Here is a 57,671-nt window from a genome sequence, read left to right on the forward strand (position 1 = left end):
TAGGTTCCCATAAGGTTTACCTGAATGATGCGTTCCCAATCCGTTGGTTCTAATTCTAAGAATTTTCCAAAAGCTGCTATTCCGGCATTGTTGATTAAAATATCAATAGTTCCAAATTCAGCCAATGCTTTGGCAACGGCAGCGTTTACCGAGTTGATATCAGCAACATCAGCGGTTATAGCTAGTGCTTTTACTCTTAAAGAACGCACTTTTGCCGCTACACTGTCTATTTCTTCCTGTGTTCTGGCGACCAAAATTACATTTACGCCTTCTTTGGCTAAGGCCAAAGCGATTGCTTTACCAATTCCTTTTCCTGCACCGGTGATTAGGGCATTTTTATTTTTTAAATCTGTCATTTTATGAATTATTTTAAGCCAATAAAAGGCTTGGTTTATTGTAAAAGTACCTCGTTTTACATTTGAAATCTATTTTGATTTTCTATTTAATCTAAATTTAACGTTCTGTTATTTTGGCTGAAACGAACATTTTTTAATCTAATGGACTTCACTTTAAATCCAAAGTCAATTTATAAATATCCGTTTCTAAAACTTCGGTGTCCTTGTCTTCACAAAGCAGAAACTCTATTTTTTCTTTTGAATTGGTGTATAAAGTCAATCCTTCGAATTTATGGGTGCTGCTAATTTTTTGAGTGAAATCGATTTTCATGGTTTTCAGGTTGATTCTCCCAATAAGACTTCCTAAAACTTCGCCGTCATCATAAGTAGATTCGGTATCTTCGGCTGTGGCCAAAAAATAAATGCTATTATCGACTAAAACGGCATCGGTAAAACTGCTGCGTACTGCTTTTATTTTTGGGAGTTTGTAGGCGTTAGAAAGAATAGTAAAATCGTTGGTCAGGTTTTTTCCTTCGATGGTGAAAAGGACATTTTTATTAGAACTTCCGTTACCGCGATTCAATAAAAACCAACTTTCTCCAGTATAGATGGCGCCTTCGATGTTGAAATCTTCGGGTTTTATTTCTCCAAAACTTTGCATTACTGCATACAAATCGGCTATATCATTTGTGGCAATTACCTTTTTATCGCTGGAGTTGAGTTGTATCATTTTATTCCTTTTTTCGGTGGAACCGGAGCCCAAAACATACAAACTATCACCAAAGTGTGTTATGGCTTCAAAATCAGCTTTGTCTTTTTTAAGGGTATTTTCTGTGGAATTTTCTAATAAGGGATGGCGTTTTAAATTCAGGGAATCCATGTGGTACTCGTAAAGAAAACCGCTGTTGTCACTAATAATCAGTAGGGAATTGTCTTTGTAAATAAGCCCTGATGCTGACCCAATGCCGATGATTTGAAACAGTAATTCGAGTGTGAATTTTTCCATTGTATTTGTTTTGAAAACGAGAGTCTAGCCCTGATGGAAGCGGTATCCTTTTCCTTTTTTTCTTTTAAAAAGGAAAAGATACAAGTGTACAGCAGGAAATAGCTCCTTAATATTTATTATATTTGAGTTTGCAAAGATAAATTATTTCTTATGAAGTCTATAAATCCCAACGATTTTAAAGTGATTGACAAAATTGAATTGTCTAAAATCCCAACGAACTTGTTTAGCAAAGCTGATGATGAGGATAAAGAAGAAAAACTGGAGAAGGTGCAAGTAAAATTGAGTGAAATACAAGATGTGATGTATGCGCACAATCGCTATGCTGTTTTGGTTTGTTTACAAGGCATGGATACCTCTGGAAAGGATAGTATGATTCGGGAAGTTTTTAAGGAATTTAACTCACGCGGTGTTGTAGTTCATAGTTTTAAAACACCTAATTCAAGCGAGTTAGAACATGATTATTTGTGGAGACATTATTTGGTTTTACCTGAGAAAGGAAAGTTTACGGTTTTTAACAGATCGCATTATGAGAACGTTTTGGTCACACGCGTGCATCCGGAATATATTATGAATGAAAATTTGCCAGGAATTGAAAAGGTAGCTGATATTACGCCGCAATTTTGGGAAAATAGAATGGAGCAAATTAATAATTTTGAGAAACACATTACTCAAAATGGAACTATTATGCTGAAATTCTTTTTACACATGAGTAAAGAAGAGCAAAGACAACGCTTGTTACGCCGTTTAGAAGAACAAAAACACAACTGGAAATTTTCAACAGGTGATTTGAAAGAAAGAGAACGTTGGGATGATTATATGCATTATTACGAAGAAGCAATTAATAAAACATCCACAGCATATGCGCCCTGGTACATCATTCCTGCTGATGATAAAGAAATGGCCCGTTATATTGTAGCCGAAATTATTTGGGAAGAAATGCAAAAACATACTGATATTAAAGAACCTGAAATGGATGAAAAAATCAGAGGGAATATTGAATTGTATAAAGAAATATTGAAGAAAGAATAGACCAAAAAAAATGCGCTGAATTTCAACGCATTTTTTTAACTAATTCAAAACAGTTTTATAATTCAAAACCATAAGCAAGACGAACTCCTACTTGTCCAACACCTTTTCCTACTGAACCGTTATTGTTCACTTTTGCAAAGTCAGAATAGTGCTCATAATGTACGGATACGTCAATGTATTTTGAAGCATAACCAATACTTGGTGATAATAATAAAGAAGTTTTGTTGTAATCGTTAGTTACTGCAAAAGCAGCACCAGCTTCTCCCATTACATAAAATTGGTCATTCCATACGAAAGCTTTAAAACCTGCTTTAGCTGGAATAAATCCTAGATCTTCCCCGTCAGCCTTACTTACAAATAAGTTGCTGAAACCAGTTGTTAAAGTTAAAGAGTATCTTTTTGATAAATCGTATTGAACTCTTGCATCAGCTCCTAGTGCTAATTTGTAAGGGTCACTAGTTGAGTACCCTGCATTTACACCAAATCCTAAACGGAATCCTTGATCGTAATTTGTCGCTGCTTTTGTCGCTTCTTGTGCTTGTACATTACCAGCAAACATCATTGCTATTGCAAATACAAATACCGTTTTAATTTTTCCTGTCATTTTCATAATTCTATTGTTTTGGTTATTATTCTTTTGTCGTTACTTCTATTTGTTTCTAAACGACTTTACAAATGTATAGCCCTCATAAGCCTGTTTTGTTATAGAATTATTTGGTTTTGTTATAGAATTCCTTGTTGAGTGTAAATAAGCAGTAAAAAAGTAGTGTTATATATGCAATAGTATTGATGCAATTGAAAGCTTCTAATTATCTTTGCCATCAAAAAAACAAAAAGTGAATTTATCTCAATACTTCAAAGAGTTTTCTTATAATATTAAATTAGCCTATCCTGTAGTTTTAGGAATGCTAGGTCATACATTAATAGGTATCGTTGATAATTTCATGGTTGGCAAATTGGGGTCTACTGAATTAGCAGCCGTTTCACTGGGTAATAGCTTTATATTCATTGCTTTGTCTTTAGGGATAGGATTTTCTACGGCAATCACACCGTTAGTCGCCGAGGCAGATGCCGAAAATGATGACCAAAAAATTCGTTCTACTTTTCATCACGGATTGCTTTTATGTACTGTTTTAGGAGTTGCATTATTTATTTTGACAGTGTTGTCAAAACAAATTATGTATTTGATGCATCAACCCAAAGAAGTGGCTGATATGGCCGCTCCTTATATTGATTGGGTTGCGTTTTCTTTGATTCCGGTGATCATATACCAAGGATACAAACAATTTGCTGATGGTTTAGCCAAAACAAAATATTCAATGTATGCTATTTTCATGGCTAACGTTGTGCATATCTTTTTTAATTACGTACTGATTTACGGAATTTGGGTTTTTCCAAAATTAGGAATTCTAGGAGCTGCACTAGGAACTGTATTATCAAGGATAATGATGGTCGTTTTTATGCATTACCTGATGAAAAGAAATTCGGCATTGAAAAAATATTTTAAGAATTTCAGCTTCAAAGAAATACGAAAATCAATTTTGAAAAAAATTATCAATCTTGGTTTGCCTTCAGCAATGCAAATGTTGTTTGAAGTAACTTTGTTTACCGCTGCGATTTGGCTTTCAGGTTCTTTGGGAAAAAATAGCCAGGCTGCCAATCAGATTGCACTTATTTTGGCATCGTCAACTTTTATGGTAGCAATGGGTTTAAGCGTTACAGCAATGATCCGAGTGAGTCATACCAAAGGAATGAACGATTACAAAAATTTGATTACTGTAGCACGATCTATTTTTCTATTAGCAATTATACTTGAAACATTTTTTGCGATAATCTTTGTGGTATTTCATAATTTTTTACCGCATTTATTCTTGAATATGACGGATTCAGCTCAGATGATTGATAACGAAGAAATCATCATTATAACTTCAAAATTACTATTGATTGCAGCCATTTTCCAAATCTCGGATGGAATTCAAGTCGTTGTTTTGGGAGCATTACGCGGTTTGCAAGATGTAAAAATACCAATGTACATTACCTTTGTGGCATACTGGATTATTGGGTTTCCTATTTCCTATTATTTAGGAAAATATACCGAGCTGAAAGCCGTTGGAATCTGGATAGGACTTTTGGCAGGATTAACCGCTGCCGCTTTATTTTTGTATATTCGCTTTGCGAGATTAACAAGAAAATTAGTTTTAAAGAATCTTAAATAAATAATGTGTTCAATGTAACTTCTATTTTCTTTATTCGTATAATAAGCGTGTAAACCAAACTAATCTATCAAAAAATGATACTATTTATTATTCTTGGAATAATTTTATTAATTTTAAGTTTTACATTAAAAAGCAATGTAAATCCGTTTTCTAAATTTGCGAATGCTCTGAAAATTAGTGGAGTTTTACTAATCGCTTTGGGATTATTTTCTTCAATGTTTAAACAAATTGACGCGGGTAAAGTGGGAGTTCAATCGCTGTACGGAAGTGTACAGCCCGATGTTCTTGAAAGTGGTTTACATTTGATAAACCCATTATTGGATGTTACTGAATTTGATATTCAAACTCAAAACTACACCATGTCAGCAATTCATGGAGAAGGTGCTCAAGCAGGTGACGATGCCATTCGTGTTTTGTCAAATGACGGTCTGGAAGTGATCATTGATTTGACCGTTTTATTCCGTGTTTCTCCAGAATCAGCACCAAAAATTTTCAAACAAATTGGAGTTGATTATTCGGATAAAATTGTACGTCCCGTAACTAGAACACGTATTCGTGATAACGCGGTTTATTATGATGCAGTAGCCTTATATTCTACCAAAAGAAATGAATTTCAGCAACGAATTTTCAAAACTATTGAAACTGATTTTAAAACTAGAGGATTAGTTTTAGAGCAATTGTTAATTAGAAATATCAATCTTCCTACTTCTGTAAAAACAACTATTGAAAGTAAAATAAATGCCGAACAAGATGCACAAAAAATGACTTTTGTACTTCAAAAAGAAAAACAGGAAGCAGAACGAAAAAGAGTGGAAGCTCAAGGTATTGCGGATTATCAAAGAATTATTTCGACAGGTTTGTCAGATAAACAATTACAATACGAACAAATAAAAGCACAAAAAGAACTAGCGGCTTCTGCTAACACTAAAATTATTTTTATGAATGGTAGAGGGAATGCTCCAGTTATTCTTTCTGATAAATAGATTTTAAAAAAGTTTATTCGGTTATTTGTTTAATCGTTTAAGCGAATAACCAAAAACAACGATTAAACATAAAAAAATGGAATTACCAAAATTTTTACTAGGCGACAATACTGATTTTCCGGAAGATATTTTTATCATACACTTAGATTATCCAAGATTCATCATCAATCTAAAAGATGATGAGGTAGAGTTTATGGAGGAAGCAGAGGATCTTGACGAAGCAGAATTAAATGCTGAAATGGAAGGATTAATCGTTCTTGCCAATGAATTTTATGACCGAGAAATTAAACTTTACGAAGAGTAGTTAGTGTTTTTTGTTTTAAATTTATTCATATTCAAATGAATTTTTTTTTATGTATTCTATGTACATTTTTGGTATAATTCTTATAATTAAAGGGATTCTCAACTTTTTTCGTTTGAAATTAAATCAAATGTAAACGCAAGAGATGCCTATAATTTTGGACATGTTCTAGGATATATTATCGGTAAATTTGGTAAGATTGCTCTTGGTGTTATAATGTTAAAATATGGATACCAGACTTATTTAGAAGAAAAAACAAGAACAGAATAGATTAGTCTTTTTTAAATATTTTTCCAATAATTTTTGGGCGGCTGTAAATGGTGAAGTTTCATCATTTACAGCCGCTTTCTTATTTTTTTTTAAATATTTTTGGATGATTTAAAATAAATTTTACATTTAAATGAATTAGTTGTATTTTTAACAAGTTAGTTTGTAGTTCGTTAGCGTTTAAAATAATAATAAAAAGTAAGGTAACAAAAACTAACCTCTATTGATATACTACTATAAACCATTAAATCTAAACCGTCATGAAGAATGCAAAAACAATTTCAAAAGTCCTTCTCTTTATATTTTTATTGGCGCAAAATAGTTTTGCTCAATTAAAAAATTCAGACGGATCTAAAAAAGAGAAAAAGGCACAAACAGACAATTCTTTAAATGAAAAAAGCAATATAAATAGCATAAATGGGGGAATGCCAAATAGAATTTCGATGAATGTTACCGTTCCAAAACAGACTCAAGGGGCAACATTTGGCGAAAAAGTGAATGCGGGTAAAATAAATGTGATTTTAGTTGAAAGAGGTTGTGTCGTTTTATTTCCTTCAAATACAGGATATAGGGTCAATACCGCCAATAATAGTATTGTTGAATTGTCTAAAAATGAGAGTCTCGCTTTTGATGAAAAAGTAAATCAAAGGCTACATGCCGCTGGTGGAGCATTATCGCAAGGTGCTTCGTTATTGGGCGGGGCTTTACCGGGTGGCGCTATTATTTCGGCAGCAGTTTCAAGTGTGGGTAATTTAGCAGGTGGTGCTGGAGGAGGTGCAGCTTCAGCTTCGTATGCAAAAACTGGAAAACTGTTTTGGAAAATGGAAGATAACGATAACGATTCGATGCTGGAATTACAAGAAGGGGATTTCGAATTAGTATTTGTTATTGTTGAAAAACCGACTTCAGGTATAAAAGATACCTTAAAGACTCAGGTTCGCATTGGTTTTACCATAGAAAATAGTGTTTTAAAAACGAAACACAATACTGCTAAAAATTCAGTGGGAAATATTCGTTAAAAAAGGCTTTGTGAAATTGGAGTGATTCAGTACTAAACTTTAAAATACTTTTCTAATAATAGTTGAGCGGCTGCAAAGGGTGAAATTTCATCATTTTGCACCGCTTTTTTGTTTAGTTCCAATGATTTTTTAATTTCCGGATGGTTGTAAAAATTGGTCTTCAATTGTTCATTGATGGTCTCTAACATCCAATATTGATTCTGCTCTTTTCGTTTTGCAAAGAAATAGTTATTGCCTTTTGTCAGCTCAAGGAATTTTTGAATGGTTTCCCAAACATCGGGTATTCCTTGATGGGTAATGGCGCTACAAGCAGCCGTTGTAGGTGTCCAACCTGATTTTTTAGCAGGAAAAAGATGCAATGCTCTCTTGAACTCTAATTTGGCTAAATTTGCTTTTCTAATATTATCACCATCAGCTTTGTTGATGACAATAGCATCAGCCATTTCCATGATTCCGCGTTTAATACCCTGCAATTCATCACCCGCTCCTGAAATTTTTAATAGCAGAAAAAAATCAACCATACTATGAACGGCGGTTTCGCTTTGTCCTACGCCAACGGTTTCTATGATTATGGTGTCAAAACCGGCAGCTTCACAAAGAGTAATTGTTTCGCGGGTTTTTCGAGCGACACCTCCCAGTGTTTCTCCCGAAGCTGATGGACGTATAAAAGCATTCTTGTCTTTAACTAATTCTTCCATTCGGGTTTTATCACCCAAAATACTTCCATGCGAAATCGTACTGCTGGGATCCACCGCCAAAACAGCTACTTTCTTTCCTAAACTGGTTAAGTATTTTCCAAAAGCTTCAATAAACGTGCTTTTTCCAACACCGGGAACTCCAGTAATTCCTATTCTGACAGATTTGTTAGCATAAGGCAAACAGGCATCTATGACTTCATTGGCTTTTGACAAATGGCTTACACTCGTACTTTCCACTAAAGTAATCGCACGGCTCAGAGCAGTTATATTTTCCGCTAAAATTCCTTCAACGAGTTCTTTTGCCGAAGGTTGTATTTTTCTAAATTGCTGAATATGCCCAACAGCCACAGCGCTGATAATTTCAGGAGGAGAAATACCGGGTTTTTCGTTTAAGGCGCTTGGATGATATTTTTTATTTGGCAAAATAATTTATTTGAAAAGTAAAAGTAGTGAAAACAAAAACAGTTTCAAAAAGCAACTGCCTTATGAAACTGTTTTATTGGTCCCAAAAATAGTTAAAACTTTGCACTTTAGTGCATTTCGCTTTTAGCTTCTAAAAATATTAACCGCAAATTCGCAAATTAAAAACTTGAAATAACTAATCTGTGAATTTGCCGTTTAAGTTTTTTGGTTTGGCTTTTAACCTTGCAGACTTTAAGTCTGCCAACCAAATCTATGGACTTTCAGCCCATAGTGGTTTATTTTATAAAATATACAGAATTAATACGCTGCTGTAAAACGACTTTGATGGTGTTTTGGGGTTTCAACTTCATCCGCAATAACAACTGCCAAATCTTCTACTGATAAAATGCTTCTCTGAATTTCATCAAAAACCGGATTTTCTACTTCTCAAAATAAATTTTAATGGTATTTTTGTATCCAATTCTTAATTATGAGTAACTTCATTCTAATCTTTGTCTTTTTATTTTTAGGCATTGTACTGCAAAATGTAAAAGCATTTCCCGTTGTAAATGTTTACAAGCTATTAAACAAGTTTGTTATTCATATCTGTCTTCCAGCTTTGGCTCTATATTATATTCCAAAAATTGAATGGAATAATAAGTTGCTGTATCCAATCGGCGTAACATGGATTGGTTTTATAGTTTCGTTTTTATTTTTTAGCTTTTTAGGAAATAGATTTGGATGGTCAAAAAAACTTATGGGTTGTTTGATTATAACTGCTGGTTTGGGAAATACTTCCTTTTTAGGTTTTCCAATTATCCAAGCTTTATATGGTGAAGAAGGTTTAAAAACTGCCATTTTAGTTGATCAGCCGGGAACTTTTGTTGTGCTTTCAACATTAGGGATTCTTGTGGCTACTTTATTTTCTACTGGAAGTCCAAGTGGATTTCATATCGCAAAAAAAATACTGATCTTTCCTCCATTTATTACTTTTCTGTTGGCTTGTTTAATGAATGTATTCGATTTTGATTTCTACCATTATATTCAGTTTGGTTTGCAAAAAGTGGGAAGTGTAATGACACCTTTGGCAATGCTTTCTGTAGGATTGCAATTGCGATTTGATAAGAAAAGCCAACATTGGAAATTTTTGGGATTGGGACTTTTGTACAAATTAATATTGACTCCGGCTTTAATATATTTATTGTATGTCGTAATTTTAGGCCAAAATTCAAAAACGATTCAGGTATCCATCATGGAAGCTGCTATGGCTCCAATGATTACAGCTAGTATTTTAGCTTCTACTCACGGTTTAAAACCTCGTTTAAGTAGCATGATGATTGGTTTTGGAATTCCATTATCGTTTGTCACCTTGTTATTTTGGTATTTTGTAGTTCAGTTTGTTTAAGTTTTCTAAAACGAATTTGAACCAATAATTATTAATATCGTTTTATTTGAAAATATGAATTCATCTCTTGATAATGTATCAAAAATTGATACAACTCCTATTGCGCAGCAAACGGTTTACTCCGTATTATTCTCTATTGCATTCGCCCATTTATTGAATGATTTATTACAAGCTGTTATTCCGGCAGCGTATCCTATTTTAAAGGAAAATTTCAATTTAACGTTTACACAAATTGGGTTAATCACTTTGGCGTATCAATTGGCGGCCTCTATATTGCAACCTTTGGTTGGTTTGTATACGGACAAAAGACCAAAGCCTTTTTCTCAAATTTTCGGAATGCTGTTTACCTTATCCGGAATCGTATTTTTATCCTATGCTTCCAGTTTTTCGATGATTATAATTTCGGTTGTTTTGGTTGGGATTGGTTCTTCCATTTTTCATCCTGAAGCTTCCCGAATCTCCTTTTTGGCATCTGGCGGAAAGCGTGGTTTGGCACAATCCATTTTCCAATTGGGAGGCAATGCCGGAACAGCAATAGGACCTTTATTAGTCGCCTTAATTGTGGTTCCTAATTCACAATATTACATCATTTGGTTTGTGGTTGTAGCCATTATCGGATTGATTGTTTTGAGTAGAATAGCGCTGTGGTATCAAAACCATTTGAGTTTGAGAAGTACCAAGAAAACTGTAATCGATTTGCCTAATTTGTCTCAAAAAACGATTGTAATCTCGGTGGGAATTTTGATGGTTTTGATATTTTCAAAATTCTTTTACATGGCCAGTATGTCCAGTTATTTTACGTTTTACTTAATCGAAAAATTTGGTTTATCGGTTCAGGAAGCACAATTCCATTTGGTTTTATTCTTAGCCTCTTGTGCTATTGGTACTTTAATCGGCGGGCCGCTAGGTGACAAATTCGGAAGAAAATATGTGATTTGGTTTTCGGTCTTGGGTGCCGCACCTTTTACTTTATTATTGCCGTATGTTGATTTATTTTGGACAGGCGTTTTATCAGTCTTAATTGGAACCATAATCTCGTCTGCATTTCCTGCTATTTTGGTTTTTGCACAAGAATTACTGCCTAAAAAACTCGGAATGGTTTCTGGCCTTTTCTATGGTTTTGCCTTTGGAATGGGAGGTTTGGGTTCCGCTTTATTGGGGAATCTTGCAGATCACACCAGCATTACGTATGTGTATTATCTTTGTGCCTATTTGCCTTTGATTGGAATTATAGCGCTCTTTTTACCTAATTTAAAGAAAAAATAACACTTTTTTAGGAGCTATATCCTGCTCTGCACTGTATCTTTTGTTTTTAAAGAAAAAAACAAAAGGATGCCGTTGGGATCAGGGCTAGGGCATTTGGTTTCCTAATTGCATTATTTTGCATTTTATAATTTCTTCAAATTTTCTCTTAGCCTCATTGTTGGAATTATTAATTGATTTAGCAGTAAAATAAAACTGAATAGTTACTTCTTATTGGTAATTAATAACCCGGAAATAATTATTCCCATGCTTATGATTTGGGTTAGTAAAATGGCTTGATTAAGAAAAAAATACGCCAGAATTCCACTGAATACGGGAATCAAATAATAAATTAATGCTGTTTTTGATGTGCCAATTAATCGAATGGCTTCGTTCCATAAATAAAAAGAAATTAAGGAAGCGCAGATGCCTACATAGATGGTTACCAAGACTGTTTTAGTGTCAAAAATCACTTTTTTATAATAAATATGTTCATACATATAAAAAGGGAACAGTAAAAGTGTACCAATTACAAAAACACTAAACAAAAATACTTTTGGGGTTAAATCATCCGGTTTTTGTCGGACTAGTATCGTGTAATAAGCAAAAAAGAAGCAAGCCACTAGCATTAATAAATCTCCAATGGTAAAGTTGATATGGAGTAATGCTTGTAATGAACCTTTGGAAATAAGCACTAGAACTCCTGTGATTATTGTTGCAATTCCCACTATTTTTATAGTAGAAACTTTCTCTTTAAAAATAATCCTGGAAAGTGCAACAATAAATAACGGAATCGAAATGGCGATTAACGATAAGTTGACTGCGCTCGTTGTTCTTCCTGCAAAGTAAATCAGCGTGTTAAAAATAGTGATGCCTAATACAGCCGTAAGCGTAAGATACCGAATGTGTTTCTTTACGATTTTGAAACTTTTATAAGTGCTTTTTATAGCAAATGGAGCCAAAACAATACAAGCAACTGTCCATCGCCAAAATGCCAATCCAATAGGAGGGATGTGACCTTTTATACCACTGGCAATTACCATATTTACTGACCAAAGTAAGGTAGCTAATAAGGCAAATAAAACCCCTTTAATCGTGTTATTCATTAAATAAGATTGTTAATTCTGGCATATTGTAATAACATAATGGTTTTTGCATCCTGCATTTGACCGGATTCAATCATAAAATATGCTTCGTCGAAAGGCATTTCTATAACATCAATATTTTCTTGTTCGTGTTCTACTCCACCACCTTCACTCACTTTCATGGATTCATCGTATTCGCCAACAAATAAATATAAAATTTCAGTTACTGCACCAGGTGACATATAGGTTTCCATTACTTTTTTTACTTTAGAAATGCGATATCCCGTTTCTTCCTCCGTTTCTCGAATGATACATTGTTCCGGATTATCTTGATCCAGAAGTCCAGCACAAACCTCAATCATCATTCCGGTTTCATTTCCGTTAAGGTACGTTGGCAAGCGAAACTGTCGTGTTAGAATAACTGTTTTTTGTTGTCTGTTATAAAGTAAAATGGCTGATCCGTTTCCTCGATCGTAGACTTCTCTTTTTTGGGTAATCCAAGAATCATCTTTTTTTTGATAGTCAAAAGTTACTTTGTTTAAAATGTACCAATTGTCAGAGAGTAATTCTGTTTTTTGTATTTTAATAGCTGGATTTTTCATTCGGTTGAATTGATTTTTTAACTAAAAAAAACGCTCTGAATTTTCAGAGCGTTTAGTAATCTTATTTTAGAATAGTTTGCTTTCTGTCTGGGCCTACAGAAACTATTTTGATAGGAACTTCCACTTCTTTTTCAATAAATGCAATGTATTCTTTTAACTCTGTCGGTAATTCATCATAGGTTGTCATACCCGTCAAATCTTGTTTCCATCCTTTGAAATCCTGATACACTGGAGTTACATTTTCTGGTTCGATGTTGTAAGGGAAATGAGAAATTTTCTCTCCTTTATAATTGTATTCCGTACATACTTTTAAAGTTTCAAATCCTGAAAGTACATCCCCTTTCATCATCATCAATTGCGTTACACCATTAACCTGAACAGCATATTTAAGTGCTACTAAGTCTAACCAACCACAACGTCTTTGTCTTCCGGTTACAGATCCAAATTCATTTCCTACACGTGCCATAGTTGCACCATCTTCGTCAAAAAGTTCAGTTGGGAATGGACCACTTCCTACACGTGTTACATAGGCTTTGAAAATTCCGTATACTTCCTTGATTTTATTTGGAGCAATCCCTAAACCAGTACAAGCACCAGCAGCAGTGGTATTTGATGAAGTTACAAATGGATAGGTTCCAAAATCAACGTCCAATAATGAACCTTGAGCACCTTCACATAATATTGATTTACCCGCTTTTTGAGCTTGGTGTAAATATTCTTCGCTATCGATGAAATCTAATTTTTTTAATTCTTCGATGGCTTCAAAAAATTCTTTTTCTAATTCCTCTAAATTGTATTGGATAGCAACATCGTAGAATTTAATCATTGCTTCATGCTTGTCAGCCAAAGCTCTGTAACGATCTGCAAAATCTTCTAATTCGATATCACCTACACGAATACCATTTCTTCCGGTTTTGTCCATATACGTAGGGCCAATTCCTTTTAATGTAGAACCAATTTTTGCTTTACCTTTAGAAGCCTCAGATGCTGCGTCTAATAAGCGGTGTGTTGGTAAAATTAAATGTGCTTTTCTTGAAATGATTAATTTGCTTTTGATGTCTAAATTAAATTTTTCAAGACCTTCGATTTCTTTTTGAAAAACTACAGGATCAATTACTACTCCATTTCCAATGATGTTTATTGCCGTTTTATGAAAAATACCAGAAGGAATAGTTCTAAGAACATGTTTTATTCCGTCAAATTCCAAAGTATGTCCTGCATTTGGACCTCCCTGAAAACGAGCGATAATATCATAATTTGAAGTTAGAACATCAACAATTTTTCCTTTTCCTTCATCTCCCCATTGTAATCCTAGTAATAAATCTACGGTCATTCTATCTGTTATTTGTAGTTAGTGTTATATTGAAGGGACAACTAATCAGTTATCCGTACTATTTTTGTTTTTTTATTCCATATAAATATAAGGAATGGTTGGTAATCTCTATGTCGAATATTTCTTCGATTGTTTTTTTGATACTTTGAATTCTTGGATCACAAAACTCAATTACTTCACCAGTATCCGTCATTATAATATGATCGTGCTGTTTGTCAAAATATGATTTTTCATAATGTGCCTGATTTTGTCCAAATTGATGTTTACGGACTAAAGCACAATCCAATAGCAATTCAATCGTGTTGTAAAGAGTTGCTCTACTCACACGATAGTTTTTATTTTTCATTTTGATATAAAGGTTTTCTACATCAAAATGTTCTTCGCTATCGTAAATTTCCTGAAGGATAGCATAACGTTCAGGTGTCTTGCGATGTCCTTTTTTTTCAAGATACATTGTAAAAACATTTTTTACAATTTCTTGGTTTTTGGTGTTATCTGTGGAAATGAGTGTCATATGCGGGCAAAGATAAATTTTTTAGTTTAAAGTATAAAGTTTAAGGTTTGTTTAGTTTCAAGTTTTTAGTTACAAATTGAACAAACTCAGATTTGAAAAGAAAAACTGGATTTTTTTCTATGTTTTATAAACCCTTGTTACTTTATCGATTCCGTCAATTTTTTTGATGTTATTGATCATTTTTTTCAAAATGGTATTGTTTTGAACAATTACCGCAACTTGACCATGAAAAATTCCTGCATCGGTACTCAAAGAAATACTCTGAATATTAACATGCATATTGTTTGAAATCACCTTTGTTAATTGGTTTGTTAGTCCTAAAACATCCATTCCGGTTATGTTTATAATTGCTTTGAATTCTTCTTGTGAAGAGTCAATCCATTTGGCTGTCATTATTCGGTAGGCATAATTAGATTGCATCCCAAGGGCGTTTGGACAATCTTTTTTATGCACTTTTATTCCTTCGTTGATGGTTACAAATCCAAATACGTCATCTCCAGGGATTGGATTGCAACAAGGCGATAATTTGTAATCCAGTTTGTCGTGTTCCTTGCCAAAAACAAGCATGTCGTAATTACTGCTTATGATTGGTTTATGAATGTCTTCGTCAGCAGTGCTTGGCGAACGTTTCATTTTATTTTTGAAAAAATTAATGAAAGTATTGCTTTTTTGTGCTGCGTAATCTTTGAGTTGCTGGTTTTCAATAGCGCCAATTCCTACTCTATAAAATAAGTCTAAACTCGTTTTTAGTTTGAAAAAGTTAACCAATTCGTTAACCACTGATTCGTTTAACGTTATTTTTAAATGCTTTAGTTTTCGAGTAAGGAGTTCTTTTCCTTCCTCGCCAATTTTCTTGGTGTTTTCGTTTAAAACATTTTTTATTTTCGTTTTGGCTCTGGAAGTAGTTACATAATCAAGCCAGTTGATTGTAGGTTTTTGATGTTGCGAGGTGATAACTTCAATTTGATCCCCACTTTTTAGTTCAAAATTCAAAGGAACTAACTTCCCATTGACGCGTGTTCCTCTGGTTCTAATTCCTATTTCTGAGTGAATACTGAAAGCAAAATCAAGAGAGGTGGCGCCTTTAGGCAACGATTTTATTTCTCCTTTTGGAGTAAATACAAAGATTTCTTTAGAATATAAATTCATTTTGAAATCTTCCACAAAATCTACTGCATTCGTTTCTGAACTTTCCAGGGCTTCTTTTAGTAAGTTTAGCCAAACATCGAGACCACTTTCTTCAGTAGCGCCATTTTTATATTTGTAGTGTGCTGCGTATCCTTTTTCGGCAATTTCGTCCATGCGTTCGCTTCGAACCTGCACTTCAACCCAGCGGCCTTTTGGCCCCATTACCGTGATATGTAGCGCTTCGTAACCCGTAGATTTTGGTGACGAAATCCAGTCACGCAAACGACTTGGGCTTGGTCTATAATGATCGGTTACGATAGAATATATCTTCCAGGCAATAAATTTTTCGTCATGAGGATTTGATTTGTAAACGATGCGCAAGGCAAACTTATCATACACTTCGTCGAAGCTTACGTTCTGCGCTTTCATTTTTCGACGAATAGAGTAGATAGATTTTGGACGACCTTTTATAATGTACTCAACTTCTTCTTCATCCAAAGCTGTTTTTAGAACTGCTGTAATATCAGCAATGTAGGCATCTTGCTCTTCTTTGGTTTCTTTTATTTTGCTTACAATATCATTATAAACTGCAGGTTCCGTATATTTTAATCCTAAATCTTCCAGCTTAGTTTTTATGTTATATAAACCCAATCGGTGCGCTAATGGGGCATATATATATAAAGTCTCCGATGCAATTTTGGTTTGTTTGTCTTCCTGCATCGATTCCATAGTTTGCATATTGTGCAAACGATCGGCTAGTTTTATCAGAATTACACGAACGTCATCATTCAGCGTAAGAATCATTTTCCGGAAATTCTCGGCTTGTAATGATGCATTCAAATCCTTTTGAACCAAGGATATTTTGGTCAAGCCTTCAACAAGTTGTGCTACTTTTGGATTAAACAAACGTTCGATATCCGGAACCGTCATTAGCGTGTCTTCGACAACATCATGCAATAACGCAGCGGCAATGGATGTGGCTCCCAAGCCTATTTCTGAGGCAACAATTTTTGCAACAGCAATAGGATGAAAGATATAGGCTTCTCCTGATTTTCTTCGTTGGTCTTTATGCGCATCTACTGCAACATCAAAAGCCTTACGAATAAGTTTTTTGCCTTCCGGAGTTAAGGTTTGGTAGCTTATGCGAAGTAATTCTTTGTATTCTTGAGCAATTGCTTTATTTTCTTTTTCTAAATCTATTTCTGTCATAACGGCATGGTTCAATTCCTAAAAATAACAATAAGTTGGGAGATATGCAAGTTAAAAAGGGATTCTAAATGTAAATCACAAAATTGATTTTTTAACAAGATTATTGCACTTTACTAAAACCCAAATCCTGAAAATCATAACTAAAATCAGTCAACTCAGAAATTGGTTTCATGGTTAATTTAACCGCCTTTCCGGTTGCATCACATTCAAAAAACAGATGCGCATCTGCATGGAAATAGGCATTATCCCATTTAACTACATAATTTGTGTCTTTGTAGAAAAAAACTTCACCGGAAAGTTGAGGAGAACGTTTTGAAGCAAAGTATAATTTTCCTTTTTTTTCCGAAAGTACTGCATCTCCAAACCAATTGTCTGTATAAGTTCCAACGAAACTTTTGAAGTCTATTTTGAATTTTTCTTTTTTGTTTTTGGCTACGGTTGCCCAAACATCATCCGTTATTTTATCAGCAGAGGCTACATTCGCTTTTATTCTATTGCTATAAATGGTAACGTAATCCTCCGATTGAATTCCCAAATAACTATCTTTTATCGTGTTGGTAATCGCTCTGAAAGCGGCCCCCGATTGCTGATTGGTCAATACAATTATCCCTAAATTTAATTCTGGTATCAAAGTCACTTGGGTAACAATTCCTTCTAATCCGCCAGTGTGAGTGACTTGTTTATACCCTTTTACATCACTTAAAAACCAACCTAGTCCATAGGAACTAAAATGGGTATTGTAAGGAGCTGTTGTGTTTGTTGGGATTATCGTTTGTGGAGACCACATCTCATTATGCTCTTTTTTAGAAAATAATTGTTTGTTCTCTGAGCCATATTTTCCATTGTTCATTTGCATAATCGTCCATTTGCTCAAATCATTTACGCTGGAATAAATTCCGGCGGCAGCATCAAAAAGTTGATTTTGGTAGCGTTTGATTACTTTTAGTTTTCCGTCAATAGGAACGTGAGGCGCAATGATATTTGTGGTGTCTTTCAGTCGTAAAAAAGAAGCGACGCTATTATTCATTTCTAAGGGCTTCATCATCCGTTGTTCTACAAAATCACACCAGCTCAAACCACTTGCTACGCGAATTACTTCTCCAGCAACAATGTACAGTAAATTGTCATAATCGTATTGCGTTCTAAATGCCGAAACCGGTTTTAAATACTGTAAATTCTGAATGATATCTTGTGTGGTAAAATCGCTTCCATCAGGCCAAATCATTAAATCTCCTGCGCCAAGACCTAATCCGCTGCGATGTGTCAATAAATCCCGAATCGTAAATTCATTCGTTACATAGTCATTATACATTTTGAAATTAGGAAGGTGTTTAATGACTTTGTCATCCCATTTTACTTTTCCTTCATCTACTAAAATCGCCAAAGCGGCGCTGGTAAATGCCTTACTATTGGATGCAATTCCAAAAAGGGTATTTGCATCTACTTTTTCGTTAGTTAAAATTGATTTAACTCCATACCCTTTGGAGTGGATTACTTTTCCGTCTTTTACAATGGCTACAGCAATTCCGGGAACATTGAATGTTTTTAGCGTACGATCTACTAATTCATCGACTTGAGTCGAACTGATTTGTGCAAAAGAAATAGTGGTTGAAATTAATGCTATTGCAACGAATAATTTATTTTTCATACTATAAATTTATTTTAAGAAATGTTATTTTTTTTGGATGAGATTTGTTTCCCCTGTTTACTTCGTTTGAGTCTCCTTCGTCGAAATTGACAAAATCACGCGAAAATGGTAAAACCCAATATCTTTTTTTTTTTAAATCTGCAATCTAAAATCATTAATCTACAATCAAAAATCTAAAACCCTCTTTGTCTTTTAGCTTCAAAAATCAAGATGGCTGCTGCAACCGAAACATTCATAGAATCGATCTCGCCTTGCATTGGAATAATAATATTTTGAGTCGCTTCCTTTCTCCATTCTTCTGTCAATCCAGTGGCTTCCGTCCCTACGACCAAAGCGGTTGGCGTGGTGTAATCTTGCGTGTGATAGGAAGTGGAGTTTTGTAAAGTCGCACAATAAAAATTGATTTTCCTTTCTTTCAAAAAAGAAATAATTTCTGATGTTGTTCCGGTAGCAATTTGATTGGTAAACAAACAACCTACACTGGAGCGCACAATATTTGGATTGTATAAATCGCTTTTTGGATTGGCAATAATTACCGCATCAAGATTAGCAGCATCGGCAGTTCTTAATAAAGCGCCAATATTTCCTGGCTTTTCGGGGGCTTCAGCAACAAGAATCAATGGGTTTTCAGATAATTTTAAATCCGATAATTGCAACGATTTGGTTTTGGCTACAGCCAAAATACCCTCAGTAGTATCTCTATAAGCCAGTTTTTGATAGACTTCCTTATTGATTTCTATCAGTTCTGCATTTTTAGATAATTGACGGGCTTCGGCTTCGGAACAAATTTCAGGTAAAAATAACAGCGTTTCTATTTCATAACCTCCTTTGATGGCAATAGAAATTTCACGTTTTCCCTCAATTAAAAAAGTTCCGGATTGTTTACGTGCTTTTGCTTTTTCCTGCAATTGCACTAAAGATTTTATATATGGATTTTGTATCGAAGTGATTTGTTTCAAGAGGTACAACTATTTAATTTATAGGAAACAAAGATACATAGAGAAAATTCAGTTTTCTATATTTGAATTCGAATATTTATTTGGCAGGAATAGATTCATTAAATTGTGGGGGGGGTCAGGCTGGTTACACGAGTATTTTCTTTATTTTTGCCTGAATTATATTCAATAGATAGCATTCTTATTATCCATTTTTAAATCCAAAAAACATCATGTTTTATTTATTAGACATCATCGGCACATTGGCTTTTGCCATGTCAGGCGCATTGACGGCAATGAATAAAAAGCTCGATCCATTTGGCGTGTTTATCATTGCTTTTGTTACGGCTGTGGGTGGAGGAACGTTGCGTGATGTGATGATTGGGCGAACGCCCGTGGGATGGATGCGTGATTTGAATTATGTTTATGTTATAATCATCGGGTTTGTATTGGCCTTAGTTTTCAGAAAAAAATTCGACAGATTGCGAACTTCTTTGTTTTTATTTGATACCATTGGGTTGGGCGTTTTTACTTTAATAGGTCTCGAAAAAGGAATAAATATTGGACTTCATCCGGTCATCTGCGTAGCTTTAGGAACTATGACAGCTTGTTTTGGAGGTGTAATCCGTGATATTTTATGTACTGAAATCCCTGTAATTTTCAGAAGGGAAATTTATGCTACGATTTGTATTTTGGGTGGAATTATTTTCTTCGTCCTTCGGGAATTTAATTTAGAAAATGATATTTTATACTTAGCGACATCCTTAGTTATCATTTCGGTACGCTTGATGGCAGTGAAATTCAAATGGTATTTATCCCCTTTAGAAAATAAATAAAAAATGCTTAATTTCACGAAGTCTAAAACCAAATAGTGAAAAATTATTCCGTCAAACAATACCAGAAAAGCGATTATACAAACTGGAATGCCTTTATTGGTCAAGCCAAAAACGCTACTTTTTTATTTCACCGTGATTTTATGGAATACCACAAAGATCGATTCGGGGATTTCTCCTTGATGATTTTTGAGAACGAAAAATTGGTTGCTGTTTTGCCGGCAAATAAAGTTGGGGAAATAGTTTATTCACATCAAGGCTTGACGTATGGTGGACTAGTTTCTAATGAACAATCCAAATTGACGACTATAATTAATGCTTTTAGGTCTGTTTTGTTGTTTTTGGAAGATAATAAGATAGAAAAACTGCATTTGAAAACAATTCCATCGATTTATCATACTAAACCTGCCGAAGAAATTCAATATGCTTTATTTTTGGCGGAAGCCAAATTAGTAAGACGAGATAGTTTGTCGGTGATTGATTTATCACAAAAATATGATTTTTCAAAAATCAGAAAAAGAGGCATTAAAAAAGGAATGACAAAAGGATTAGTTATTAAAGAAGAAACTAATTTTGAATCTTTTTGGGATGAAGTTTTGATTCCGAATTTAGAAGCCAGACATAATGCAAAACCGGTTCATTCCATTGCTGAAATGAATCTTTTAAAAAGCCGTTTTCCTAATAATATACGCCAGTTTAATGTTTATCATAACCATAAAATTGTGGCGGGAACTACTGTTTTCGAAAGTGAAGCGGTTGCGCATTGTCAATATATTTCTAAATATGAAAATGTGGAGAATCTTGGAAGTTTAGATTTTCTATATCATTTTTTAATCACAGTTGTTTTTGTCTCTAAACGATTTTTTGATTTTGGAATTTCCAATGAATCGCAAGGAAAAAAACTCAACGAAGGATTGTCCTATTGGAAAGAAAGTTTCGGAGCCAGTACAATAGTCCACGATTTTTATGAGGTAGAAACCGCTAATTATGTCAGACTAAATTCATTTTTAATTAAATCAAAAAAACATACTGACTAAATGATTCCATTTCTTGATTTAAAAAAAATAAACGAACCGTATGAAACCGCTTTTCAGGAAAAATTGAAAGCAGTTTTAGCTAATGGTTGGTATGTTTTAGGAAATGAAGTCAAGGAATTTGAAACCGGTTTTGCCAACTATTGTGGTGCAAAATATTGCATCGGGACAGGAAATGGTTTAGACGCTTTAGTGTTGATTTTTAAAGGCTATATACAGTTAGGAAAATTGCAAAAAGGCGATGAAGTGATTGTTCCTGCAAATACCTATATTGCAAGTATTCTTGCTATTTTGCAAGCCGATTTGGTTCCTGTTTTGGTCGAGCCAAAGTTGGAAACCTACAACATCGATCCCGATTTAATAACTGAAAAGATTACCCCAAAAACTAAAGCGATTCTGGCAGTTCATCTTTACGGACAATTGGCAGAAATGGATGCGATAAATGAAATTGCTGTTGCAAATAATTTGTTGGTTGTCGAAGATGCGGCTCAGGCTCATGGTGCAATGAGAAATCAAGAATCCACACCCGAGACCGCAGATCGAACTGACGAAGTACTCAAAAATCAAAAATCAAGCGTAGCGTATAGTTTTTATCCTGGGAAAAATCTAGGCGCATTGGGCGATGGGGGAGCAGTTACCACAAATGACTCAGAGTTAGCTAAAACCATTCAATCACTTCGTAATTATGGTTCGGAAAGGAAATATTATAATGATTACATTGGAGTAAATTCAAGATTAGATGAATTGCAAGCGGCTTTCCTTAATGTGAAATTACCGTATTTAGATATTGAAAATGAACGACGTAGAGTAATTGCAAAACGCTATTTGTCTGAAATTAAAAACGATAAAATAATATTGCCAACTGTGTCATTGCTCGGAAAGAAGCAATCTAATCATGTTTTTCATTTATTTGTCATTCGAACTCAGAATAGAATAGAGTTACAAGACTATTTACATCAGAATAATATTCAAACGGTAGTACATTATCCCGTTCCGCCTCACAATCAAAAAGCGTTACCAAACTGGAATCATTTATCTTTTCCAATAACCCAAAAAATTCATGACCAAGTGTTGAGTTTGCCTATAAGCCCAGTTTTGACAATGGATGAAGTGAGTTTTATTGTTGCAATTTTAAATAAATACTAAATTGGGATTTATTAGAAAAATTGCCCAAACACAACTGTTTAAGATTTCATCTTTAAATAGTTTAAGCGTTATTTTAAAGATTGGAATTGGGTTAATAACTTCAAAATTATTAGCAGTTTTTGTAGGGCCAAGCGGAATGGCTTTGGTTGGGAATTTGAGGAATTTTTTAACTTCATTAGAAAGCATTTCAACTTTAGGTTTTCAAAACGGAATTATAAAATATGTTGCTGAAAACGAAGAAAATGAAAATCAGCTTAAAAAAATAATTACCACAGTTTTTATTAGTTTGGTTTGTATTGCTACTGTTTTAAGTGGCGTTTTATACTTTTTTGCATCTTATTGGAACAGTCAAATATTTGGAAATGATTTCGAATATACTATTGTTTTTAAAGCACTGGCTTTGGCTTTGCCTTGGTATGCAATTTCTGTTTTTTTGTTATCTGTAATTAATGGTCTAGGGCAATTCAAAAGTGTAATTTGGGTTAATATAATAGGCAATGCCATTGGTTTATTAGTTTCTATCAGTATGATTTTGAATTATAAAACCTTGGGCGCTTTATTTTCCTTGGTGATTTCCCCAGCTTTGTTGTTTTTTGTGACATTTTATTATATAAATAAAGAAATTAATTTTTTTGAAACGATTCGGTTTCATCAGTTTGATTCTCAAGTTCTAAAAAAATTATCGTCATATTCTTTAATGGCTTTGGTTTCAACGGTTTTAGGACCTTTGGTGTATCTCTTAATAAGAAATCATGTTATTCAGAATGTTGGACTGGAACAAGCCGGTTTTTGGGAAACAATGACACGTATTTCGACGTATTATATGTTGTTTGTTACCACAATTTTGACTGTTTATTTTTTGCCAAAATTGGCTGTTGCCAAAAATAATCTGGAGACAAAACGTGTTTTTTGGAGTTACTTCAAAAGTATTTTACCCGTTTTCATAATTGTATTAACGGTGCTTTATTTTTTGCGTTTTTTTATTGTCAATTTGCTTTTTACCAATGCATTCCTACAAGTAACGACTTTGTTTGTTTGGCAGTTGGCAGGTGATGTTTTAAAAGTAGCTTCTTTGATTTTAGGGTATCAATTTTTTGCAAAAAAATTAACTGTAGCATTTATAGCTTCAGAGTTGTTTTCACTTCTTGTTTTGTATTTTTCAAGTGTTTATTTAATTAATTTATTTGGAATTCAAGGAGTTGTGATGGCTCAGGCTTTTGATAATTTTATTTACCTGGTGGTGTTGGTTGTTTACTTTAGAAAGAGTTTGTTTTAGTTTTTGGATAAAAATTTAAGCTTTATTCCAAGTTTCTAAGTATTGATTAGCGATTGTTATATAATCATGCTCTTTTTCGATAAATGCTCTGGCACGTTTTCCAATTGCTATAATGGCTTCAGGATTTTCGATCAAAAAAGACAATTCTTTTACTAAATAATTCACATCAGGTAAAGCGTTTACAGCAACTCGTTCTGATACATTATAATGTTGTACAAACTCTTTCTCGGCACCAGTGAAAACGACTTTTCCTTTTGCCATAGCTTCCAAGGCATTGTAACCTTGATCATCAGCATAGATCTGATCTAAAACGATTTGTGCGGTATTGTATAAGTTTATATAATCGGCATAAGGAAGATTTTCGGTGATAATCACAGCTACTTTTTCAGCATATTTTTCCTGTATAATTTGCAATGCTTTTTCAAAATAAGTAATTCCTTTTTTGATGTAACTGGAGCGATTTATCCCAAGAAAAATAACGATTTTGTCATTGTTTTTTTGTTCTTGAAATTCAATTTTTAGGGTGTTAATTGGATTTGGAATGAAATGAACCGAATATCCCATTTTCTCCATCGGAATTTTATAATCTAAATCGGAGACAATTAGGTTTTGGCAGTTTTCGACCAACCAATCAAAGGTTTTTCGATAGTTTTTTGTGGCGTATTTTAATGGATATTCAAAATGTTTTTTTAACGAATTATCCTCGAAATAGGGAGTCAGAATGCTATAGTCAGACTCTTTTTTGAGTAAATAATCAATAACTGGGGTTTCATCACCACAGATTAATAAGCTCCGATTTTTAATTTTTTTGAATACCTTTTTATAGAGTATCCGAGAGAGAAAAGGAAACGTTTCAATTGCATCCGAATTAATGAGCTGTACGTGATCAAAGTTCTTCAATTGAGGTAATAAAAGGAAAAAGCGAAGTCCTCTTTCCGCTTTTTCTAAATTGATGCCCGTGAGTTTATAAAAGACATTTTTGATTTTTCGAGGCAACCAATAATCAGATAAAAAGGCGGAATGAAATGAATAATCAGTATCGAATTTTTTGAAATGATCTCCCGATGACAACAAAACTACTTCATGTTCCAGCGCTACCAATCCTTCTTTTAAAGAATTATGCAATCGGCTGTATTCACCAATCAAAAGTATTTTCATTTACAAAGCTGAATTATTTATATTTGTGTAAATATAGCAACAAATTGATAAAAGAATTAAAAAAAGGAGATCTTGAAATAGTAATGGCTACGATGAATAGAGGTTCTTTGGATTTTTTGATTCCTATGTTTCCTTTCTGTCATTTTTCAGATTTTTCAATTTTAATTGTCAATCAAACCCTCGAGAATAAACTATTAGTTTCAGATTTCCCTTCCATTAGAGTTGTAAATTCATTTGAAAAAGGGTTGTCGAAAAGCAGGAATTTAGGTTTGCAAAATGCAAAAGGGAAAATTATCTTAATAGCGGATGACGATGAAATTTTCAAGGAAGATTTTGAAAGCAGTATTCTTGAAGCCCACAACAATTATCCTGAGGCAGCCAGTATTTGTTTTGCAATTGAAGATTCAAATGGCTTATTATTTAAAAAATATCCTTCTCAATCAAAATTGCAATTAAATAATCTAGATATTTTTAATATTTTATCGATTGAAATAAGTTTAAAAAAAGCGGTATTCGACCAACTGAAGATTAAGTTTGATACTAATTTTGGGCTTGGAAGTTCATTTAAGATGGGAGAAGAAGCTATTTTTTTGTCGGATTTGAAAAATCAAAATCAAAATATAATTATTGTGCCTAAGGTTATAACAAGTCATCCGTCGATTTCAACAGATGATAAATTAAATTTGGAGCAAAGATATTATGTACAAGGCGCTTTCTTGACCAGGGTTTCAAATGATGGTTACTTCAAAGGAGTTTTTATGAAACTTTTTTTTGATATTAAACAAAACAAAATTAAAATAAACCAAGTTTTTGTAGCACTAAAAAGCGCAAACAAAGGAAAAGAAGATTTTTTACAAATTACTAAATGAAAACAACCCTTAACGCCATACAATTACTAAAGATCCCTGTTGTGGAAGATATACGTGGGAATCTGGCATTTATTCAAGAGGATGTTTTGCCATTTGGATTCAAGCGAGTGTATTACCTTTTTGATGTGCCAAGCAATGCTTATAGAGGTGGACATTCGCATATTGCTCAGCAAGAAATCTTGATTGCTTTGAGCGGAAGTTTTGAAGTTGTTCTTAACGACGGAATCGAAAAAAAATCATTTTTCTTGAACAAACCAAATATTGGATTGTATATTCCAACGGGTATTTGGAGAGAATTGCAAAATTTTTCATCAGGAGCAGTTTGTTTGGTTTTGGCATCTGATGTGTTCAATGAAGAAGATTATATTCGGGATTTTGATGAATTTTTGATTTCAAAAAAATGAAACTTTTATACATTGTTCCTAACATAAATAACGAAGGCGGTGTAGCCAGAGTCCTTTCTGTAAAAGCCAATTACCTAATTGATAAATTAGGATATGAAGTTCATATTCTGACTCAAAACGAGGGTTTTTCTCCTTTGTTTTATTCTTTTGATTCCAATATTATTTTTCACGATATGAGACTGAAAGGCAATGTCTTTCAGTTTTTTAATTCTTACAGGAACGCTTTAAAAACTAAAATCAAAGCAATTCAACCCGATGTTATTGTTGTTTGTGATAATGGTTTAAAAGCGTATTTTATTCCTTTTATTTTAAAAAACAAAGTTCCACTAGTTTTAGAAATGCACAGTTCAATGTTTATTGAAGAAAGAAAATTAAAGAATAATTTTTTGACGAAAGTTAGATCTGGTTTTTTTCATTTTTTTAAAAAAATTGGAATAAAGAAATACGATCGATTTGTTGTTGTGACGAGCGAAAGCATTGCTGAATGGAATATAGATAATACAATTGTTATTCCAAATCCCTTATGGTTCACTTCGGAAAAATCCAGTGCTTTAGAAAATAAAAAAGTCATTGCAGTTGGTCGGCATACGTATGAAAAAGGATTTGACAGAATGTTACAAATCTGGAAAAAAGTTGTTGTAAAACACCCAGATTGGATATTGGAAATTTATGGAAAATCATCTGAGAATGTTAATTTACGATTGTTAGCTGAAAATTTGAATATTTCTGATAATGTTATTTTTCATGAACCAGTTCAAGATATTGATAAAAAATATTCTGAAGACTCATTTTGTCTAATGACATCTCGATTTGAAGGTTTTGGAATGGTTTTAATTGAGGCAATGGCTTCTGGATTGCCTTGTGTTGCTTATGATTGTCCGTGTGGACCAAGAGCAATAATTTCTCAAAACCAAGACGGATTTTTGATCGAAAATGGGAACGAATCAGATTATGTAAAAGCAGTCGAGACTTTAATCGAAAATGCGACATTAAGAAAAGAAATGGGTAAAAAGGCAAAATTATCCAGCGAAAAATACCATATCGATGCTATTATGGAAACTTGGGATCAATTATTTATTGAAATCAAAAAGAATTAATTTTTATAACTTATCGAGCACAAATAGCCAATCCGAAACCAATTAAAAAGGAATAAATTAGGATTGTTTCCAGTCAAATTTTGCAGTAGATATTTCTCAAAAACGTTATGTGTATTTGAAATGATAAAAGTAGACTTTGTTCTTTTTAAAAAATGATACAATTGAATCAGTCTTACAAATTCAATATCAATTTTTTCTTCTTCGTATAACGAAATCAAGTTTTCTAAAGATTCTTTGGTTTTGTTCAGATAAACCAAATTAGAGTCAATATCTCCGTGCTCAACAGGGTTTTCTATATGATTTACTTTAGATTTTAATAGACTCAATTGATACGAAAGTTGGGTGTCGTCATGACCGTATTTCTTCTTGTTTGTATCAAATTTTACTTTGTTGAAACAGTCTTTTTTAATTACGGTATTATTGAAAAGTAGCGATTGATAGGGTTTTTTCTTTCGGTTTTCTGCAGATTTGTCCTCAATAAATTTTCCGTATTTCCAACGTAGTTTTTGGTTATCGGAGGGACATTTTTCAGGATGCAATCTACCGCCATAAACAACATCAAAATCATGAAGATTATCAATGTATTTTTTTATGTAACGGGCATGAATAATAATAGAGTCGCCGTCGATGAAAAGCAAATAATCAAACTTTGCTTGTTCGGCAAGGGAATTTCTGTTTTTACGATGCGCCAGATTTTCTTTTAAGGAGACAAAACTGCAATTTGATAATGCATTTACATTTTCATTAAATGCATTGAAATTTGATTTTGAAGCGTCATCTTGACATAAAATTTCAAAATTGATTCCGCAATCCATACATTGTTTGTGTAACTCTAAAACAAGAGGATAAACATTGTAATTGTATATTGGAACAAGAATGGATAGCATTATGCCGTTCTCTGAACCACTTCAAATATTTTTGCATCTTCACATTTCAATGTTTTCGAAGGGAATTTCATCAATAATGCATAATCGTGGGTTGCCATAATAATGGTTTTCCCATTAGCATTAATATTTTTTAATACTTCTAAAACTTCGGCACTGGTTTGTGGATCAAGGTTCCCTGTTGGTTCGTCAGCAAGGATTAATTCGGGGTCGTTCAGTAAAGCTCTGGCTATGGCAACACGCTGTTGTTCACCACCTGAAAGTTGATGCGGCATTTTATTGCCAAATTCTTTCATGCCTACTTTGTCTAAAACTTCATCAATTTTTCGTTGCATTTCGTCATTGTCAATCCAGCCTGTAGCTTTTAGAACAAATAGCATATTGTCTTTTACCGTTCTGTCCGGTAGTAATTTGAAATCTTGAAAAACGATTCCAATCTTTCTTCTCAAAAACGGAATGTCATCTTCTTTCAGGGTTGCTAAATCAAAATCTACTATATGGCCTTCTCCTTCCGTTAAAGCTAAATCAGCATATAAAGTTTTCATTAAGCTACTTTTTCCAGAGCCTGTTTTTCCAATAATATAAAGGAATTCACCGTGTTTTACCTCCAAGTTTACCTCTGTTAAAATAGATTTCCCCTCTTGATAAATATTTACATTTTTTAAAGACAGTACGGATTGTGACATAATTTGCATTTGTTTATTGGGTAAAAGTAATAAGATAACGGTTCTATTCAAAATAAATTCTATTCAATTAGATAGAATTCTGATAATTATAAATAATACGTGAAAGTAGTTGAGTTTAGAGGGATGAATAATATAGTATTGAAAGTTAAATTCTATGGTGTTTAAAAAAATGTTCATAATAAAATCCAATAACGATTCGTTATAGACTTCAGAATATGATACATTTGAATTATTAAAATAAAATTACAATGCGTAAAATTTCTTGGCTCTTCTTTATTCCAATTTTCATTATAACTGCCACTATTTCGGCACAAAAATCAACCATTTACACGCACGATTCGAAAGATTTCAATAAAGCCGTTTCTTTATTTAAAGACTCGCAATATGCATCGGCGCAACTTATTTTTAATAAAGTAAAGGAAACAGCTACTACTGAAGAGCTAAAATCAGATTGTGCGTATTATGCTGCGAATTGCGCCATTCGAACCAATCAATCGAATGCTGATGAATTGATGGAGCAATTTGTTTCGGATTATCCTACGAGCGTAAAACAAAATCAGGCGTATATTGAGGTGGCACATTATCATTTTAATCAAGGAAATTTTCCGCAAGCGTTGCTGTGGTTTGATAAAGTGGATGAAAGCAGTTTAAGCAGAAATGACCAAGATAAATTCAATTTCCAGAAAGGCTATAGTTTTTTTAATGCCAAAAAGAAAAAAGAAGCCACCGTTTATTTGAATAAAGTCGTGAATTCTGCCGAATATGGTTCTCAAGCCAAATATTATTTAGGTTTTATGGCGTATGAAGGCGATGATTATAAGCAAGCTACAAAATATTTTGATGAAGTTTCAGGCGAAGAAAAGTACAAAGAAAAGCTTTCGTATTATCAGGCGGATATGAATTTCAAATTGGGGAATTTTCAAAAAGCAATAGATTTGGGTCAGAAAGCAATGGCCAAATCAAATCCTTTAGAAAAATCTGAACTGAATAAAATCATTGGCGAAAGCTATTTCAATTTAAAAAAATACGACACAGCAATTCCATATTTAGTTGCTTATAAAGGAAAAAAAGGAAGATGGAATAATACGGATTTTTATCAATTAGGGTATGCGTATTATAAACAAAAAGACTACGAAAATGCGATTTCTCAGTTTAATAAAATAATTGGAGGAAAAGATTTTGTAGCGCAAAATGCCTATTATCATTTGGGAGAAAGTTACCTGAATACCGATAAAAAACAACAAGCTTTGAACGCTTTTAAGAACGCTTCTGAAATGGAGTTTGATCTGGCCATTCAGGAAGACGCTGGTTTGAATTATGCAAAATTAAGTTATGAATTAGGAAACTCGTATCAAAGTGTACCCGCAGTTTTACAGGCTTTTTTGAAAAAATATCCAGATAACGCTAACCGTTCAGAGGTTGAAAAATTACTGATAGATTCTTATATTTCTTCTAAAAACTACAAAGAAGCCTTAGTTTTATTGGAAAAAAATAAATCACCAGAAAATAAATTAGCGTACCAAAAAGTGCTTTTTTATAGAGGTCTAGAATTATATACCGATGGGAATTATCCAGAAGCCTTGAAAATGTTCACAAAATCCATAAGTGAACAAAAAGATGCTGTTTTTACGGCTCGTGCTACTTTCTGGGAAGGAGAAACTCAATATGTTTTGAATGATTTTAAAGAGGCGTTATTAAGTTTCAAGCAGTTCATTGGTTCAAACCAAGCAGCAACAACACCAGAATTTAAAAACAGTAATTACAATATTGCTTACACGTATTTCAAATTGAAAGAATACGATCAGGCAGGGAATTATTTCCAAAATCAAATAGAAAAAGCACCCGCCGACAAAGTACGTTTGAATGATGCGTATTTGCGTTTAGCGGATTGTCGTTTTGTGACTTCAAAATACGGTCCAGCTATGGATGCGTATGTTAAAGTGATAGAATCTAAAAGTGAGGACGCGGATTATGCCTATTTTCAAAAAGCAATTTGCTACGGATTTATTGCTAAAAATGACAAGAAAATAGAGGAATTAAACGCTTTTTTACAATTGTATTCAAAATCAGAATACAGAGACGATGCGCTTTTTGAACTTGCCAATACCTATGTTGCCGAGAACAAAAATGACCTTGCCGTAAAAACGTATGATCGATTAAATACAGAATTTAAAAAAGGATCTTTCACTTCCAGGTCAATTTTGCGTCAGGGATTAGTGTATTATAACACGGATAAAGACGATCAAGCATTGTTGAAATTTAAAAAAGTTGCGGCTGATTTCCCTAGAACTCCGGAGGCTTTAGAAGCTGTAGCCACCGCCCGATTAATTTATGTGGATAATGGAAGAGTAGATGAATATGCAACTTGGGTTCGTACGTTGGATTTTGTCGCTGTAACAGATGCAGAACTTGATAATGATACGTATGAAGCTGCTGAAAAGCAATTTCAACAAAATAACAGCAAGCAGGCAATCGCAGGATTTAGTGGATACGTAAATCAATTTCCTCGAGGAATTCATGCTTTACAGGCTAATTATTATCTTGCTCAATTGTATTTTTCTGAAGGATCAGAGAGCAAATCTATTCCTAATTATGAATATGTAATTGCACAATCCAGAAGTGAATTTACAGAACAATCTTTGTCACGATTGGCTCAAATTTTTCTCAAAAATAAAGAGTATGACAAAGCAATACCGGTTTTATCCCGTTTAGAAAACGAAGCGGATCTTTCGCAGAATAAAACTTTTGCACAATCGAATTTGATGAAATCGTACTATGATAAAAAAGATTATCCGAATTCAGTTATTTATGCGGAGAAAGTCTTGATGAATCCTAAAACGGATGATAATGTAAAAAGTGATGCGCAAATCATCATTGCACGTGCGGCAATTGAAACGGGTGATGAAGCGAAAGCAAGAGCTGCCTACGCAAAATTAATGACGATTGCCAAAGGAGAATTAGCTGCGGAAGCTTTGTATTATGATGCTTATTTTAAGAACAAAGACGAAAAGTTTGAAGCTTCTAATACTGCAGTTCAAAAATTAGCGAAGAATTATGCCAGCTATAAATATTTTGGAGCCAAAGGATTAGTCTTAATGGCAAAAAATTTTTACGGACTGAAAGACAGCTACCAAGCAACGTATATTTTAGAAAATGTAATCCAAAATTTCACTGATTTTCCGGATGTAGTTTCAGATGCGCAAAGAGAATTGGATACTATAAAAGCAGAAGAATCAAAAACAAATTCATCGATTACCAAGTAAAGAAGTCGGAGAATTGGATTAAGAAAATAAGAAGAATCGGCATGAAATTTTTAAAATAATCGAAAGCCAAAAAACAAAGAGAATGAATTTATCTTTTTACATCGTTGATGTTTTTACAAAGAAAAAATATGCAGGCAATCAATTGGCTGTTTTTTTAGAGGCTGGTGCCTTAAGTGACGAACAGATGCAAAAAATTGCCCGTGAAATCAACTTTGCGGAAAGTACCTTTATAACTAAGCTTGAACCAAAAATTAGTGCTGCGGAAATCAGAATTTTTACTCCAGAACACGAAATGAAGTTTGCGGGACATCCAATTATAGGAACATCTTGGGTTCTCATGAATAAGATTTTTGAAAATCAACCTGAAAAAATTGCGTTATCGGTTCCAATTGGTGAAATTCCAGTTCATCAATCGGGAGATTTGGTTTGGCTACAGGCTGCTCAACCAGAATTTTTAGATACTTTTTCAGCAGAAGATTTTTTAACCTTCAGCAATTTAAGCAGTGCTGATTTTGATGATGCTTTTCCCATTCAGGAAGTGACCACCGGAAGCGCTTTTGTAATTGTTCCTGTCAAAAATAAAAAGGTATTGGAGAATTTAATTCTTGACAAAAATAAAATGGATGAATGGTTGCATGCTAATTGTAAAACAAATCATAGGGCCTTGTACTTTTATTGCTTAGAAGAAACAGAGCTCATCAGTAGAATGCTATGTATTGAGAACAATCAACTTATAGAAGATGCGGCTACTGGTAGTGCCAGTACTTGTTTGCAGGCTTTTCTTTTAAAATATTATTCACCTGAAATTCAAATTATCAATCATCAGGGAGATTTTATAAATAGATCTTCTCAAATTTATTTTGATGGAAAATTGACTGAAAATCATTTTGATATAAAAATCGGGGGGGAAACGCAATTCATTGCAAAAGGCGAATGGGAAGTATAAATGCAAGGTTAGAAGGGAAGAGTTATAAATAAGAAGTAAAAAAATAAAACATGACATTTAAAGATTTAAAGATAAAATCATTCACAAATAAGGCAGCAACGTTTTCGGCACCCTTCGCTTCGTGGAGGATTGGAGCGGGGATTTTGTTCTTCTTCGTTTTTCAATTTTCGTTTGCACAAAAAAAAGAACAAATAGGAACTGAGACCGTAAATGTTGTAAAACCTTATACGCCAAAAATTTCGGACGCTTTCAAAGTAAAAGAAATTCCGGAACTGGATGAAGAAGGAAATGCTAAAAAAGAAAAAATAAAATACACAATTTTCTCTTTTCCGGTGGCATCGACTTTTACACCATCCAAAGGAAAAGCTGAAGGAGTAGAGAAAGAAAAACAAGCGCATTTATTTAAAAATTACGCCACTTTTGGGGTGGGGAATTACGGAACCTTTATTGGGGAATTATTCGTAAATCATGATATTAATGACACAGATTATGTTGGCGGAATGTTTCGTCATCATTCGTCTGAAGGAGGAATCAAAAATGTGAAATTAGAGGATGGTTTTTATGATACATCGATTGACTTGATGTATGGTTCAAATCAAAAAGACGTGTCTTGGAATCTGGATTTAGGGTATCAAAACCAAATTTATAATTGGTACGGATTGCCTGCTAATTTTGGCAGCACTTTGACTCCTCAAGACAGAGCAACTTTGATCAACGGAATTAATCCTCAGCAAACTTACGGTACTATATCTTTAGGTGGAAATGTAGTATTTAACGGAAGTATTTTAAATAAAGCAAGTCTTAAATACAACCATTTTTCTGATGCTTCAGGATCTTCTGAAAATAGATTTTATGCAAAACCAACAGTGGAATTTGATATAATGGAAAGTGCTGTGAAAACGAATATAATTGTTGATTATGTTGGTGGTAGTTTCAAGAAAAATTATTCAAATACGAATACTGAGCGTGTAAAATATGGTTTTACAAATTTTGGAATTGTTCCCAGTTTTGTAATGCAGGAAGATGATTGGACGTTGAATATCGGAGCTGGTTTGTTTTATAGTTTGGATAATGAAAACAGCAATAATAAATTTTTAGTGTATCCGCAGTTCAATGCTTCTTACAAAGTTGTTGGTGATTTAATGATATTCTATGCTGGAGCCGAAGGAAATTTGGAACAAAACTCATATATGGATTTTGTCAATGAAAATCCGTTTTTATCGCCAACATTGAATATTGCGCCAACAGACAAACAGTATGATATTTTTGCCGGATTAAAAGGGAAACTAACTAACAATGTGAGTTATAATATTAAAGCTTCGTATGTAAACGAAAGAAATAAAGCCTTGTTTAGAAGCAATGATTATAATGAAGATGCGGGTAACGATGATTATGCGTATGGAAATTCCTTTCAAGTGGTGTATGACGATATGAAAACATTGAGTTTTTACGGAGAATTAAAAGCTGATTTTTCTGAAGATGTATCTTTTGGAATCAACGGAACTTTCAGTAGTTATACCAATGATTTTCAGCAAGAAGCTTGGAATATGCCAACTATAAAAATAAATTCAAATCTTGATTTTAATATTACGGAGAAATGGTTTGCTGGCGCAAATGTGTTTTACGTAGGCGAGCGAAAAGATTTTCAGATAAATACTGGCTCTACGGCCAATTCTGCTGCTGTAACTTTAAAGTCTTATTTTGATGTAAATGCAAATGTTGGATTCAAATACAGCGAGCGATTGACTGCGTTTGCAAGAGCCAATAATATCACTAATAATGCCTACCAAAAATGGTTGAATTACCCAGTTCAAGGATTTCAAGTGATTCTAGGAGTGAACTATAAATTTGATTTTTAAAACAGGTTAAAAAAGGCAGAGGTACAAAGAGATACAGGGGGCTCAAAGATAAAAAATCTATCTTTTTTAGTCAGATAACTCAAGACATCAAAACTTTTGCCTCTTTATCTCTTTGTACCTCTGCCTCTTTGTTTCTTTATAACTTTTTCTCTTTCAAAAAATGACTTTCAAACAAAAAATACATACTCATTATCTACAATTAGTTCAGGATAGAATCGATGTTTTCAAAGACATGATTGCCGCACTTACTGAAGATTCTAAGAACGACGCCAAGGGTTCTGCCGGAGACAAACATGAAACGGCATTGTCAATGATGCACCTTGAGCAGGAGAAACTCAATCGTAAATTGAGAGAAGTGATGGATCAAAAAATAGTTCTGGATAAAATTGACGCTGCTACAATTGCTGAAACTATCATTGTGGGAAGTTTGGTTGAGGCGAACGGAATCTATTTGTATCTGAGTGTGGCACTTCCAAAAATTACTATTGAAGGTGTCAATATTATTGCATTATCACCGCAATCCCCTTTGGGAAATAAATTAATGGGAAACAAAGTGGGATTTACTTTTGAAATCAATACTACAAAATATACTATAGAAGATATATTATAAGTTTCTTCTTTCTAAATTAATTCATAGTTTACTATTATTTGGGTTTCTTTTTTTATATTAGCTCAACTAAACTGTCTATTATGAAACGAATTACACTTCTTTTTGCTTTATTTTTATTGATTTCGTGTGATCAAAAAAATAAAATTTCCGTAGATACTATTATTACAGATGCGACTATTTACTCGGTCAATAACTCTTTTGAGACGGCTTCAGCTATGGCGATCAATAAGGGAAAAATTGTGGCTATTGGTACTAATGGTGAAATTGCCAAAAAATATGAATCTAAGAATACGATAGAAGCCGAAGGAAAATTCATTTATCCGGGTTTGATTGATGCGCATTGCCATTTTTATAGCTATGGATTAAGTTTGCAGGAAGTGGATTTACGCGAAACCAAAAGTATGGACGAAATAATTACACGTTTAAAGACTTTTCAAAAAGATAAAAATCCAACGTTTATTGTTGGGAATGGTTGGGATCAAAACGATTGGAAAGTAAAAAAGTATCCTACAAAAGCAGAATTAGATGCTGTATTTCCTAATATTCCAGTAGTATTGAATAGAATAGACGGGCATGCAATTATTGTAAACAGTAAAGCGTTGAAGTTAGCAGGAATTACAAAAGATACAAAAGCTGTTGGCGGTCAGATTGAAATTGCAAATGGTGAACCAACAGGAATTTTAGTAGATAATCCGATGGAATTAGTTTTTAAGATAATTCCGAAACCAACTCGTAAAATACAAATTGCCGCTTTGTTGGATGCCGAAAAAGTAATGTTTGATTATGGATTGACAACTGTAAATGATGCGGGATTAGATCCTGATATTATTCATTTAATGGATAGTTTGCAAAAAGCTAAAGTAATGAAGCTTAATGTATATGCTATGATTACAGCAAATCAAAAAAACATCGATTTATATCTAAAAAAAGGAATTTATAAAACGGATAATCTAAATGTACGTTCTTTTAAAATGTACGGAGACGGTGCTTTGGGCTCTCGTGGCGCTTGCATGCACAAACCATATTCTGACATGCCAAAACAGTATGGTGCTTTATTGTCATCTGTTTCGGAATTAAAAGCGGTTGCAAAACAAATTTCGGCTTCTAAATTTCAATTAAATTCACATGCTATTGGCGATTCGGCAAATACAGTTTTACTTAAAATATACGGCGAAGTTCTAGCAGGTACAAAAGACCGAAGATGGAAAATTGAGCACGCCCAAGTTTTGCGGGAACAAGATTTTGATTATTTCAAATTTGGGATAATTCCTTCTGTACAACCTACACATGCCACATCCGATATGTATTGGGCTGGCGATAGATTGGGGAAAGAAAGACTGAAAAACGCGTATGCTTATAAAAAAATACTTCAAAAAGCAGGGATGATAGCTTTAGGAACGGACTTCCCTGTAGAAGAAGTGAATCCGATGCTGACCTTTCATGCTGCTGTAGCCAGAAAAGACAGTAAAGGATATCCAAAAGGTGGTTTTCAAATGGAAAATGCTTTAACCAGAGCCGAAACTTTAAGAGGAATGACAATCTGGGCAGCCTATTCTAATTTCGAAGAAAAAGAAAAAGGAAGTCTGGAAGTTGGAAAATGGGCTGATTTTGTAATGTACGATCAGGATTTAATGAAAGTGGAAGAAAATAAAATGGTAAAAATGAAACCAACAAACACATATTTAAAAGGCAATAAAGTAAAATAATTGAATTGTCAGTCTTTGATAATTTACAATTGTAATCGAATGTTTTAATTTCCGGATGTTTAAATTACATTTTTGCTGTAAAAATGATTTTTTGATTTTAAATTTAAACTAAATAGTATGTTTGTGTTTTGTATTTGTAACTGGTATCGCATCTTTGCCTTATCAAAATAAACAAAATATTTAAAATATATAGTTATGTGCGGAATATTAGCCATTATAGGAAAAGGAAAAGATGAAGAGTTAGTAAAAACACTTTCAAAAAGAATGTCACACCGTGGCCCGGATGAAAGTGATTTACACGTAACAGAAAACGGACATATTTTAAGTCATGAACGTTTGTCTATCATCGATTTGTATTCAGGAAGACAACCAATTCAAGGAACTTCAACTGCTTGGATGGTTCATAATGGCGAAGTTTACAATCATCAGGAATTAAGAGATGGTGTTTTGAAAGGACATACTTTTAGAACTAAATCAGATTCAGAAGTTATTGTGCATTTGTACGAAGAGTTTGGTTATGATTTTTGTAACATGTTGGATGGAGACTGGGCTTTTGTGGTAGTTGATGGTGATGATTTTATTGCCGGTAGGGATCCAATGGGAGTGAAGCCGTTATATTATGGTTTAGACGAAAGAGGAAGAATTTATTTCTCTTCTGAAATGAAACCTATTGCAGATCAATGTAAAACATTCTCTACATTTCCTCCGGGACATTTTTATACTCAAAAAACAGGTTTTGTAAAATATTACAAACCGGAATACGAAGATTATTTAAAAGCAGATCAGGATTTAGACTTGGATTTGATCAGAGAGACTTTGACTGAAGCGACTCGTAAAAGATTAATGAGTGATGTGCCAATTGGAGTATTGCTTTCAGGAGGATTAGATTCTTCATTGACATCAGCAATTGCCTCTAGATTATTGGCAGAAAGCGGTAAAAAATTACATTCGTTCTCTATTGGTTTAGACGCTGATGCTCCAGATGCAGCGGCAGCTAGAAAAGTAGCGGAGTATTTAGGAACAGAGCATCATGAAATCCACTTTACAATAGAAGAAGGGATTAAAATCTTAGATAAATTAATCTGGCATTTAGAAACTTACGATGTGACGTCGGTAAGAGCCAGTACGCCAATGTATTTCTTGTCTAAAGCGATTACTGATATGGGAATAAAAGTTGTGCTTTCTGGTGAAGGAGCCGATGAAATTTTTGGAGGGTATTTGTATTTTAGAAATGCACCTTCAACTGAAGATTTTCAAAAAGAAACCATCGAAAGAGTTCAAAAATTATTTACTGCCGATTTATTAAGAGCAGATAAATCGACTATGGCTCATGGATTAGAGGCTAGAGTTCCGTTTTTAGACAAAGCTTTCTTAGATATGGCAGTTCGTATTAAAGCAGAAGAAAAAATGCCTAAAACGTACGATGGAAAAGAAAAATATATTTTAAGAAAAGCATTTGATACTCCAGAAAACCCTTATCTTCCTGCAGAGGTTTTATGGAGACAAAAAGAACAGTTTTCTGATGGAGTTGGGTATAACTGGATCGATCAATTGATTGAGTATTGTTCTTCTCAAGTTACGGATGAACAATTAGCGGGAGCTGCAGTAGAGTTTCCATACAATGCGCCAACAACTAAAGAAGCGTACTTTTACAGATCAATATTTAATAAGTATTATCCGCAAGTAAGTGCGGCACAAACGGTTAGAAAATGGATTCCAAAATGGCAAGAAAACCAAGATCCAAGCGGAAGAGCCAATGCGGCACACGTTCAGGCAGATACAGAAATTGCTAAAACAGGAGTTACAGTTTAGAAAAAAATTAATTTCAATAGCAATATCAAAAAATCAATTTTAAAAGAATAATTTCAAGAAAAGATTAAATTTGAATTAGTTAGCAAATTTCCCGGAGCGACATTTTTAATGTTGTTTTTGGGATTTTGTTTTTTATGATAGGTTTGAAAAAAAACAAATCCAAAAATCAATTTCAAAAATCAATGCTAATGATAAATTAAAAATAATAATACGATTTTGCTTTTGGACTTTGTCATTAGCATTGATTTTTGAAATTGAAATTGATTTTTGCTATTACTATTGACATTTCTTTGTTAATAACTTAAGAGCTTAAAAAGGGATTTTAACGGTTATATAATTTGCGTTTTTATATATTTGCGTGTTAGACAAAAATTACATTTTTTTAGAATAAAATATATGAGCGAAGAAATCAAGAAGGACAATTATTCAGCGGATAGTATTCAGGCATTAGAAGGAATGGAGCACGTAAGAATGCGTCCATCAATGTATATTGGAGATGTAGGCGTTCGAGGACTGCATCATTTAGTTTATGAAGTTGTAGATAACTCGATTGATGAGGCAATGGGAGGCCATTGTGATACCATAATAGTTGATATTAATGAAGATGGATCTGTTTCTGTTGAAGATAATGGACGTGGTATTCCGGTTGGTATTCATAAAAAAGAAGGTGTTTCGGCATTGGAGGTTGTAATGACCAAAATTGGTGCTGGAGGAAAATTTGATAAAGATTCGTATAAAGTTTCTGGAGGACTTCACGGTGTTGGGGTTTCTGTGGTAAATGCTTTGTCCAATCATTTAAGAGCTACCGTTCATAGTAGTGATGGAAAAGTGTACGAACAAGAGTATGAAAAAGGAAAAGCGTTGTATCCAGTTAAACAAATTGGAGAAACGACTAAAAGAGGAACAATAGTTACTTTCTATCCTGACGAAACGATTTTTACTCAGTCTACAGAGTTTTCATATGACACGTTGTCGGCACGTATGCGTGAATTGTCGTATTTGAATAAAGGAATCACAATCACGTTCACTGATAAAAGAGAATTAGATAAAGACGGAAAATTTGTTTCAGAAATTTTCCATTCAGATGAAGGTCTGAAAGAATATATCCGTTACTTAGATGGAAACCGTGAGCCAATTATTTCTCATGTTATCTCTATGGATAACGAAAAAGGAGAAATCCCTGTTGAGGTGGCATTGATTTACAATACCAGTTACACAGAGAATATTTTTTCTTATGTGAATAATATCAATACGCACGAAGGTGGAACGCATTTACAGGGTTTCAGAACCGGTCTAACCAGATCGTTAAAGAAATATGCGGATGCTTCAGGAATGTTGGATAAATTGAAGTTCGATATTTCAGGAGACGATTTCCGTGAAGGATTAACAGCAATTATTTCGGTAAAAGTAGCGGAACCACAATTTGAAGGACAAACCAAAACGAAACTTGGAAACAGGGAAGTTGTTTCGCCAGTAAGTCAGGCGGTTGGAGATATGATTGAAGCTTATTTGGAAGAAAATCCAAATGATGCCCGAATCATTGTTCAAAAAGTGATACTTGCAGCACAAGCCCGTCACGCTGCAAAGAAAGCACGTGAAATGGTACAACGCAAAACTGTAATGGGTGGCGGTGGATTACCAGGGAAATTATCAGATTGTTCGGAACAAGATCCTGCAAAATGCGAAGTGTATCTTGTCGAGGGAGATTCGGCAGGCGGAACTGCAAAGCAAGGTCGTGACCGTGCGTTTCAAGCTATTTTGCCATTACGTGGTAAGATTTTGAATGTTGAAAAAGCAATGGTTCACAAAGTTTTTGAAAACGAAGAGATTCGAAATATATTTACTGCTCTTGGAGTTACAATAGGAACTGCCGAGGATAGTAAAGCATTAAATATTGAAAAATTACGCTACCATAAAGTAATTATTATGTGTGATGCCGATGTCGATGGTAGTCACATTTCTACTTTAATTTTGACATTCTTCTTCCGATTCATGAAAGAATTAATCGAAGAAGGTCACGTGTATATTGCCGCACCACCTTTATATTTAGTTAAAAAAGGAAACAAGAAAGAATATGCTTGGAATGACGTGCAACGTGATCAAGCGAATGAAAGAATGGGTGGAAGCGCAGGAATTCAACGTTATAAAGGTCTTGGGGAGATGAATGCGGAGCAATTATGGGAAACTACAATGGATCCAAGTTTCAGAACTTTGCGTCAGGTAACTATTGACAGTTTGGCGGAAGCCGACAGAGTTTTCTCTATGTTAATGGGAGATGAGGTACCGCCAAGAAGAGAATTCATTGAGAAGAATGCAGTTTACGCAAATATTGATGCTTAATAAAGTTTAATCGTTTAGTTGGATAATTGTTTGTTTAGATAATCAATTATCCAACTAAACGATTAAGCAAATAACCGATTAACCACAGAAATTAACTAATAACCGAATAAACTTTAAAATATGAAAGTTACCATTGTAGGAGCAGGAAATGTAGGTGCAACCTGTGCAGATGTAATTTCTTATAGAGGAATTGCCAGCGAAGTAGTCTTGTTGGATATCAGAGAAGGTTTTGCTGAGGGTAAAGCTCTAGATATTATGCAATGCGCTACCAATACGGGTTTTAATACCAAAGTATCAGGCGTTACCAATGATTATTCTAAAACAGCAGGAAGTGATGTAGTCGTTATTACATCAGGGATTCCAAGAAAACCAGGAATGACTCGTGAAGAATTAATAGGTATTAATGCAGGGATCGTGAAAACGGTTGCTGAAAATGTATTGAAACATTCACCGGATACTATTATAGTGGTAGTTTCTAATCCTATGGATACCATGACTTATTTAGCATTGAAATCTACTGGATTGCCAAAAAACAGAATAATAGGTATGGGAGGAGCACTGGATAGTTCTCGTTTCAGAACCTATTTATCTTTGGTTTTAGATAAACCTGCAAATGATATATCAGCAATGGTTATTGGTGGGCATGGTGATACTACTATGATTCCTTTAACACGTTTAGCTTCTTATAATGGAATTCCGGTTTCTCAATTTTTATCGGAAGAAGAATTGCAAAAAGTGGCTGCCGATACAATGATTGGTGGAGCTACACTTACGGGTCTTTTAGGAACGTCAGCTTGGTATGCTCCGGGAGCTTCAGTTGCTTTCTTGGTAGACAGTATTTTGAATGACCAAAAGAAAATGATCGCTTGTTCTGTTTTTGTTGAAGGAGAATACGGTCAAGATGATATCTGTATTGGTGTTCCTTGTATTATTGGTAAAAATGGAGTGGAAGAAATTCTTGACATTAAGCTCAATGAACAAGAAAAAGCCTTATTTGCTAAAAGTGCTGATGCCGTTAGACAAATGAATGATGCCTTAAAATCGATTTTAGTATAAAAAATTACATATATAATAAAGAAGACTGCACTTATGCAGTCTTTTTCTTGAGATTAATTAATAAATAAATTGGTTAATCTTAACGTTAATTATATATTTGCTCGGTTTAAAAAAATGATGTAGTTCGAGATATTCTTTTTTGGATTTAAAAAATTGATGTCAAGTCTTATTCTATAAGGTTTAAAGCAAAAATAAATAAATAAAAAATAATTAATTTTTAGTAATAATGCAGAATAAAGGACTTATTAAATTTTTCGCAATTCTATTTGCATTGGTAAGTATTTACCAACTTTCTTTCACTTTTGTTGCAAGCAAAGTAAAAAGTGATGCAAAATCTTTTGCTGGTGGAAATCCTGAAAAAGAAGTAAAATATTTGGATTCTATAGGTAAAGAGAAAGTGTTTAATCTTGGTTTTACCAATTTTACTTTCAATGAAGTTAGTGACAAACAAATCAATAAAGGTCTTGACTTAGAAGGAGGTATCAATGTGATACTTCAGATTTCTGTTAAGGACATATTAAAAGGATTGTCGAATAATTCTAAAAACCCAGTTTTCAATAAATCTTTGGCTGATGCTACTGCAGATTTACAAGGGAATAAATCGTATTTAGATAAGTTTTTTGATGCTTTTGAAGCAAATTCAAAAGGAACTGTAAAATTAGCGTCCCCGGATATTTTCGCAAACAGAAGTTTGCAAGGTGAAGGTGGGGTTGATTTTCAAATGACAGATGCGCAAGTAAAAAAGGTTATCTCTAGAAAAGTAGATGAGTCTGTAGAAAGTGCTTTTGGAGTTTTAAGAAAACGTATCGATCAATTTGGTGTAACTCAGCCTAATATTCAAAAATTAGGAAATTCAGGTCAAATTCTTGTTGAACTTCCTGGCGCAAAAGATGTAGATCGTGCTAAAAAATTATTATCAAGCACAGCTCAGTTGCAGTTTTGGGAAACGTATAAAATTGAAGAAATAGGTAACTTCTTAATGGCTGCTAATGAGTCATTGAAAAAAACTGAAATCAAAATTACTGAAGTAAAACCAGTTGTAAAAGATTCTTTAAGTGCTTTACTTACGGATGCTAAAGATTCAACTGCTACTAAAAAAGGAGAAAATCCTTTATTTGATAAAATTATTGGTCAAGGTGGAGGTCCAGTTTTAGGGCTTTTCTCTCCAAAAGATACTGCTGTTGTAAACGGATATTTGAAAAGAGCTGATATTAGAATTTTATTAGCAGGTGACCAACGTTATGCAAAATTTGTTTGGGGTAAACCAATGACAATTAAAGATGCTAAAGCAAAAGATATTGATGCTGTAGAATTATACGCTTTAAAAGGAAACAGAGACAATGTGCCTTCAATGAGTGGTGGTGTGGTTACAGATGCAAGCGATACATTTGACCAATCAGGTAAACCAGCTGTCTCTATGCAAATGAACGGTCAAGGTGCAAAAGCTTGGGAAGAATTAACAGGTAGAGCGTATACTCAAAAAAGTAATATCGCTATTGTTTTGGATGATGTAGTTTATTCTGCACCGGGAGTTTCTACTGGTCCAATTTCCGGAGGTAGATCTGAAATTTCAGGAGCTTTTGATATTACAGAAACTAAAGATTTAGCGAATGTGTTAAGAGCAGGTAAGCTTCCTGCTGCTGCAGATATTGTTCAATCTGAAGTTGTAGGTCCATCCTTAGGTCAAGAAGCAATTGAAAATGGTACTAACTCCGCTTTGATAGGATTGCTTTTAGTCTCACTTTGGATGATGATCTATTATGGTAAAGCAGGTTGGTATGCTAATCTTGCATTAGCGGTTAACTTACTTTTCTTGTTCGGAATTTTAGCAAGTATCGGAGCAGTTCTTACATTGCCAGGTATTGCCGGTATCGTTTTAACAATGGGAACAGCAGTTGATGCGAATATCATTATTTACGAAAGAGCAAAAGAAGAATTACGTGCGGGTAAAACGCTAGAAGAAGCTATTAAAACTTCTTATAGTTGGAGAGGTGCGATGTCATCAATTACTGATGCTAACGTAACGCATATTCTAACTGGAGCTGTATTGTTTATTTTTGGTTCAGGACCAATTAAAGGTTTTGCTACTACATTATTAATAGGTATAGTAACTTCATTGTTTACCTCAATTTTTATTGCAAGAATCTTTATTGATTGGAATATAAGCAAGAAGAACAATTTGACGTTTGTTACTAAGTTCTCTAAAAACATGTTTAATAATTTTCATTTTGATTTCCTAGGTGTAAAAAAATGGACTTATTTATTCTCAAGTATAGTAGTAGTTATAAGTATTATCTCTTTAGCTACAAACGGACTTGATGAAGGAGTTGATTTTGTAGGAGGAAGAACATTCCAAGTACGTTTTGAAAAACCAATTGAAACTGAAACAGTAAAAGCAGAATTAGCTAAAGTTTTTGATGGTAGTGCTGAAGTAAAAGTTTTTGGTAGTGATAATCAATTAAAAATCACAACAAAATATAAAGTTCATGAGCCAGGAATCAAAGCTGATGAAGAAGTGAATAAATTGTTATTTGCTACTTTAAAACAGCATTTTTCAGCAGATATGACGTATGATAAATTTGTAAATTCTTACGATGGTAAAAAATTAGGTATTTTGCAAGCCTCTAAGGTTGGTCCAACTGTAGCAGAAGATATTAAGACTAATGCGTATTGGGCTGTTCTTGGAGCAATGGCTATCGTGTTTTTATACTTGATGATCAGTTACAGAAAATGGCAATATAGTTTAGGAGCTATTGCGGCTATAGCACATGATGTTATTTTTGTATTAGGAATTTACTCTTTGTGCTATAAATTTATGCCTTTTGGAATGGAAATCGATCAGCACTTTATCGCTGCAATTCTAACCGTTATTGGGTATTCTATGAATGATACTGTTATTGTATTTGACAGGGTTAGAGAGTATTTAGCGGGTAAAACAAAAGGTAGTTTTGCTGAGATTGTAAATCAATCTATTAATACAACGATGTCTAGAACAATCAATACTTCATTAACAATGATTGTGGTTTTATTAATCATGTTTGTTTTTGGTGGGGAATCTATCAGAGGATTTATATTTGCGATGTTGGTGGGTATCGTTGTAGGAACATATTCTTCATTGTTTATTGCAACTCCAGTACTTGTGGATACAATATCTAAAGAAGATAAAAGCAAGGTAGAAAAAGCACATCAGGAAAGTTAAAAGAGCTTTTATATAAATCCTTAAAAAAGAGATTCAGCGAAAGTTGAATCTCTTTTTTTTTAGTTCATAATTGTTAATTTAGTTTTCTATCACTAATTTAATGGTGTAATTTGAGAAACGTAATAGCTTTGAAAATAAAATTTTATGTGTAAAAAAATATTTTTTATTTTAATTATTGTCTTTAGTTCGATGACATTTTACGCTCAAGATAAATTGAGTAAAGTAAAATTGGGTTTTGATTATGGTTTTGGAAATGAATTAAAAAACAGCAATTATACGTATACCAACAGTTATTATAAACTACAATTTTACTATACAGTAAAACAAACAAAAAGTTTTAAATATGAGGTTTTGTTGCAGCCAGAACTAAACTTTGCGAAGCACCAACTGTTGAACTTTTATTTTGTAAAGCCTGATGATCCCAATTACATTGAAAAACGGGAAAGATATACCAAGTTAAAGGATATAAAAGAATATGTTTTGAATATTGGTTTTTTGATTCGAAAACCAATTTTTAATACAGCGAGCATTTATATTTTAGGAACTGTTGGGCCTATGATTATTGATACAGAGACAGAACGATTATCAAAAGGTTTTGCTTTTTCAGATGTATTAGCTATAGGTTTTACTTTCAAAATAAACAAAATTGCATTTGACATAAGACCCAATTTTCGTCATGTGTCCAATGCTGGATTGCAAAGTTCAAATTCAGGTTATAATACTAAAAATATTGATTTTGGCTTTTTATTTTCTTTATAGAATAACCATTCTGTTTTTCTATGTCTCTTATAATCAGTTAATATTTGTATACTTCTATATTATGAAAGTATAAAATTTATATATTTACTAAATATTTGTTAAAGCTTACTTTTTTTTGATGAAATTAAAACCTAACTAATAATGGAAAAATTTATTAAGTCTTTCGTTTTTATTTTTTTGATTACAATTTTATCTAATTCAATTCTTTTTGCTAAAAATGGAATCATTGGTCTTGAATGCAGGAGTGTTGGTTTGGGTAAGAATAGCTCATTTTTCACTTTAGAAAAAAGTTCTAATGCTAAGGATACTTTAATATTTCTTAATGATCGAAATAAAAATGTAAGTATTGCTTGTCCAGTTCCAACAGTGTCATCGCCAACTTATTACTGTCAAAATACTCCACCAACACCTTTGACGGCAACAGCATTGATGGGTAATACATTGATTTGGTATGGGACTGCAACAGGAGGAATTCCATCAGCTACGCCGCCAATTCCTTCAAGAGCGACTGTGGGTTCAACAACTTATTATGTAAGTCAAACTGATGGTGTTTGTGAAAGTGCTCGTGTTGCAATTGTTGTAAACATTGTTGCTGATAATGGAGCAACTATTCTTAATTTTAGATGTGATGCTTCACAGATTTTAGCAGCGGATAAAGCTTCTTCCGTATTTTTTGATTGGTCAAATAATCCTTTGATTTCTAATTCTTATAATTTTACATACACAATTCAAGGTAGTTCTCCTGTCACTGGAAATACAGGTGTTTCACATGTTCAAGTATTTGGGATGTTGCCAGGACAATCGGCTACATTGAAATTGTCATCAGCAACACACCCTTGTGTGCCTTCATTAACCATTACTTGTAGTGTGCCTTGTGGAGCTTCAACTACTACTCCTAATTTCCCTGCCATAGCTCCCTTTTGTTCAGGAACTACTGCACCTATATTGACTAATACTTCCCCAAATGGAATCACAGGGACATGGTCACCAGCATTAATAAACAATACAACTAGTGGGAGTTATGTATTTACTCCAAATCCAACTTTATTTCCCTGTGCTACAACACAAACTTTGAATGTTACGGTTAGACCATTGGTTACCCCGACTTTCACAGGTATTCCAGCTACTGTTTGTCAAAATGCGACTGCGCCAATCTTGCCAACAAGTTCTTCAAACGCAACACCAATAACTGGTACTTGGAGTCCGGCGACGGTTAATACGGCTGTTTTGGGGCCTGCTCCTTATACTTTTACCCCAAATTCGGGACAATGTGTTTCAAGCCCTACAACAACAATAACGATTACTGTTAACCCTAATATAACGCCAACTTTTACACAGGTTCCACCTATTTGTTCCGGTGCAGTCCTTTCGGCTTTGCCTACTACTTCTAATAATAACTTTACAGGGACTTGGTCTCCGGCATTGAATAATACGGCTACCACAACCTATACTTTTACGCCAACAGCGGGGCAATGTGCTACAACGACTACTATGACCATTACAGTTATGCCAAATGGTACTCCGACATTTAATGCGGTTTCTCCAATTTGTACAGGTACGCCTTTGGCTCCTTTGCCTACAACTTCTAATAATAACTATACAGGTTCTTGGTCTCCGGCCTTAAATAATACGGCTACTACAACCTATACCTTTACGCCAACAGCAGGGCAATGTGCCACTACGGCTACTTTGACGATTACGGTAAATCCTTTGCGAACACCGGTTTTTAACACTGTTCCAACTACTGTTTGTGAGAATGATCCCCCGCTGGTTCTACCAACGAGTTCTTCGGATACTCCTGCAATAACGGGAGCATGGAGTCCGCCAGCTGTTGATACCTCGATTTTAGGGGCAAGTGACTATACTTTTACTCCTGATGCAGGGCAATGTGCTGCAACAATTACAAAATCAATTACTGTGGCTCCTTCGAATACGCTTGTTGATGTGAGTTGGACCGTTACGGAGGCATTTGCTAAGAATCAAATAATCACTATTAATGCTACGGCAGCTGGAGATTATTTGTATCAATTAGATGATGGACCGTTTCAAGAAAGCCCAGTTTTTGAATATGTTTCTTTAGGAACGCATTCCATTACGGTTCAAGACAAAAATGGCTGTAGTCTTCCAATAACAAAAACTAATGTTTTAGTAATCAATTATCCTAAATTTTTCACACCTAATAATGATGGATATAATGATAGTTGGAATATTTTTGCTTTACAAGATCAGTCCAGTTCTAAAATTCTAATATTTGATCGTTATGGTAAATTTTTAAAAGAAATTTTTCCAAATGGTTCGGGTTGGGACGGAACGTATATTGGACAGCCAATGCCGGCAAATGATTATTGGTTCAGTATTGAATACACGGAACAAGATATTCCCAAGAAATTCAAATCCCATTTTTCATTAAAAAGATAAAACAAAAAAGCTTCCTGAATTGGGAAGCTTTTTTGTTTTATTAAGCAAATATGATATTATACTTTAAGAGGTTTTTCGGCAGTAAAAATAAAATACAGTCCAATTAAAATAAAAGGAATACTCAGCCATTGTCCGGTTGAAAATAATCCCAAAGCACTTTCAAATCCGCCTTGGCTTTCCTTAACAGATTCCACTACAAAACGCACAGAAAATAAAAGCACTAGAAACATACCAAATAGATATCCTGTTTTATTTCTTTTTTCAGTTTTCCAATACAAGAAAAATAAAATTGCAAAAACAAAAATGTAGCAAAATGCTTCGTACAATTGAGTAGGATGTTTTACCGGAACCTGCCCAAGCAATGACGTAAATTTGGGGTCAGTTGCTATTGCTGTATAGGCATCTTTAGGATTGGCTATTTGAGTTGCATTGACCGCATCTGTTGGACTGAAATGATCTTTGATGAATTTTATTCCAAATGCAGATGTGGTCTCATGGCCTATAATTTCTGAATTTAAAAAATTTCCTAATCTCACAAAAATAGCGCCGCTGGCTACGGGAATTACCACTCGGTCTAAAATCCACATTTGTGGTCTTTTGAGTATATTTTTACTGTAAAAATACATCGCAATGATGATAGAAATGGCTGCGCCATGGCTTGCTAAACCTTGATAACCGGTAAATTCAAAATTTGGAGAAAAGCGGAAAGGTAAAATGATCTCCAATAAATGATTGCGATAATATTCCCAATCATAAAAGAAAACGTGTCCTAAACGTGCACCAATCAAAGTGGCAAGTACAGTCCAGATGAACAAAGAATCTAATTTTTCTATGGATTCTCCTTCACGTTCAAATATGTTTTTCATAATGTACCAGCCTAATCCAAAAGCAATTACAAACATTAAGCTGTAATATCTAATTACAAAAAAGCCTAAATCGATTCCTTCTGATGGATTCCAAACTATGTTTAAAGCGTGTGTCATTTAGTGTTAAATTTGTTTATTAGCCGTAAAAATAAAGATTTAAAGTAAAATTTCGTATTTAAAAAAAGTTAATGTTTGTGATTACACATTTTTTTAGGAACAGGATCATAACCGGTTTTTCCCCAAGGATGGCAACTTAAAATACGTTTCATTCCTAAAAAACCACCATAAAACAAACCATGAGTTTGTAATGCTTCAATCATATAGGAAGAGCAAGTAGGTTCAAATCTACAAGCTGCAGGAATAAAAGGAGAAATAGCAACTTGATAAAACCGAACCAACAGCAAAAATGGGTAAACAATTATTTTTGACAACATGATTTTAGTATTAGAATTTAAAAATTCACTTTTGTTAATCAAAATTATTTTACGGTATTAATCTGCGACTTGATGTAGAAACTAAATACTAAAAGTAGTTCCTTCTTTCCCATCTTTTAACTGAATTCCTAATGCAATCAATTGATCTCTAATTTGGTCTGATAATGCAAAATTCTTATTGTCGCGGGCTTGTTTTCTCATTTCAATAAGCATGTTAACCATTCCTTCTAATTTGTCATTACTGCTATCAGAAACTTTTTCGTCTACCAATCCTAGAACGTCAAAAGCAAAATTGTGTATTGCTTTTACAAAAGATTTTAAATCCTCTGTATTCAACGTTTCTTTTTCATCTTTCAATAAATTGATAAACCGAACACCTTCAAATAACTGTGCGATTAAAATTGGAGTGTTGAAATCATCATTCATGGCATCATAACATAATTGTTTCCATGCCGGAATATCAATCGTGCTTTTTGTGCCTGCAACAATATCTTTTAACGAATTTATGGCTTCCATCAATCGTTTGTATCCTTTTTCGGCCGCGACAATTGCATCATCAGAAAAATCAAGAATGCTTCTGTAATGCGCCTGTAACATAAAAAATCGAGCTACCGATGCTGAAAAGGCTTTACTTAGGATAGTATTTTCTCCAGTCAATATTTCTCTTGGCAAAATATTATTGCCAGTAGATTTAGCCATTTTTTTGCCGTTTAAAGTCAGCATGTTGGCATGCATCCAGTAATTAACAGGAGTTTGTCCGGTACACGCTTCATTTTGAGCAATTTCACATTCATGATGAGGGAATTTTAAATCCATTCCACCTCCGTGAATGTCAAAATGATTGCCTAAATATTTTGTGCTCATTGCGGTACATTCAAGATGCCAGCCCGGAAATCCATCGCTCCATGGCGAAGGCCATCTCATGATATGTTGTGGTTCAGCTTTTTTCCAAAGCGCAAAATCCTGCGAATTTCTCTTGTCACTTTGACCGTCAAGATCACGGGTATTGGCAAGCATATCCTCTATGTTTCTACCGCTTAATCTACCGTAATGATTGGTTTCGTTGAACTTTACTACATCAAAATAAACAGAGCCATTGGCTTCATAACCAATTCCTTTGTCAATAATGGTTTTGATAATCTCAATTTGTTCAATAATATGACCTGTAGCTGTTGGCTCAATACTTGGCGGTAAAAAATTAAATTCATTCAAAATATCATGAAAATCTACCGTATAGCGTTGCACCACTTCCATAGGTTCCAGTTGTTCCAGACGCGCTTTTTTTGCAATTTTATCTTCACCTTCATCTACATCATCCACAATATGCCCCACATCAGTAATGTTTCGAACATAACGAACCTTGAAATCCAAATGCAAAAAATACCTGAAAATTACGTCAAAGGACATGAATGTTCGCACATTTCCAAGATGCACATTGCTGTAAACCGTAGGTCCGCAAACGTACATTCCAATATTGCCTTCGTGAATGGGTGTGAAAATTTCTTTTTCTCCCGAAAGAGAATTGTATATTTTTAGATTTTGGCTACTGTATAATGGCATTTTGTGTTTTTTTATTTGTCATTGCGAGGAACGTGGCAATCAGGAGCTTTTCCTGCTTTACGTTTCAATCTTTTTTCGCTTAAAAAGCGAATAAAAGGATTTTCACTGCAATCAGGGCTAGGGCTTTATCGGTACTATGATTTTTTTTTCTATTTTAGAACTTTGTTTCTAATTTAATATAATCCAAAAATTCTCTTTTAGTTTGAGTATCTTTAAATTTCCCTCCAAATTCTGAGGTTACGGTACTACTTTCAATATCACCTATTCCTCTAGAATTTACACATAGATGTTTCGCATCAATAACGCAAGCGACATCATCAGTGCCTAAAGCAATTTGTAATTCTTGAACAATTTGCATCGTTAAACGCTCTTGTACTTGAGGTCTTTTGGAATAATATTCTACAATTCTATTCATTTTAGAAAGTCCAATCACCCTTCCATTAGAAATATAAGCCACATGGGCTCTTCCTATAATTGGCAATAAATGATGTTCGCAGGTAGAGTAAACGATAATGTTTTTTTCAACTAACATTTCGCCATATTTGTAGTTATTGTCAAAAGTAGAAGCTTTTGGCTTTTTGGCAGGATTTAGACCTCCAAAAATTTCTTTTACAAACATTTTGGCAACACGATTGGGTGTACCTTTTAAGCTGTCATCTGTCAAGTCCATTCCAAGTGTAATTAGAATATTTTCGACATCTTTTTTTATTTTGTCTATTTTTATTTCATCTGTAATGTCAAAAGCATCCTTTCGTACTGGATTTTCCGCATTGGTACTAATATGATTGTTTCCTATTTCGTCTTGAAATTCTTCGTTGTTTATCATTAAAAGCTACTATTATTGTGGGTGTAAATATTTAAGCCGTAAAGATAAATAATAAAAATTAAAGAATTTCTATAGCGCTTACTATTTAAGACGACTTTAGGGTCACAAAAGCATTGGTTTGTTCTAAACTGGTTGTAAAAACAAAGGCAGTAACTGTTACGTTACTGCCTTTTCATAAATTAGTTCTATTTTATGATACCAAAATGGTAGTGTTTTTTTATCTAATAATTATTTAGATTGAGTTGCATTATAAACTGGAATTGCTGCTTTCAAAATTGATACAGCACTAATTAAATCTTCTTTCTTTAATACATATGCAATTCGGACCTGATTTAATCCCATTCCTGGAGTGGAATAAAACCCGGCTGCAGGAGCTACCATTACTGTTTCACCATTCAAATCATAACTTTCTAAAAGCCATTGTGCAAAATTATCTGCATTGTCAATAGGAAGTTGTGCAATACAATAAAAAGCACCTTTTGGTTTTGATACTACAACACCTTCAATCTTATTCAACTCATTAATTAGCGTATCTCTACGCTCTCTATATTCTGAAATCACTTCGTCAAAATAACTTTTTGGAGTGTTCAGAGCAGCTTCACTTGCAATCTGTTCAATTGTTGGGGGGCTCAATCTTGCTTGCGCAAATTTCATAGCGGTAGCCATGACTTCTTTGTTTTTAGAAACAATACATCCTATTCTAGCACCACACATACTGTATCTTTTTGAAACAGAATCAATCATAATAGCATGTTCTTCAAGCCCGGGAACATTCATTACTGAATAATGAATATCACCATCATAGGTAAACTCACGATATACTTCATCAGATATCAAGAATAAATCATGTTTTTTGACCAAAGCCGCCAGTTGCATGATTTCTTCTTTCGAATATAAATAACCCGTCGGGTTTCCTGGGTTACAAATCAGGATAGCTTTTGTTTTTGCAGTAATCAGTTTTTCAAAATCTTCTACAGCCGGTAAAGCAAAACCTGTTTCAATAGTAGAAATTACAGGAACAACAGTAATGCCTGACGCTGTCGAAAATCCATTATAATTAGCATAAAATGGCTCTGGAATAATGATTTCATCTCCTTGATCCATAGTACTGCCCATCGCAAACATAAGTGCTTCTGATCCACCGGTAGTGATTATAATGTCTTCAATATTTACAGGAATACCTTGATTAGTATAATATGCCGACAATTTTTTTCTGTAGCTTTCATTTCCCGCTGAATGGCTGTATTCCAGAATAGTTAAATCAATATTTTTTACTGCATTCATTGCAACCTCAGGAGTTTTAATATCCGGTTGACCAATGTTTAAATGGTATACTTTATGTCCTTTTTTCTTAGCTATTTCTGAGTAGGGAACCAATTTTCGTATTGGCGATTCGGGCATTTGTTTCCCTTTGTTTGATATTTTTGGCATAGTCTTAATTATTGAATTGCAAATTTGCAATTTTTTTTTCGAATTTAATATAATCAATATGCGTATATATTGTTAAATCTGCATTTTTGATATGATTTATTTAGTATTTTTATGTAAAAGAATAACAATGAAAAAAACACTGTTTTTATTTCTCATTTACTTGTTTGCTTGCCCTGTTTTTGCACAACAAGGATTTCAGTTTGAGAAAGATGTTAATAAAGTTAGCGTACCTTTTAAATTGATCAATAATTTGGTTTTTGTACCTATTAAAGTGAACGGTATAGAATTGAATTTTTTGTTGGATACCGGTGTTGCCGAAACCATATTGTTTAGTTTGGAAGATAAAAAAGAAGTTCGTTTTTTTAATGCCGAAAAAATATTATTAAAAGGGTTAGGAAGTCAAGTGGCTGTTGAAGGATTAAAATCTACAAATAATATTTTGGAATTTAGCAGTTTAAAGAATAGGAATCACATGCTTTATATTGTTTTGGATCCCGATTTTAATTTATCGTCTCATATAGGAATTCCAGTTAACGGAATTATTGGGTATCAGTTTTTTCGAAATAATTTAGTGGAAATTAATTACAGGAAAAAGAGAGTTATAGTTTATAAAGACACTGACAAAAACCGAACTAAAATTGAAAAAAAGTTTAGCACTATTCCTATTACTATCGAAAAATCGAAACCTTATTTAAAAAGTACGGTGTATCAGGATAATCGCAATGTCCCTGTTAAATTATTGATAGACGTAGGTAATAGTGATGCAATTTGGTTGTTTCAAGGCCGTTCCGAATTGATTAAAGTTCCATTGAAAAATTTTGATGATTTTTTAGGTCGTGGTTTTAGTGGCGACATAGAAGGTAAAAGAGGTAGAATTCAAAAACTCCAGATGGCAGATTTTGAATTTAATAATCCCATAGTGGCCTTTCCAGACTCGATTTCAATTAGAAATGTCACCATGGTGCCAGATCGAATGGGATCAGTAGGAGGTGAAATCATGAAGCGATTTACGGTTATATTCGATTACCAAAAACAACAAATGTATCTAAAAAAGAATAGTGATTACAGTGCTCCTTTTAGCTATAATAAAAGTGGGGTTGAGATACAACAGAATGGATTACAATGGGTTCAGGAAACCGTACGAATGGAAACGGTTCCGTTGTCTACAAATTACAATGAATCTGGCGGAGTTAAAGTATTTACAAATGACTTTAAATACAAATTTCAATTAAAGCCCATTTACCAGATTGCCAATGTTAGACAAAATTCACCAGCCGCTAACGCAGGATTACAAAAAGGAGATGTAATCATTTTGATAAATAATAATCCAATTCATAAACTCACATTGCAAGAAATCAATACTCTTTTTAAATCCGAAGAAGAGAAATGGATTACTTTAGAAGTGGAACGTAAAAGCCAAATCTTAAAATTCAGGTTTCAATTGTATAATATCTTATAGACAAAAAACGCTTTTGGAAATAGTTTTCAAAAGCGTTTTTAATTTATTTTTGATTCTGATTGATTCTGCAGTTAATTGGAAATAACTTCTCCTTTAATTTTCAGAGCAACTCTTCCCGCTTCATAGTTCACTGCATTTGATTCAACAGTTAATGTTTTTCTGATAGGACCGGGAGCCATGTTGTATTTAACAGTTATTTTTCCTGTTTTTCCTGGCATGATTGGCTCGTCTGGTTTTGTAGGCACCGTGCAGCCACAAGTAGATAGTACATTAGTAATAATTAATGGGGCATTACCTGTATTTGTAAAGATAAAATCACGAGAGCCATTTTCATTCTTGGTAACCTTTCCATAATCAATCGTGTTGTCTTTGGCAGCGAACTCAATTTTAGGCCCATTTTGGGCAAAACCGATACTACTGATTAACGCGAATGTGAATAAAGCTATTATTTTTTTCATTTTCTTGAATTTAAAATCATTTAGTAAATTTACTTCCTTATTAATTAAGGTACAAATTTTTATTTCTCTTTTTATAGTGTACTTAATTATTTACTTTTGTCTCCAATTAGAATTACAAATATCAGACCAAAGTCTAAAAGGTTATTTGTTGATTTGGTTATTCGTTTAACGGAACCAACAAATAATTGAATTTAACGATTAAACGATCCACAATAAAATGACAATTCCTGCACAATTTGACGCTAAAACTATTGAGAATAAGTGGTATGACTACTGGATGAAGAATAATTATTTTCACTCAGAACCAGACCATAGAACACCATATACTATTGTAATTCCACCGCCGAATGTTACCGGAGTTTTGCACATGGGACACATGTTGAATAATACGATTCAGGATGTATTAATTAGGAGAGCCCGTCTCCAAGGTTTCAATGCTTGCTGGGTTCCTGGAACGGATCACGCTTCGATAGCTACTGAAGCCAAAGTAGTAGCCAAATTAAAAGCGGAAGGAATCAATAAAAATGATTTAACACGCGAAGAATTTTTGGCTCACGCTTGGGAATGGACTGATAAATATGGAGGTGTAATTTTGGACCAATTGAAAAAATTAGGCGCTTCCTGTGACTGGGAAAGAACCAAGTTTACAATGGATCCTGATATGTCAGCTTCAGTAATTCGTTCTTTTGTAGATTTATACAACAAAGGTTTGATTTACAGAGGATACCGAATGGTAAACTGGGATCCTGAAGCCAAAACGACTTTGTCAGACGAAGAAGTAATTTATGAAGAACAACAAGGGAAATTATATTTCTTAAAATATAAAATCGAAGGAAGTGAAGACTTCCTGACGATTGCGACCACACGTCCGGAAACTATTTTTGGAGATACCGCAATTTGTATTAATCCAAATGACGAACGTTTTGTTCATTTGAAAGGTAAAAAAGCGATTGTGCCTATTTGCGGAAGAGTAATTCCAATTATTGAAGATGAATATGTTGATATCGAATTTGGTACTGGATGTTTGAAAGTGACTCCGGCGCACGATATGAATGACAAAGCGCTAGGGGAGAAGCATAATCTTGAAATTATTGATATTTTCAATGAAGATGCGACTTTGAATAGTTTTGGTTTGTATTACCAAGGAAAAGATCGTTTTGTGGTTCGTGAGGCAATTGCCAAAGAACTAGAAACAATCGGCGCTTTGGCAAAAACAGAAACACACTTGAATAAAGTGGGGACTTCAGAAAGAACCAAGGCCGTTATCGAACCTCGTTTGTCTGATCAATGGTTCTTGAAAATGGAAGATTTGGTGAAACCAGCCATACAATCTGTTTTGGTGGATGGCGATATTAAATTGCATCCAGCACGTTTTAATAATACGTATGCGCATTGGTTAAATAACATTCGTGATTGGAATATTTCCCGTCAATTGTGGTGGGGACAACAAATTCCGGCTTATTTCTATGGAGACGGGAAGGAAGATTTTGTAGTTGCTGAATCTATCGAAGAAGCTTTAGTTTTAGCGCAAAAAGCAACTGGCAATTTGCAATTTGCAAAAGAAAATCTTCGTCAAGATGTTGATGCATTAGATACTTGGTTTTCTTCTTGGCTATGGCCAATGTCGGTTTTTGGAGGAATTATGGATCCAGAAAGTGAAGATTTTAAATATTATTATCCAACGAATGATTTAGTAACCGGTCCGGATATTTTGTTTTTCTGGGTAGCGAGAATGATTATTGCAGGATATGAATATACGGGTAAAAAACCATTTACCAATGTGTACTTGACTGGTTTAGTTCGTGACAAACAAAGACGTAAAATGTCTAAATCATTAGGGAATTCACCTGATCCTTTAGACTTGATTGAGAAATTTGGTGCCGATGGAGTTCGTGTGGGATTGCTTTTGAGCGCTTCTGCAGGAA

At 33.9% G+C, this 57,671-nt stretch carries 47 protein-coding genes (2 of these 47 only partly in view); 27 read left to right on the forward strand and 20 right to left on the reverse strand.

Translation table 11 applies throughout. The features are described from left to right. Both E0H99_RS05840 and E0H99_RS05845 read right to left on the reverse strand, forming a co-directional pair. A protein-coding gene (locus tag E0H99_RS05840) for a 3-ketoacyl-ACP reductase (RefSeq protein ID WP_131992313.1) crosses the window boundary here: on the reverse strand, positions 1-356 show its beginning. It extends 361 nt beyond the left edge of the window; 356 of the gene's 717 nt are visible here — the first part of the coding sequence; the start codon lies at positions 354-356; its stop codon lies beyond the left edge, outside the window. 148 nt (positions 357-504) lie between these two features. Continuing rightward, positions 505-1,341, reverse strand: a complete 837-nt coding sequence (locus E0H99_RS05845) for a DUF6929 family protein (RefSeq protein ID WP_131992316.1) — start codon at positions 1,339-1,341, stop codon at positions 505-507. 150 nt (positions 1,342-1,491) lie between these two features. Here E0H99_RS05845 and E0H99_RS05850 point away from each other — a divergent pair, with 150 nt between their 5' ends. After that, the gene (locus E0H99_RS05850) at positions 1,492-2,370 is read left to right on the forward strand and encodes a PPK2 family polyphosphate kinase (protein WP_131992319.1); all 879 of its coding nucleotides are present in this window, start codon (positions 1,492-1,494) and stop codon (positions 2,368-2,370) included. 55 nt (positions 2,371-2,425) lie between these two features. Here the strand turns inward: E0H99_RS05850 and E0H99_RS05855 are convergent, their stop codons facing one another. Beyond that, positions 2,426-2,980 (reverse strand): hypothetical protein, encoded by a 555-nt coding sequence (locus E0H99_RS05855; RefSeq protein WP_131992322.1) that lies wholly within the window; start codon positions 2,978-2,980, stop codon positions 2,426-2,428. Positions 2,981-3,206: 226 nt separating this feature from the next. Here E0H99_RS05855 and E0H99_RS05860 point away from each other — a divergent pair, with 226 nt between their 5' ends. The 4 genes from E0H99_RS05860 (at position 3,207) to E0H99_RS05875 (ending at position 7,156) form a co-directional block, all read left to right on the forward strand. Next, entirely contained in the window at positions 3,207-4,586 is a 1,380-nt protein-coding gene (locus E0H99_RS05860) for an MATE family efflux transporter (protein ID WP_131992325.1), read from the forward strand. A gap of 74 nt (positions 4,587-4,660) precedes the next feature. Further along, positions 4,661-5,569, forward strand: coding sequence for a prohibitin family protein (locus tag E0H99_RS05865; RefSeq protein WP_131992328.1), 909 nt, complete (start codon positions 4,661-4,663; stop codon positions 5,567-5,569). A gap of 76 nt (positions 5,570-5,645) precedes the next feature. Then, entirely contained in the window at positions 5,646-5,873 is a 228-nt protein-coding gene (locus E0H99_RS05870) for a hypothetical protein (RefSeq protein ID WP_091204000.1), read from the forward strand. Between the two features lie 524 nt (positions 5,874-6,397). After that, positions 6,398-7,156, forward strand: a complete 759-nt coding sequence (locus E0H99_RS05875) for a hypothetical protein (protein ID WP_131992331.1) — start codon at positions 6,398-6,400, stop codon at positions 7,154-7,156. Positions 7,157-7,188: 32 nt separating this feature from the next. On the opposite strand, the gene meaB is transcribed toward E0H99_RS05875, so the two are convergent. Then, positions 7,189-8,277 carry a methylmalonyl Co-A mutase-associated GTPase MeaB gene (gene meaB, locus E0H99_RS05880; protein WP_165930260.1) on the reverse strand — a complete coding sequence of 363 codons (1,089 nt, stop codon included), beginning with the start codon at positions 8,275-8,277 and terminating at the stop codon, positions 7,189-7,191. Positions 8,278-8,746: 469 nt separating this feature from the next. On the opposite strand from meaB, the gene E0H99_RS05890 reads away from it, so the two are divergent. After that, on the forward strand, positions 8,747-9,661 hold the full coding sequence (locus E0H99_RS05890; protein ID WP_131992337.1) for an AEC family transporter: 915 nt from the start codon (positions 8,747-8,749) through the stop codon (positions 9,659-9,661). Positions 9,662-9,715: 54 nt separating this feature from the next. Then, on the forward strand, positions 9,716-10,927 hold the full coding sequence (locus E0H99_RS05895) for an MFS transporter (RefSeq protein WP_131992340.1): 1,212 nt from the start codon (positions 9,716-9,718) through the stop codon (positions 10,925-10,927). A gap of 200 nt (positions 10,928-11,127) precedes the next feature. Here E0H99_RS05895 and E0H99_RS05900 read toward each other — a convergent pair whose 3' ends face one another. The 7 genes from E0H99_RS05900 to E0H99_RS05930 all read right to left on the reverse strand — a co-directional run bounded on the left by E0H99_RS05900 (position 11,128) and on the right by E0H99_RS05930 (position 19,381). Next, positions 11,128-12,009: a DMT family transporter gene (locus E0H99_RS05900; RefSeq protein WP_131992343.1), complete on the reverse strand. Its 882-nt coding sequence runs from the start codon at positions 12,007-12,009 to the stop codon at positions 11,128-11,130. Then, positions 12,009-12,590, reverse strand: coding sequence for a GDP-mannose pyrophosphatase NudK (nudK, locus tag E0H99_RS05905; RefSeq protein WP_131992346.1), 582 nt, complete (start codon positions 12,588-12,590; stop codon positions 12,009-12,011). The genes E0H99_RS05900 and nudK overlap by 1 nt, the downstream gene beginning before the upstream one ends. Positions 12,591-12,651: 61 nt before the next feature. Beyond that, positions 12,652-13,923 (reverse strand): adenylosuccinate synthase, encoded by a 1,272-nt coding sequence (locus E0H99_RS05910; RefSeq protein WP_113665324.1) that lies wholly within the window; start codon positions 13,921-13,923, stop codon positions 12,652-12,654. A 58-nt stretch (positions 13,924-13,981) separates the two neighbouring features. Then, positions 13,982-14,437, reverse strand: coding sequence for a Fur family transcriptional regulator (locus E0H99_RS05915; protein ID WP_035670620.1), 456 nt, complete (start codon positions 14,435-14,437; stop codon positions 13,982-13,984). 117 nt (positions 14,438-14,554) lie between these two features. Further along, positions 14,555-16,774 (reverse strand): RelA/SpoT family protein, encoded by a 2,220-nt coding sequence (locus E0H99_RS05920; protein ID WP_131992349.1) that lies wholly within the window; start codon positions 16,772-16,774, stop codon positions 14,555-14,557. Between the two features lie 100 nt (positions 16,775-16,874). Further along, entirely contained in the window at positions 16,875-18,422 is a 1,548-nt protein-coding gene (locus E0H99_RS05925; protein ID WP_131992352.1) for a serine hydrolase, read from the reverse strand. A gap of 173 nt (positions 18,423-18,595) precedes the next feature. Further along, a complete protein-coding gene (locus tag E0H99_RS05930) occupies positions 18,596-19,381 on the reverse strand; it encodes a TrmH family RNA methyltransferase (protein ID WP_131992355.1) in 786 nt (261 codons plus the stop codon). 209 nt (positions 19,382-19,590) lie between these two features. On the opposite strand from E0H99_RS05930, the gene E0H99_RS05935 reads away from it, so the two are divergent. From E0H99_RS05935 to E0H99_RS05950, 4 genes are read left to right on the forward strand one after another with little or no spacing between them, the layout of a single operon-like run. Next, the gene (locus tag E0H99_RS05935; RefSeq protein WP_131992357.1) at positions 19,591-20,193 is read left to right on the forward strand and encodes a trimeric intracellular cation channel family protein; all 603 of its coding nucleotides are present in this window, start codon (positions 19,591-19,593) and stop codon (positions 20,191-20,193) included. 35 nt (positions 20,194-20,228) lie between these two features. Further along, positions 20,229-21,227: a GNAT family N-acetyltransferase gene (locus E0H99_RS05940; RefSeq protein WP_131992360.1), complete on the forward strand. Its 999-nt coding sequence runs from the start codon at positions 20,229-20,231 to the stop codon at positions 21,225-21,227. Further along, complete coding sequence (locus tag E0H99_RS05945; RefSeq protein WP_131992363.1) at positions 21,228-22,370, forward strand: DegT/DnrJ/EryC1/StrS family aminotransferase; 1,143 nt, start codon at positions 21,228-21,230, stop codon at positions 22,368-22,370. 1 nt (position 22,371) lies between these two features. Then, complete coding sequence (locus tag E0H99_RS05950) at positions 22,372-23,646, forward strand: O-antigen translocase (protein WP_240723448.1); 1,275 nt, start codon at positions 22,372-22,374, stop codon at positions 23,644-23,646. 15 nt (positions 23,647-23,661) lie between these two features. Here E0H99_RS05950 and E0H99_RS05955 read toward each other — a convergent pair whose 3' ends face one another. Further along, positions 23,662-24,804 carry a glycosyltransferase gene (locus E0H99_RS05955; protein WP_131992366.1) on the reverse strand — a complete coding sequence of 381 codons (1,143 nt, stop codon included), beginning with the start codon at positions 24,802-24,804 and terminating at the stop codon, positions 23,662-23,664. 125 nt (positions 24,805-24,929) lie between these two features. On the opposite strand from E0H99_RS05955, the gene E0H99_RS05960 reads away from it, so the two are divergent. Genes E0H99_RS05960 through E0H99_RS05970 form a run of 3 tightly spaced genes read left to right on the forward strand, consistent with a single transcriptional unit; the run spans position 24,930 to position 27,174 of the window. Next, a complete protein-coding gene (locus tag E0H99_RS05960) occupies positions 24,930-25,673 on the forward strand; it encodes a glycosyltransferase family A protein (RefSeq protein WP_240723449.1) in 744 nt (247 codons plus the stop codon). After that, positions 25,670-26,077 carry a sugar 3,4-ketoisomerase gene (locus tag E0H99_RS05965; protein WP_131992372.1) on the forward strand — a complete coding sequence of 136 codons (408 nt, stop codon included), beginning with the start codon at positions 25,670-25,672 and terminating at the stop codon, positions 26,075-26,077. Before E0H99_RS05960 ends, E0H99_RS05965 begins: the two co-directional genes overlap by 4 nt. Next, the gene (locus E0H99_RS05970; protein ID WP_131992375.1) at positions 26,074-27,174 is read left to right on the forward strand and encodes a glycosyltransferase family 4 protein; all 1,101 of its coding nucleotides are present in this window, start codon (positions 26,074-26,076) and stop codon (positions 27,172-27,174) included. Before E0H99_RS05965 ends, E0H99_RS05970 begins: the two co-directional genes overlap by 4 nt. Here the strand turns inward: E0H99_RS05970 and E0H99_RS05975 are convergent. Continuing rightward, positions 27,171-28,061 carry a glycosyltransferase family 2 protein gene (locus E0H99_RS05975; RefSeq protein ID WP_131992378.1) on the reverse strand — a complete coding sequence of 297 codons (891 nt, stop codon included), beginning with the start codon at positions 28,059-28,061 and terminating at the stop codon, positions 27,171-27,173. The genes E0H99_RS05970 and E0H99_RS05975 overlap by 4 nt on opposite strands. Next, on the reverse strand, positions 28,061-28,744 hold the full coding sequence (locus E0H99_RS05980) for a cell division ATP-binding protein FtsE (RefSeq protein ID WP_131992381.1): 684 nt from the start codon (positions 28,742-28,744) through the stop codon (positions 28,061-28,063). The genes E0H99_RS05975 and E0H99_RS05980 overlap by 1 nt, the downstream gene beginning before the upstream one ends. A gap of 248 nt (positions 28,745-28,992) precedes the next feature. Between E0H99_RS05980 and E0H99_RS05985 the strand changes: the two genes are divergently transcribed. From E0H99_RS05985 to E0H99_RS06035, 11 genes are all read left to right on the forward strand, one after another. Continuing rightward, positions 28,993-32,007, forward strand: coding sequence for a tetratricopeptide repeat protein (locus E0H99_RS05985; protein WP_131992384.1), 3,015 nt, complete (start codon positions 28,993-28,995; stop codon positions 32,005-32,007). Between the two features lie 82 nt (positions 32,008-32,089). Next, entirely contained in the window at positions 32,090-32,953 is an 864-nt protein-coding gene (locus E0H99_RS05990) for a PhzF family phenazine biosynthesis protein (protein WP_131992387.1), read from the forward strand. Positions 32,954-33,003: 50 nt separating this feature from the next. Further along, positions 33,004-34,812 carry a TonB-dependent receptor gene (locus tag E0H99_RS05995; protein ID WP_165930262.1) on the forward strand — a complete coding sequence of 603 codons (1,809 nt, stop codon included), beginning with the start codon at positions 33,004-33,006 and terminating at the stop codon, positions 34,810-34,812. A gap of 160 nt (positions 34,813-34,972) precedes the next feature. Next, positions 34,973-35,422 carry a hypothetical protein gene (locus tag E0H99_RS06000; RefSeq protein ID WP_131992390.1) on the forward strand — a complete coding sequence of 150 codons (450 nt, stop codon included), beginning with the start codon at positions 34,973-34,975 and terminating at the stop codon, positions 35,420-35,422. An 80-nt stretch (positions 35,423-35,502) separates the two neighbouring features. After that, positions 35,503-37,128, forward strand: a complete 1,626-nt coding sequence (locus E0H99_RS06005; protein WP_131992393.1) for an amidohydrolase — start codon at positions 35,503-35,505, stop codon at positions 37,126-37,128. A gap of 195 nt (positions 37,129-37,323) precedes the next feature. Next, a complete protein-coding gene (asnB, locus tag E0H99_RS06010; RefSeq protein WP_131992396.1) occupies positions 37,324-38,940 on the forward strand; it encodes an asparagine synthase B in 1,617 nt (538 codons plus the stop codon). Positions 38,941-39,336: 396 nt separating this feature from the next. Beyond that, positions 39,337-41,280: a DNA topoisomerase (ATP-hydrolyzing) subunit B gene (gyrB, locus tag E0H99_RS06015; protein ID WP_131992399.1), complete on the forward strand. Its 1,944-nt coding sequence runs from the start codon at positions 39,337-39,339 to the stop codon at positions 41,278-41,280. 120 nt (positions 41,281-41,400) lie between these two features. After that, positions 41,401-42,336, forward strand: a complete 936-nt coding sequence (gene mdh, locus E0H99_RS06020; protein ID WP_131992402.1) for a malate dehydrogenase — start codon at positions 41,401-41,403, stop codon at positions 42,334-42,336. A gap of 226 nt (positions 42,337-42,562) precedes the next feature. Then, complete coding sequence (gene secDF / locus E0H99_RS06025) at positions 42,563-45,535, forward strand: protein translocase subunit SecDF (RefSeq protein WP_131992405.1); 2,973 nt, start codon at positions 42,563-42,565, stop codon at positions 45,533-45,535. 144 nt (positions 45,536-45,679) lie between these two features. Further along, positions 45,680-46,294 carry an acyloxyacyl hydrolase gene (locus E0H99_RS06030; protein WP_131992408.1) on the forward strand — a complete coding sequence of 205 codons (615 nt, stop codon included), beginning with the start codon at positions 45,680-45,682 and terminating at the stop codon, positions 46,292-46,294. Between the two features lie 141 nt (positions 46,295-46,435). After that, entirely contained in the window at positions 46,436-48,712 is a 2,277-nt protein-coding gene (locus E0H99_RS06035) for a T9SS type B sorting domain-containing protein (RefSeq protein ID WP_131992411.1), read from the forward strand. A gap of 56 nt (positions 48,713-48,768) precedes the next feature. Here E0H99_RS06035 and lgt read toward each other — a convergent pair whose 3' ends face one another. From lgt to E0H99_RS06060, 5 genes are all read right to left on the reverse strand, one after another. Then, entirely contained in the window at positions 48,769-49,695 is a 927-nt protein-coding gene (lgt, locus tag E0H99_RS06040; protein WP_131992414.1) for a prolipoprotein diacylglyceryl transferase, read from the reverse strand. 68 nt (positions 49,696-49,763) lie between these two features. Next, a complete protein-coding gene (yidD, locus tag E0H99_RS06045) occupies positions 49,764-50,012 on the reverse strand; it encodes a membrane protein insertion efficiency factor YidD (RefSeq protein WP_131992417.1) in 249 nt (82 codons plus the stop codon). 81 nt (positions 50,013-50,093) lie between these two features. After that, entirely contained in the window at positions 50,094-51,572 is a 1,479-nt protein-coding gene (cysS, locus tag E0H99_RS06050) for a cysteine--tRNA ligase (RefSeq protein ID WP_131992420.1), read from the reverse strand. 154 nt (positions 51,573-51,726) lie between these two features. After that, complete coding sequence (gene folE, locus E0H99_RS06055) at positions 51,727-52,398, reverse strand: GTP cyclohydrolase I FolE (RefSeq protein WP_131992423.1); 672 nt, start codon at positions 52,396-52,398, stop codon at positions 51,727-51,729. 228 nt (positions 52,399-52,626) lie between these two features. Continuing rightward, positions 52,627-53,829, reverse strand: coding sequence for a pyridoxal phosphate-dependent aminotransferase (locus E0H99_RS06060; protein ID WP_131992426.1), 1,203 nt, complete (start codon positions 53,827-53,829; stop codon positions 52,627-52,629). 127 nt (positions 53,830-53,956) lie between these two features. On the opposite strand from E0H99_RS06060, the gene E0H99_RS06065 reads away from it, so the two are divergent. Beyond that, on the forward strand, positions 53,957-55,288 hold the full coding sequence (locus tag E0H99_RS06065; protein WP_131992429.1) for a retropepsin-like aspartic protease: 1,332 nt from the start codon (positions 53,957-53,959) through the stop codon (positions 55,286-55,288). A gap of 71 nt (positions 55,289-55,359) precedes the next feature. Here E0H99_RS06065 and E0H99_RS06070 read toward each other — a convergent pair whose 3' ends face one another. Continuing rightward, positions 55,360-55,746 (reverse strand): DUF1573 domain-containing protein, encoded by a 387-nt coding sequence (locus E0H99_RS06070; protein WP_131917043.1) that lies wholly within the window; start codon positions 55,744-55,746, stop codon positions 55,360-55,362. A 217-nt stretch (positions 55,747-55,963) separates the two neighbouring features. On the opposite strand from E0H99_RS06070, the gene E0H99_RS06075 reads away from it, so the two are divergent. Next, on the forward strand, positions 55,964-57,671 hold the 5' portion of the coding sequence (locus E0H99_RS06075; protein ID WP_131992432.1) for a valine--tRNA ligase. Its footprint extends 926 nt past the window's final position; 1,708 of the gene's 2,634 nt are visible here — the first part of the coding sequence; its start codon is at positions 55,964-55,966; its stop codon lies beyond the right edge, outside the window.

This window comes from Flavobacterium sp. GT3P67 (assembly GCF_004349155.1).
Taxonomy (GTDB): domain Bacteria; phylum Bacteroidota; class Bacteroidia; order Flavobacteriales; family Flavobacteriaceae; genus Flavobacterium; species Flavobacterium ranwuense.

Excerpts from the sequence above, each read along its gene's own strand:
- E0H99_RS05845 (WP_131992316.1), bottom strand. The coding sequence starts at position 1,341 with ATGGAAAAATTCACACTCGAATTACTGTTTCAAATCATCGGCATTGGG.
- E0H99_RS05850 (WP_131992319.1), top strand. The coding sequence starts at position 1,492 with ATGAAGTCTATAAATCCCAACGATTTTAAAGTGATTGACAAAATTGAA.
- E0H99_RS05855 (WP_131992322.1), bottom strand. The coding sequence starts at position 2,980 with ATGAAAATGACAGGAAAAATTAAAACGGTATTTGTATTTGCAATAGCA.
- E0H99_RS05865 (WP_131992328.1), top strand. The coding sequence starts at position 4,661 with ATGATACTATTTATTATTCTTGGAATAATTTTATTAATTTTAAGTTTT.
- E0H99_RS05870 (WP_091204000.1), top strand. The coding sequence starts at position 5,646 with ATGGAATTACCAAAATTTTTACTAGGCGACAATACTGATTTTCCGGAA.
- E0H99_RS05875 (WP_131992331.1), top strand. The coding sequence starts at position 6,398 with ATGAAGAATGCAAAAACAATTTCAAAAGTCCTTCTCTTTATATTTTTA.
- E0H99_RS05890 (WP_131992337.1), top strand. The coding sequence starts at position 8,747 with ATGAGTAACTTCATTCTAATCTTTGTCTTTTTATTTTTAGGCATTGTA.
- E0H99_RS05895 (WP_131992340.1), top strand. The coding sequence starts at position 9,716 with ATGAATTCATCTCTTGATAATGTATCAAAAATTGATACAACTCCTATT.
- E0H99_RS05900 (WP_131992343.1), bottom strand. The coding sequence starts at position 12,009 with ATGAATAACACGATTAAAGGGGTTTTATTTGCCTTATTAGCTACCTTA.
- nudK (WP_131992346.1), bottom strand. The coding sequence starts at position 12,590 with ATGAAAAATCCAGCTATTAAAATACAAAAAACAGAATTACTCTCTGAC.
- E0H99_RS05910 (WP_113665324.1), bottom strand. The coding sequence starts at position 13,923 with ATGACCGTAGATTTATTACTAGGATTACAATGGGGAGATGAAGGAAAA.
- E0H99_RS05915 (WP_035670620.1), bottom strand. The coding sequence starts at position 14,437 with ATGACACTCATTTCCACAGATAACACCAAAAACCAAGAAATTGTAAAA.
- E0H99_RS05920 (WP_131992349.1), bottom strand. The coding sequence starts at position 16,774 with ATGACAGAAATAGATTTAGAAAAAGAAAATAAAGCAATTGCTCAAGAA.
- E0H99_RS05925 (WP_131992352.1), bottom strand. The coding sequence starts at position 18,422 with ATGAAAAATAAATTATTCGTTGCAATAGCATTAATTTCAACCACTATT.
- E0H99_RS05935 (WP_131992357.1), top strand. The coding sequence starts at position 19,591 with ATGTTTTATTTATTAGACATCATCGGCACATTGGCTTTTGCCATGTCA.
- E0H99_RS05945 (WP_131992363.1), top strand. The coding sequence starts at position 21,228 with ATGATTCCATTTCTTGATTTAAAAAAAATAAACGAACCGTATGAAACC.
- E0H99_RS05955 (WP_131992366.1), bottom strand. The coding sequence starts at position 24,804 with ATGAAAATACTTTTGATTGGTGAATACAGCCGATTGCATAATTCTTTA.
- E0H99_RS05960 (WP_240723449.1), top strand. The coding sequence starts at position 24,930 with ATGTTTCCTTTCTGTCATTTTTCAGATTTTTCAATTTTAATTGTCAAT.
- E0H99_RS05965 (WP_131992372.1), top strand. The coding sequence starts at position 25,670 with ATGAAAACAACCCTTAACGCCATACAATTACTAAAGATCCCTGTTGTG.
- E0H99_RS05970 (WP_131992375.1), top strand. The coding sequence starts at position 26,074 with ATGAAACTTTTATACATTGTTCCTAACATAAATAACGAAGGCGGTGTA.
- E0H99_RS05975 (WP_131992378.1), bottom strand. The coding sequence starts at position 28,061 with ATGCTATCCATTCTTGTTCCAATATACAATTACAATGTTTATCCTCTT.
- E0H99_RS05980 (WP_131992381.1), bottom strand. The coding sequence starts at position 28,744 with ATGTCACAATCCGTACTGTCTTTAAAAAATGTAAATATTTATCAAGAG.
- E0H99_RS05985 (WP_131992384.1), top strand. The coding sequence starts at position 28,993 with ATGCGTAAAATTTCTTGGCTCTTCTTTATTCCAATTTTCATTATAACT.
- E0H99_RS05990 (WP_131992387.1), top strand. The coding sequence starts at position 32,090 with ATGAATTTATCTTTTTACATCGTTGATGTTTTTACAAAGAAAAAATAT.
- E0H99_RS05995 (WP_165930262.1), top strand. The coding sequence starts at position 33,004 with ATGACATTTAAAGATTTAAAGATAAAATCATTCACAAATAAGGCAGCA.
- E0H99_RS06000 (WP_131992390.1), top strand. The coding sequence starts at position 34,973 with ATGACTTTCAAACAAAAAATACATACTCATTATCTACAATTAGTTCAG.
- E0H99_RS06005 (WP_131992393.1), top strand. The coding sequence starts at position 35,503 with ATGAAACGAATTACACTTCTTTTTGCTTTATTTTTATTGATTTCGTGT.
- asnB (WP_131992396.1), top strand. The coding sequence starts at position 37,324 with ATGTGCGGAATATTAGCCATTATAGGAAAAGGAAAAGATGAAGAGTTA.
- gyrB (WP_131992399.1), top strand. The coding sequence starts at position 39,337 with ATGAGCGAAGAAATCAAGAAGGACAATTATTCAGCGGATAGTATTCAG.
- mdh (WP_131992402.1), top strand. The coding sequence starts at position 41,401 with ATGAAAGTTACCATTGTAGGAGCAGGAAATGTAGGTGCAACCTGTGCA.
- secDF (WP_131992405.1), top strand. The coding sequence starts at position 42,563 with ATGCAGAATAAAGGACTTATTAAATTTTTCGCAATTCTATTTGCATTG.
- E0H99_RS06030 (WP_131992408.1), top strand. The coding sequence starts at position 45,680 with ATGTGTAAAAAAATATTTTTTATTTTAATTATTGTCTTTAGTTCGATG.
- E0H99_RS06035 (WP_131992411.1), top strand. The coding sequence starts at position 46,436 with ATGGAAAAATTTATTAAGTCTTTCGTTTTTATTTTTTTGATTACAATT.
- lgt (WP_131992414.1), bottom strand. The coding sequence starts at position 49,695 with ATGACACACGCTTTAAACATAGTTTGGAATCCATCAGAAGGAATCGAT.
- yidD (WP_131992417.1), bottom strand. The coding sequence starts at position 50,012 with ATGTTGTCAAAAATAATTGTTTACCCATTTTTGCTGTTGGTTCGGTTT.
- cysS (WP_131992420.1), bottom strand. The coding sequence starts at position 51,572 with ATGCCATTATACAGTAGCCAAAATCTAAAAATATACAATTCTCTTTCG.
- folE (WP_131992423.1), bottom strand. The coding sequence starts at position 52,398 with ATGATAAACAACGAAGAATTTCAAGACGAAATAGGAAACAATCATATT.
- E0H99_RS06060 (WP_131992426.1), bottom strand. The coding sequence starts at position 53,829 with ATGCCAAAAATATCAAACAAAGGGAAACAAATGCCCGAATCGCCAATA.
- E0H99_RS06065 (WP_131992429.1), top strand. The coding sequence starts at position 53,957 with ATGAAAAAAACACTGTTTTTATTTCTCATTTACTTGTTTGCTTGCCCT.
- E0H99_RS06070 (WP_131917043.1), bottom strand. The coding sequence starts at position 55,746 with ATGAAAAAAATAATAGCTTTATTCACATTCGCGTTAATCAGTAGTATC.